The organism is Rhizobium sp. SVR5-9E (assembly GCF_056755095.1).
On record NZ_JBNDHS010000056.1, the window covers coordinates 1 to 41,707 of the forward strand.

The following is a 41,707-nucleotide window of genomic DNA, read 5'->3' on the forward strand; positions in this document are numbered from 1 at the left end:
GTTGTGGAAAAAGATTCGGTGATCCTCGAGATATCCAATCTCCGCCGCTTGGTTTAACAATTCGGATGGTACGGAATGGCCATTAAACGGAACCGAATTATCACGATAGCAAATCAAAAGGGTGGTGTCGGGAAAACGACAACCGCGATCAATCTGGCAACCGCCTTGGCCGCAATCGGCGAACGGGTGCTGATTATCGACCTGGATCCGCAGGGGAATGCGAGTACGGGGCTCGGGATTGACCGAAAGGACCGAAAGCTTTCGTCTTACGATCTGTTGATTGGCGAAGCTGGCGTTGCCGATACGGCCTTGCCTACGGCCGTGCCAAATCTCTTCATCGTGCCGTCCACCATGGATCTGCTCGGCGTCGAGATGGAGATCGCACAGCAGAGCGACCGAGTGTTTAAGCTGCGGAAGGCGCTGTCGACGCCACAAGCCCTTGAATTTACGTATATTCTTCTTGACTGCCCGCCATCGTTCAATCTGTTGACGATGAATGCCATGGCTGCGGCGCATTCCGTTCTGGTCCCGTTACAGTGCGAATTTTTCGCCCTAGAAGGGCTGAGCCAACTACTGGAAACCGTCGATCAGGTGCGCCGGACCGTGAATCCGTATTTGGATATCCAGGGTATCGTGTTGACGATGTTCGATGCCCGAAACAACCTAGCACAGCAGGTGGTGCATGACGTTCGCACGCATCTCGGTGAAAAAGTCTATCACACGCTTATCCCGCGAAATGTCCGCGTCTCGGAGGCGCCGTCCTACGGCAAACCAGCCATCCTCTACGACCTGAAATGCGCCGGCAGTCAGGCCTATTTGCAATTGGCTTCCGAGGTCATTCAGCGTGAGCGCCAGCGCCTCGCAGCTTAACGTAAGTGAGTATTGCAATGAATGATGATGCATCGAAAAGACGTCTGGGCCGCGGCCTTGCTGCACTGATCGGCGAGATGGATCAGTCGCTTCCGGTCGATGGTGAGAAACCCAGCGTCAGTGCTGACCGCCTGATACCGATCGAATTCGTGAGCCGCAATCCGCGCAATCCGCGCCGCTTCTTTGATGACAGCGAATTGCACGATCTTGCAAGCTCAATCCGTCAGCACGGCATTGTCCAGCCGATTGTTGTTCGTACGCTCGCGGTCAACCACTACGAAATCATCGCTGGCGAAAGGCGGTGGCGCGCCGCGCAGCTGGCCGGTCTTATCGAAATCCCGGTGATCATCCGCGATGTGGATGACAAGACTGCGCTTGAGATTGCGATCGTCGAGAACGTTCAGCGGTCTGACCTAAATGCCCTCGAAGAGGCGCTAGGATACGAGCAGCTGATCGCAGAATATGGCTACACTCAAAACGATCTCGGCGAAATCATCGGCAAGAGCCGGAGCCATGTTGCCAATTCCCTTCGTCTCTTGAAACTTCCAGAGCCTGTGCGGGAGTTTCTCGCAGCCGGCAGTCTCTCGGCGGGGCATGCGCGCGCTCTCGTTTCGACATCCGATCCAACGGCCCTTGCCCGGACCATCGTGGCAAAGGGAATGTCGGTACGTGACGCAGAAAGGCTCGCGCAGCACGACATTAAGGCGCAGTCCGAGCCGCAACGCGCTCCCAGCACGCGTGATCAGAAGGATTCCGATACACTGGCCCTCGAGCGCACGCTTTCCGACGCGCTCGGTCTGGATGTCACGATCAATCACAAGGCCAGTGGCGGCCAAATCCGCATTGCCTATAAATCATTGGAACAATTGGAGGAAATCTGCCGCCTCCTGGAGCGACGTTAGCTCGAAGCCTTCCGGCCGCTTTGGATCGTTGTCGCTAGGAGCGTTTGCAGCGCGATGCTGCCCTCGATGCTCTGCCGCCTGCGTGTTTGCAGAATCGAGGATTGCAGTCTGTTCGTTTCGCGGCTGATCGCCTCCGCGCTCCAGGCGCGGAGCGCTTGCTCCACGATAGGCTTGCGCCGGAAATGCAAATGGCGCCCATGCGTCTGCATGATTTGCGCGGGCTGAGCGCGCTTTTCGTCCATTTCTGCGCGCATTGTATCCAGAAGTTGGAACTGCTTCAGGCAAGCCTGGAGGACCAGGAACACGGCGGTTTTGGATGCGGCTATTTTCTGCATCGAATGCAATAAATTACCGACATTTCCGCTCAATACGGCATCGACAGCATCATCGACCGAGATCGCGCTGGCATCGCCGATAATCTCTGTCACATGATGCTCTTCAATCATCTCGAAGCCGCGGCAATAGAGGGCGAGCTTTTTGATTTCGTTGCGCGATGCGATGCGGTCGCCGCCGATGAGTGCGGTTAGAGCCTGGCGGGCGGCGGGCGTTATGCGAAGGCCTTCTGAGGCTAGTTCGCTGTCGATCAAACCATTCAAGGCGCGCGCATCGTCCGAATAGCAGGGAATTGCCACGATGCTGCGTGTGCTTTCGGCAAGCTTACGAAGAAGTGAGCCCTTTTTCAGATCTCCGCCTTCGACAATGATGAAGGCGCCGTCTAGCGGCGTCTTTGATAGCTGGTCCAAAGCTTCTACCAGATACTTTTCATTCGCCGCCCCGCGTACCCAGAGGAGCTTTTCGCCGCCGAACAGCCCCATGGCGCCGGCTTCATCCTGCAGCCGTCCGGGATCCTTCTGAAGGTCGGCAATGTCGAGCTTGACCAGGGAAAATGGATCGTCGAGCGCAACGCCGCTCCTTGCGGCTATCTGCCCTGCCCTTTCGGAAACCAGACCGCGATCCGGGCCATAGACGACGAAGATGCGGTGGGCGGAAACCGAACGTTGAAGAAAACCTTCGAACTCATGCGACTTTATTTCCGCCACGCCGGCACCTTAACGGCCGAGCGCGCCGGCGATGTCCAAGCCGACGAACTCAGCAGCCTGACGCGCAGCGCGATCCTCGCCGTCACGAATCGCCCGTTGCTTGGCAAATTCCTGCTTCGGGAAGTCGACAAGAGCGGTGGCATAGCGGTTGCCCGATTTGATCACCTTGCCATCGGCAGTAGCACGCAGCGTATAATCGACGCTGACCGTCACGCGGCCTGCACGCGACGTGTCCGAGGATTCGACGAGAAGAGCATCAATAACCTCCGAGCGAACATGCAACTCGACCTCATAGGCCGGCTTTACAGGCTCGCCAGCTCCATGGCTGGCCAAGAAAATCAGATGGTTGCGAACATCCTGTTCAACACGGGTCGTCGCGTCCGAGAAGCCGACGGAGGCCAGCTTGCCAGCGACCGCCGACGTTTCCGAGTAAAGCGGCTGGATCTGGCAGGCCGAAAGCAAGGCTGCAAATGCAAGGACGAGCGTGATCGCGGCGCCGCGTGCGTGCTTGGAAGCGATATCAAACGACAATGTTCACAATCCTTTGCGGAACCACAATAATTTTCTTCGGCGTCTGACCGTTCATCGCGCTGACAACTGCGTCGAGCTCCAAGACTGCCTGCGTAACGGCATTCTGATCTGCATCACGAGAAATTGTCAATTCGGCACGCTTCTTACCGTTAATCTGAACCGGCAGCACGACCTCATTATCCTTGACCAGAGCGTCGTCATAAACCGGCCAAGCAGCGTGGGCGAGCATCTGACTATTGCCGAGTGCGGCCCAGCATTCTTCGGCCAGGTGCGGCGTCATCGGTGCAACGAGCTGAACCAGAATCTCCGCGGCGTTGCGAACCGCCGAGCGATAGGCGGCGTCGCCCTCGCCGGCCGCCACCTTGGTCAGCGGGCCTGCCAAGGCATTCACAAGCTCGTAAATCCGCGCGACGGCCTTGTTGAACCAAAGCTTGTCGTAATCGTTCTGCACAGCCTTCAAGGTTTTGTGGGCTGCCTGGGAAATCGAAAGCGCCTCGCCATCCTTTGACGGATGCGGGGAGACACCGGCCAAAGTACCAGATGCCTCAGAAATCAGGCGCCACAGGCGCTGCGTGAAGCGGTGCGCACCTTCCACCCCTGCTTCCGACCAAATGACATCGCGCTCCGGCGGGGAGTCCGAGAGAACGAAGAAGCGGGCCGTATCAGCGCCGTAGGAAGCAATGATATCGTCGGGATCGACGACGTTCTTCTTGGACTTGGACATCTTCTCGATCGAGCCGATCGAGACCTCCTCACCACCCTCCAGCAGGAAAGCGGTCCGTTTGCCATCGGCTTCTTCAATGCGGATATCGGCCGGCGCTACCCATTCGCGCCCCAATCCAGAGTTGCGGCTGTAGGTCTCGTGCACCACCATGCCCTGAGTAAACAGTCCTTTGAACGGCTCCTTCACATCCACATGCCCGGTTTCGCGCATCGCTCGCGTAAAGAAACGCGAGTAGAGCAGATGCAGAATCGCGTGCTCGATGCCGCCGATATACTGGTCGACAGGGAGCCAGCGGTTAGCTGCGGCCACATTTGTAGGCGTCCCTTCCCAAGGGGCCGTAAAACGGGTGAAGTACCAGCTTGAATCGACGAAAGTGTCCATCGTATCCGTTTCGCGCCGGGCATCCTTGCCACAGCTCGGGCAGGCGACGTGCCGCCAGGTCGGATGGCGGTCGAGCGGGTTACCCGGCTGATCGAACGTAACGTCCGCCGGCAACTTTACAGGCAGGTCCTTTTTCGGCACCGGTACGACGCCGCAGTCGTCGCAATGGATGACCGGAATCGGGCAGCCCCAATAGCGCTGCCGCGAAATACCCCAGTCGCGCAGCCGGAAATTCACCTTGCGCTCGCCCTGAAGTGCGTTCCCGAGCAGCGTGCTCGACAGACGATCGGCGACGATATTGAAGGCCTCATCCGTGGTTTTGCCGTCAAGGAAACGCGAGTTGATCATGACGCCGTCGCCGTCGTAAGCCGTATTACCGATGGTGAAACTCGCCGCATCGCCGTCCTTTGGCATCACGACCGGAACAACGGGCAGGCCATACTTGCGGGCAAAATCGAGGTCGCGCTGGTCGCCCGAGGGACAACCGAAAATAGCGCCCGTGCCGTAGTCCATCAGCACGAAGTTGGCGACATAGACCGGAAGCTCCCAGGAGGGATCGAGCGGGTGCCGGACGCGGATACCGGTATCCATGCCCTTCTTCTCTGCCGTCTCGAGCGCCGCCAGCGATGTGCCGACTCGTCGGCATTCCTCGCAAAAGGCTTCGATTGCCGGATCCCGTCCGGCAGCTTCCTTTGCAAGCGGATGGTCGGCGGCAATCGCAAGGAAGGACGCGCCGAACAGCGTGTCCGGACGCGTCGTGTAAACCGTCACTTCGGTTTCGCCAGCAGGTGCCGTCTGCGGTACGATTTCCCAGCGGATCATCATTCCTTCGGAACGACCGATCCAGTTCTTCTGCATCAGGCGAACCTTCTCCGGCCACTGGTCGAGTGTGTCCAGCGCGTCCAGCAGCTCTTCGCTGAAATCGGTGATCTTGAAGAACCACTGCGTCAGTTCACGCTGTTCGACGAGCGCGCCGGAGCGCCAGCCGCGGCCGTCGATAACCTGTTCGTTGGCGAGAACGGTATTATCGACCGGGTCCCAATTCACCTTCGACTGCTTGCGGTAGACCAGACCTTTTTCGAGGAAATCCAGGAAAAGGTGTTGCTGATGCTGGTAATACTCGACGTCGCAAGTGGCGAATTCGCGACTCCAATCAAGTGACAAGCCCATGGCCTTCAGCTGTGATCTCATCGAAGCAATGTTCTCGTAGGTCCAGGCGCCGGGATGAACGCCGCGCTCCATTGCTGCGTTTTCAGCCGGCATTCCGAAAGCATCCCAGCCCATGGGATGCAGAACATTGAAGCCCCGGGCTCGCTTGTACCGGGCAACAACGTCACCCATCGCGTAGTTGCGAACATGGCCCATGTGAATACGGCCCGACGGATAGGGGAACATCTCGAGCACGTAATATTTTTCGCGCGGATCGGCATTGTCGGTCTCAAAGACCTTCGCCTCGTTCCATTTTTGCTGCCAGCGGGGCTCGGCGTCGCGCGGATTATAACGTTCGGTGGCCATGGTATTCGAATTTCCGGAAATCAGGGGAGGTTGGTGGTGACCTTCACCATGAAACCGCCGTACCGTCAAGTTTTGCAGGCGTCTAAACCTCGGATCCGCGGCATCAAAAGCGCTTTTTACAGAGACAGGTCTTGGCAAGAACACCATGCGTGGTTAGTGCATGCCATTCTCCTTGCGCGGACATGTCGGGTTAACACGATGGAACTTCAAGAGCGGTTGAACGAGGTGCGCTCTCGCATTGCGGCAGCAGAGCATCAATCCGGGCGCCCGGCTGGGTCGGTTCAGCTCGTTGCCGTGTCAAAGACCTTCGATGCAGAGGCTATTCGCCCAGCAATCGCAGCCGGTCAGCGCATCTTCGGCGAGAACCGCGTCCAGGAGAGCCAGGGCAAATGGCTCGAACTCAAGGCCGAGACACCCGGCATCGAGCTACACCTCATCGGCCCGCTGCAATCAAACAAGGCAAACGATGCCGTTGCACTTTTTGATGTCATCGAAACCGTCGATCGCGAGAAGATCGCCCGTGCGCTCGCTGACGAAATGAAGCGTCAGGCAAAGACTCTCCGCCTCTATGTTCAGGTGAACACCGGACTGGAACCGCAAAAGGCCGGCATCGCTCCCAACGATACACCGGCATTTGTCGATTTCTGCCGAAGCGAGCTCGGTCTTTCGATCGAGGGGCTGATGTGCATTCCGCCAGCCGAGGAAAACCCTGGTCCGCATTTTGCCCTGCTGGCCAAGCTTGCCGCGAGATGTAGCGTGGAGAAACTCTCAATGGGCATGTCCGGTGACTACGAAACAGCGGTCGCCTTCGGCGCCACGAGCGTCCGCGTGGGCTCCGCCATCTTCGGCGCCCGCTGATACGCTCCTTTCGTCGGGCTTTCTCTCCGGCCCTGCCTCCGCTAGATTGATAGGATAACTTGCATGTCCTGGGGAGGAGCAAATGCAGGGAGGCTATCGGCAGACTTATGCCAGGTGGAAGGACGATCCGGAGGCCTTTTGGCGTGAGGCGGCGGCGGCAATAAGCTGGTTCAAACAGCCAGAGCAGACCTTTTCGCGAGCGGGCAGTCCATATGGACGCTGGTTCGTCGGGGGCGAAACCAATACCTGCTATAATTGCCTCGACCGCCATGTTCAGGCTGGCCGCGGTGGCGACACCGCATTCATCTACGATAGCCCGATTAGCGGTACGAAGACTGCATATACCTATGACGAAGTCCTTGTCGAAGTGGCCGCCATTGCAGCGACGCTGCGGCAACGAGGGATCGCGAAAGGCGACCGCGTCATCATCTACATGCCGATGGTGCCGCAAGCGGTCTTTTCCATGCTTGCCTGCGCGCGCATCGGCGCAGTCCATTCCGTCGTGTTCGGCGGCTTTGCCGCAAATGAGCTTGCGGCGCGCATCGACGATTCGGAAGCGAAACTAATCATTACGGCAAGTTGCGGGCTCGAACCGGGACGGGTGGTTCCATACAAGCCCTTGGTTGATCAGGCGATTGCTATCGCGAAATTGAAGCCGGCCCATTGTCTCGTCTTGCAGAGGCTGCAGCTTGTGGCCGAGCTGATCGAGGGTCGCGACGAGGATTTCGAAGCTGCCGTTGCGAGAAATCGCGGAGTGAATGTCGAGTGCATCCCCGTCAGCGCAACGGACGAGCTCTACATTCTTTACACATCCGGGACGACGGGCCAGCCGAAGGGCGTTGTGCGCGACAATGGCGGCCACATGGTTGCCCTCAACTGGTCGATGGTAAACATCTTCGGCATCAAGCAGGGCGACGTCTTCTGGGCCGCTTCCGATATCGGTTGGGTCGTCGGTCATTCCTACATCGTCTATGCACCGCTCCTGGTTGGCGCCGCCAGTGTGATATTCGAAGGAAAGCCGGTTGGCACGCCGGATGCCGGTGTCTTCTGGCGCATCGCTTCAGAGCATGATGTACGGGTTCTTTTCACCGCACCCACCGCCTTCCGCGCCATTCGCCGCGAAGATAGCGAGGGCGTTCACATCAAGACGTATGCGATGCCGAATTTCGGTGCCTTGTTCCTGGCGGGGGAGCGGGCGGACCCGGAGACACTGAAGTGGGCCGAGCGCATGCTCGATGTTCCCGTGATCGATCATTGGTGGCAGACGGAAACCGGATGGCCGATGGTGGCGAACCCGCTGGGCCTTGAGGTCCTGCCGGTGAAGCATGGTTCTCCGTCGGTGCCCATGCCCGGCTTCGGCATCCACGTTCTCGATGATGCTGGCCACTCGGTTACGCCGGGGACACTTGGAAATATCGTTGTGGAGCTTCCCCTGCCCCCAGGTTGCCTACCCACGTTATGGAAAGCCGACGAGCGCTTCCATTCAGCCTACCTGGCTGAGTTTCCCGGTTACTATAAAACAGCGGATGCCGGCTATATTGATGAAGATGGCTATCTCTTCATTATGGCGCGCACCGATGACATCATCAACTGCGCCGGCCACCGGCTGTCGACCGGAGCAATGGAGGAGGTTTGTGCCAGACATCCAGATGTCGCCGAATGCGCCGTGGTCGGCATTGCCGACCAGCTGAAGGGCCAGGTACCCTGCGGTTTCCTGGTCCTCAAGAAGAACGTTTCACGGGAAACATCGGCCATCGAATCAGAGGTCGTCGAACTGATCCGCGATGTGATCGGCCCAGTGGCCGCTTTCAAGACCGCAATAACCGTCGACCGCCTTCCCAAGACCCGCTCCGGCAAGATTCTTCGCGGCACAATCCAGAAAATCGCCGACGGCGTGCCGTGGAAAATGCCGGCGACGATCGATGATCCAGCTATTCTCGAGGAAATCGCGGAAGCCTTGCGCAAGCGGGAGTTCGGTTCGCTGCCGATGTAGAGCGCACAAATAGAAAGGCCCCGCTTACGCAGGGCCTTAATGTGTCGATCGTCAAAGACAATCAAAACTGATCATCTTCGTCCTCGTCCTTCGGAGAGGACTTCAGCGACTTGAGCTTGGCAAAGACGGCATCGGCGTCGATCTCCCGCTCTTCCTCGCGCTCGAAGCTCGGGGTAAGGCGCTCGGTTTCCTGTGCAGACTGCAATGTTGCACCGAGTTCCGCAGCGGTCGGCAGCGGCCGGCCCTTGGATGCTTTTTCCACTTCCATATCGAGATCGATCTGGCTGCAGAGGCCGAGCGTGACCGGATCCATCGGCGTCAGGTTTGCCGAGTTCCAGTGTGTCCGCTCGCGGATCTGCTCGATCGTCGACTTGGTGGTGCCGACGAGGCGTGAAATCTGCGCATCCTTCAGTTCCGGATGGTTGCGAACAAGCCAGAGAATGGCATTCGGGCGGTCCTGACGCTTTGAGACCGGCGTGTAGCGCGGGCCGCGGCGCTTGGATTCCGGAACGCGAACCTTTGGCTCGGAAAGCTTCAGCTTGTGGTTCGGATTGGCTTCAGCACGAGCGATTTCGTCGCGGGAAAGCTGCCCGGTCGCAATCGGGTCGAGGCCCTTGATGCCCTGCGCGGCTTCGCCGTCGGCAATGGCCTTGACTTCGAGAGGATGCAACTTGCAAAACTGCGCGATCTGATCGAAAGACAGGGCGGTATTGTCGACAAGCCAGATAGCGGTCGCCTTCGGCATGAGCAGCTGTTGAGCCATGGATATAGTCCTTCTGTCGTCCGCGCCGGTGCCGCGGTCCGTGGATATCAACCACAATGTCCGGAAAATATGGCGCTATATAACCGCAGTGATGCGGAATTGCAATTGATGCGTAACGAAATGACCTTTGTCTAATTGCCGGGCGATTTTGACCTGCTATGAATGCCAATGACAGGTACCGCGCTGCCGTGTCTTTGTAAGGAGGAGTTCCATGTCGGAAAAGACCTATCCGGTTTCGAAGCCGGTGAAGAGCCATGCCTTGGTCGATAAGGACAAGTACGAGAAGTGGTATAAGGAAAGTATCGAAAGCCCGGATAAATTCTGGGGCAAGCACGGCAAGCGCATCGACTGGTTCAAGCCTTATACAAAGGTTAAAAACACCTCCTTCACTGGCAAGGTCTCGATCAAGTGGTTCGAAGACGGCCAGACCAATGTCTCCTACAATTGTATCGATCGCCATCTGAAGACGCACGGCAATCAGGTCGCGATCATCTTCGAAGGCGACAATCCGTATATCGACAAGAAGATCACCTATAACGAGCTCTACGAGCATGTCTGCCGCATGGCGAATGTGCTGAAGAAGCACGGCGTCAAGAAGGGCGATCGCGTCACCATCTACATGCCGATGATCCCGGAAGCGGCCTACGCCATGCTCGCCTGTTCGCGCATCGGCGCCGTTCATTCCGTCGTCTTCGGCGGCTTTTCGCCGGAAGCGCTCGCCGGCCGCATTGTCGACTGCGAATCGACCTTTGTTATCACCTGCGATGAAGGTCTACGCGGTGGTAAGCCGATCCCCCTCAAGGAGAACACGGACACCGCCATCGATATCGCCGCGCGCCATCATGTAAAGGTCAGCAAGGTGCTTGTCGTGCGTCGCACAGGCGGCAAGACGGGCTGGGCGCCCGGCCGTGACCTCTGGTATCACCAGGAAGCGGCGACGGTGAAGGCCGAATGCCCGCCGGTGAAAATGAAAGCGGAAGATCCGCTCTTCATCCTCTACACGTCAGGCTCGACAGGCAAGCCGAAGGGAGTGCTTCACACCACCGGCGGCTATCTCGTCTATGCGTCGATGACGCATGAATACGTCTTCGATTATCATCCCGGCGACATCTACTGGTGCACGGCCGATGTCGGCTGGGTCACTGGCCATTCCTACATCGTCTACGGCCCGCTTTCGAATTGTGCGACGACACTAATGTTCGAAGGCGTGCCGACCTTTCCGGACCAGGGCCGGTTCTGGGAAGTGATCGACAAGCACAAGGTCAACATCTTCTACACGGCGCCGACGGCGATCCGTGCGCTGATGGGGGCGGGCGATGATTTCGTGACCCGCTCGTCACGCTCGTCGCTCAGGCTGCTCGGTACGGTCGGTGAACCGATCAATCCGGAAGCCTGGGAGTGGTACCACAACGTCGTCGGCGACAAGCGGTGCCCGATCGTCGACACGTGGTGGCAGACGGAAACCGGCGGCATTCTCATAACGCCGCTGCCGGGTGCAACCGACCTGAAGCCCGGCTCGGCGACCAAGCCCTTCTTTGGCGTCAAGCCGGAGCTCGTCGACAATGAAGGCAATCTGCTGGAAGGCGCCGCCGACGGCAATCTCTGCATCGCCGACAGCTGGCCTGGTCAGATGCGGACGGTCTATGGCGACCACAAGCGCTTCGTCCAGACGTATTTTGCCACATACAAGGGTAAGTACTTCACCGGCGACGGCTGCCGCCGTGACGAGGACGGCTATTACTGGATTACCGGACGTGTCGATGACGTGCTGAACGTCTCCGGCCACCGTCTCGGCACGGCCGAAGTTGAATCAGCCTTGGTTTCGCATAATCTGGTTTCCGAGGCTGCCGTCGTCGGCTACCCGCACCCAATCAAGGGACAGGGGATCTACTGCTATGTGACGCTGATGGCCGGCAGCGAAGGCTCCGACGATCTGCGTCAGCAGCTTGTGAAGCACGTCCGTGCGGAAATCGGCGCAATCGCGGCTCCGGACAAAATCCAGTTCGCCCCCGGCCTGCCGAAAACCCGTTCCGGCAAAATCATGCGCCGCATCCTGCGTAAAATCGCGGAGGATGATTTCGGCTCGCTCGGCGATACGTCGACGCTCGCCGATCCTGCTGTCGTCGACGATCTGATCACCAATCGCCAGAATAACCAAAAGAAAGCGGGCTAAATTTTTAGGCGCTCCTGCCGCCATGTGGCGGCAGGAGCATTCGATGGCACGGAAACGGCGGAAGACCAAAGGCGAGCTAACCTGTCGTGCAAGCCTGCCGTGGCTTGCGCCCACCGTCATAGGTCCGTGCAAGACCGGCGAGGAGCAGATTGTCGGCGACGCTCCGGCCATCGGAGAGCGTCACGTCGGCGACGATGCGGCCGAAATATTTGTCTCCCGAAATGCGGGTGAGCTGAATTCTGGGTGATGTGGCGGCGAGCTCTTCCAGAGCGTGCTGCGCTTTGAAGCCTGCCTGGCGAACGCTTTCGCATTTCGAGTGTAGCTCCGGCGTGTCGATGCCGCGGATACGCACATAGACTTCCATCTTCTGCTGCGGCCAGGGCTGCGCCTCGACAAGCAGCGTATCGCCATCGATGACGCGCAGGATCTCCGCAGCGACCGGTCCCGAAATCTCATCGCGTGAGTGGGCTTCGGCGACGAACGCCGCGGTGAAGCCAGCGAGAATCAAAAGCAAGTTGGGCATGGAAAGGAATAAATTCCGATCCAATGGCAAAGTCAATAGGAATATTTACTTAGAAGTCGATGGCGCGGCCGTTGATCTCATAATCTCCGAACCGGGCCGGCTCTGCGCCGCCTCGGCCGCCAATCTCGGGCGGCAGGTCCAGAGGCTTGGCGTTGCGCCGCCGTTCTTCCGCTTCCGCGAGCGCACGCTTTGCTGCAGGCGACAGGGCTTTGTTTGGCGCAGCGCCTTCTGTAACCGGGCTTTCGGTGTTGTCGTTGTCCGCTGGCTGCATTTGCCTCTCTCGTCGGAATGTTGAAAATGGCTGGCGAATAACCAAATCATAATGCGCCGGTGCCGCGATTTAAACCCTTTCGCCGCAGATGGGAGATGGAGACCTCGATGAACCTCGTTCGTACTGCCATGTTGCTTGCCTTCATGACGGCTCTGTTCATGTTCGTCGGCTTCCTGATCGGCGGCCGCGGCGGCATGATGATCGCCTTGCTGATGGCCGCTGGGATGAACTTCTTTGCCTACTGGAATTCGGATCGGATGGTGCTCTCGGCCTACCGGGCCCAGGAGGTCGACGAGCGCAACGCGCCGGAATTCTTCGGGATCATTCGTGATCTCGCGCGCAATGCCGGCCTGCCGATGCCCAAGGTCTATCTGTACGACAATCCGCAGCCGAATGCCTTTGCGACGGGCCGCAATCCGCAAAATGCCGCCGTCGCTGCCTCGACCGGACTTCTCAGCATGCTTTCGCCGGAAGAAGTTGCAGGCGTGATGGCGCACGAGCTGGCGCACATCCAGAACCGCGATACGCTGACGATGACGATTACGGCGACGCTTGCCGGTGCGATCTCCATGCTCGGCAACTTCGCCTTCTTCTTCGGCGGCAATCGCGACAACAACAACTCCGTCGGCTTCATCGGTGCGCTTGTGGCGATGATCGTCGCGCCGCTTGCCGCCATGCTCGTGCAGATGGCGATCAGCCGGACGCGTGAATATTCCGCCGACCGGCGCGGCGCTGAAATCAGCGGCAACCCGCTCTGGCTCGCTTCTGCCCTGGCAAAAATTGCCGGAGGCGCGGCGCACATCCCGAACTACGATGCCGAGCGCAATCCTGCGACCGCGCATATGTTCATCATCAATCCGCTTTCCGGGGAACGGATGGACAATCTGTTTTCGACGCATCCGAATACGGAGAACCGCATTGCAGCGCTTCAGGAAATGGCGGCGAGCGGCATGAATGGCTCGACGGCAGCGGTTCGCACTGCTAATCCGTCGCGCAAATCGCGCTCGGTTCCGAATACGGGTATTGGCCGCGGTGGTTCCCAACCGCCTAAAGGTCCGTGGTCTTGAAATCAGCCAGCAGAGACAAGCCATCCAGCAAGAAGAAGCCGCCTGCAGACCGTCCGCCCGCAAAGCCGGGCCTGCAGGCGCGTGCGACCGCGGCCAAGATTCTCTCCGCGGTTGTTGATCGGAAGCTACCGCTGGACGGCGCGCTGGATCACGAACACGGAAATCCGGCCTACAAGGCGCTTAGCGAGGGCGATCGCGCGTTGGTCCGCGCCATCATCAATACCACACTCCGGCACCTGCCCCGCATCGATGCTGCGATTGCCTTGCTGCTCGATTCGCCGCTGCCGGAAGGAGCGCGCGCGCTTCACCATGTGCTTGCCGTCGGCGCAGCCCAGATCCTTTACCTCGATGTACCGGATCATTCGGCTGTCGATCTTGCCGTCGAGCAGGCGAACCAGGATCCCCGCAACCGCCGCTTCGCGAAGCTGGTGAATGCGATCCTCCGGCGCCTTAGCCGGGAGAAGGAACCGATCCTTGAAGAGATCGCCAAGATTCCGCCAATGCCGGTCTGGTTTCTCGAGCGTCTCGAAAGGGCTTATGGGAAGGAAGCGGCCGCGGCTATATCCGAATCGCAGCTTGAGCCTGCCGCAATCGATCTTACCGTGAAGTCCGACGCCGCAGGCTGGGCAAGGAAACTGAATGGCGAAGTCCTGCCGACCGGCGGCGTGCGGCTTGCAGCCTTCGAGGGCTCTATTCCCTCCCTTGAAGGCTTCGACCAGGGAGAATGGTGGGTACAGGACGCTGCGGCGAGCATTCCTGCGAAGCTCTTCGGCGATCTCTCCGGCAAGCGCGTCGCCGATCTTTGTGCTGCACCGGGCGGCAAGACTGCGCAGCTCATTGTCGCCGGCGGCCGCGTGACGGCGATCGATCAGTCCGAAAGCCGTTTGAAACGGCTGCGATCGAATCTCGACCGACTGGGCCTCGAGGCGGAAACGCTTGTAACCGATCTTACGAAATTTGACCCCGCAGAGCCTTTTGACGCCATCCTGCTCGACGCGCCCTGTTCTTCGACGGGCACAACGCGCCGCCATCCGGATGTTCTCTGGACGAAAGGGCCCGAGGACATCGCCAAGCTTGCCGGCGTACAGGAACGGCTGCTTCGTCATGCGCTGACGCTCTTGAAGCCCGGCGGCGCGGTCGTCTTTTCAAATTGCTCGCTGGATCCCGCTGAGGGCGAGGATGTCATCAGCCGGATTTTGCAGGACACGCCGAATATTGAGCGGGTCAGAATCGATGCCGCCGAATGGCCCGGTCTTGAAAGCGCGATCACTCCGCTCGGCGAATTCCGCACGACACCTGCCATGTTGCGCATGCCCGCGACAGTCGCCTCGGGCCTCGATGGCTTTTATGCCGCCATATTGCGACGTGTTGCCTGATTTCTACGCGCGCCGCTTATATTTCGTTTTTGTCACAAATTAATGCAAACTTACCGCTGAAACCGGCCTTCCTTCACCTATTCTTAATCATGAGGGTCAATAGAAAATAAAGTATGCAGTCTGGCCGGCGGTTTTCGACTTTGTATGTTCGGGAGGCCTGGCGTCGCTTTTCGCGGCGCAGGGTGCTTCTAAGGCTGCGTTTTTTCCGCCGGACGATCAAGGTGCCCGAGCGCCTCATCGTCGCCCCGACCGATCTTCGGGCTATCGATTCGCACATCGCTGACGAGATCATGAATGGCCGCTTTCCTCTGGTGGGGCGACTACTGGAGACGAATGGCAAATCGCCCTTCGGCTTTACGCTTCCGTCACGCGCCTTTGCCAGCCGCCTGCATGGCTTTGGCTGGCTCCGCCACATGCGCGCCTACAAGAATGACCGAGCTTCGGCCGTTGCCCGGGCGATCGTCGATGGCTGGCTCTCGCTGCATGCGGGCCGGATGGAAGGCATTGCCTGGGAAATCGATGTCACATCGCAGCGCGTAATTGCCTGGCTGTCGCATTCGCCGGTGGTCCTCCAGAATGCCGACCGTGGCTTTTATCGGCGTTTTACGAAATCTTTGGCATTTCAAGTTCGCTACCTTCAGCGCATGGCTCCCTTTGCGCTTGCGGGAGAAAGTCTCTTCCGTCTTCGCATCGCACTCGCCATGGCCTCGATCGCAATGCCCGCGCGGCAATCCGTGATGCGCAAGGCGGCTCTGGCGCTGGACAACGAATTCGATAGTCAGATTCTGCCCGACGGCGGGCATATCTCACGCAATCCGCGTGTAGGGCTCGAATTGCTTCTCGATCTCCTGCCGCTTCGGCAGACCTATGTGAATCTCGGCCACGACCTGCCGCAGAAGCTGATTGCGGGCATCGACCGCATGTATCCGGCGCTTCGGTTCTTCCGCCACCAGAATGGCGATCTTGCGCTCTTCAATGGCGCAACAGCAACCCTTGCCAATGAGCTCATGTCGGTCCTGCGCTACGACGAAACGGCGGGCCAGCCTTTCAAGGCGATGCCACATTCCCGCTATCAGCGCCTGGCGGCGGGAAATACAGTGTTGATTGCCGATACCGGTCCACCGGCTGCCGGCACCCTGTCTCGTACGGCGCACGCGGGCTGCCTTTCTTTCGAAATGTCGTCGGGCCGCCACCGCTTTATCGTCAATTCCGGCTCGCCGAAATTCGCCGGCCGCCGCTATGTGCAGATGGCGCGCACCACCGCGGCGCATTCGACCGTGACGCTGAACGATACTTCGTCCAGCCGTTTCTCGCCGTCTGAATATCTCGGCCATATCATCATTGACCCGGTGAGGACCGTCAGCGTCGAGCGTGCCGAAACCGAAGACGGACGCGACGTTATCAAGGTCAGTCATGACGGCTATCTCAAGAATTTCGGCGTGCTTCACGAGCGGGAACTGACGCTGAATGCTGCGGGCTCAATTGTCACCGGTCGCGATCGGCTGGTGCGGCAGGGCGAGCGCACGAGCAACGAACCGCTTCGTGCCGCCGCACGCTTCCATGTCCATCCGGCCATCAATGTGAGGCAGAGCGACCGCGAGTCCGCATTGCTGACGGCGCCAGACGGCGAAAGCTGGCTCTTCTCCTCGCCGGGGAACGAAGTCTTGATCTCCGAGGACGTCTTCTTCGCCGACGCCTCCGGCATCTGTGGTTCGGACCAGATCGAGATTGACTTCGTCTTCGCCGAAAAGCCGGAAATTCGCTGGTTTTTGTCCCGCAAGAGCTAGTGACTGTTTGCGCGGCGGCAAAGCTGTGCTAACGCGGCGGCATCGCCCTAGCGTCCCTCGCCGGATGTCTCCCGAAGCCCGAACGGAGAAGGTTCATGGCCGTCATTTCCAAAAAGATCCCCGCCCCCGACAAGGTCAAAATCACGACTGCGTTGCTTTCCGTTTCCGACAAGACGGGCGTCGTCGAGTTCGCCCGCGCGCTTTCCGAAAAAGGAATCCGCCTGCTTTCGACCGGCGGCACGCATAAGGCGATTGCGGCTGCCGGTCTCGCCGTCACCGATGTTTCGGAGGTCACAGGCTTTCCGGAAATCATGGACGGGCGCGTGAAGACGCTGCATCCCAAGGTTCACGGCGGTCTCCTGGCGATCCGTGACGATGCCGAGCATCGCCAAGCCATGAAGCTGCACGGCATCGAGAGCATCGATCTCGCCGTTATCAATCTTTACCCGTTCGAGGATGTTCGCGCTGCCGGCGGCGACTATCCAACGACGGTCGAGAATATTGATATTGGCGGCCCGGCAATGATCCGCGCTTCGGCCAAGAATCACGCTTATGTGACGATCGTGACCGATCCGTCAGACTATGCCGAACTGCTCGAGCAGCTCGCAGCCGATGCCGGCCAGACCGGCTATGCCTTCCGCCAGCGCATGGCCGCCAAGGCCTATGCCCGCACGGCGGCTTACGATGCCATGATTTCGAACTGGTTCGCCGAAGCGCTCGCCATCGATACGCCGCGCCACCGGGTGATCGGCGGCGTCTTGAAGGAAGAGATGCGCTACGGCGAAAACCCGCACCAGAAGGCTGCCTTCTACGTTACGGGCGAAAAGCGCCCCGGCGTCTCGACGGCGACATTGCTCCAGGGCAAGCAGCTTTCCTACAACAACATCAACGACACCGATGCGGCCTATGAGCTGGTCGCCGAATTCCTACCGGAGAAGGCGCCCGCCTGTGCCATCATCAAGCATGCTAATCCCTGTGGCGTCGCAACCGGTCCGAGCCTCATCGAGGCTTACAAGCGGGCGCTTGCCTGCGATTCCGTTTCTGCCTTCGGCGGCATCATCGCATTGAACAGCACGCTCGATGCGGAGACGGCGGAAGAAATCATCAAGCTGTTCACGGAAGTCATCATCGCTCCGGATGTAAGCGACGAGGCCAAGGCGATCGTCGCGAGGAAGCCGAACCTGCGCCTGCTTTCCGCGGGCGGGCTGCCTGATCCGCGCGCCGCCGGCTTGACGGCAAAAACGGTCTCCGGCGGTCTGCTCGTCCAGAGCCGCGATAACGGCATGGTCGAAGATCTGGAGCTGAAGGTCGTCACCAAGCGTGCTCCGACAGCCCAGGAGCTGGAAGACATGAAGTTTGCCTTCAAGGTCGGCAAGCATGTGAAATCGAATGCGGTCGTTTATGCCAAGGATGGCCAGACGGCCGGCATAGGTGCCGGGCAGATGAGCCGCGTCGATTCCGCCCGCATCGCTGCACTGAAAGCCGAGGAAGCCGCCAAGGCTCTCGGCCTGCCCGCTCCGATGACGCGCGGTTCGGCGGTCGCCTCCGAGGCTTTCCTGCCATTCGCCGATGGCCTTCTGTCGATGATTGCTGCCGGTGCCACGGCGGTCATCCAGCCGGGCGGTTCCATGCGCGATCAGGAGGTGATCGATGCCGCCAACGAGCACAATGTTGCGATGGTATTCACCGGCATGCGCCACTTCCGTCACTGAGAGTGAAGGCCTCGTCACTCGACGGGGCGTCGCTTCACTTTTGATCCCTATCCGCCGGATAAGGCGTTACGATCAGCAGGATCAAGCCGCCAGCGAGGAAAAGAAGCAGCGTCGCCATGCCGAGGCGCGCTGACCCGCTGGCATAAGTCATCAGCGAAAAGAAGAGCGTTGCCATGAAGCTCGTGGCGCGGCCTGAAAGCGCATAGATCCCGAAATAGCGCCCTGCCTCTTCCAGGCTGACGCTGCGCGCCAGATAGGAACGCGAGGAGGCCTGTACGGGGCCGAAGGCGAGGCCGATCAGCAGTCCGTAGAGGATATAGGCCTTCTCCGCCGCCGTGCCGAAAAGCCCTCCGGCGTCTGCCGTGGACAACGGCACGAGGCCGAAAAGCGTGTAGCCCGGCCCTGTCGAAATAATGCCGGTCGTTGCAAAAAGCAGCATGGTCAGGCTGATCAGGATCGTCGCCTTTGAGCCGATCCGGTGGTCCACCCTGCCGGCGATGACGCAGCCGAAAATCGCGACAACATTGAGGATGATCCCGTAAAGCCCGATTTCGATTGTTGCCCAGCCGAACATGCCGGCGGCAAAGGCGCCGCCAAGGATCAGCAGTCCGTTGACACCGTCCTGATAAATCATTCGGGCAATCAGGAATTTCAGAATGCCCCTTCGGTGCTTCAGTTCGCCGACCGTGTTCCGGACCTGCTTCAGGCCGGAACGCACCGCGGTCGCGAACGGCAGCCCCTTCGGCGCATCAGGCGTGAAGAGAAACATCGGGATGATGAAGATCAGATACCATACCGCGGAGATTGGTCCGGTAATGCGCGCGTCCTCGCCGGTATGCGGGTCAAGGCCAAACAAAGGGGCAAATCCCAGCAGCGTCTTTCCGGTTTCCAGACTGCCCGCGAACAGCGCCACGACGGCGATGAGCACAATCATTCCACCGAGGTAGCCAAGGCCCCAGGCGGTGTTGGAGAGCTTGCCCACCTCATCCTTCCCCACAAGGCGCGGCATCATCGAATCGTTGAAGACGATGGAAAATTCGGCCGCGGTCGAAGCGAGAATCATAAAGATCACCGGGTAGATGACCGGCGATCCCGGGGCCGCAAACCAAAGGCCGAAGAGACTTGCGATCTTGATCAGCGCGAAGAAGGCGGTCCAGGGTTTGCGGGCGCCGGACTGATCGGCGATGGAGCCGAGGATCGGAGAGAGCACGGCGATGATAACCGAGGAGATCGTCGCCATATTGCTCCACATCGCCTGTGCGGAGACGGGATCGGCAGTCAGTCTCGAGACGAAATAGGGGCCGAAGATGAACGTGGTTACGACCGTAAAGAACGGCTGGGCCGCCCAGTCGAAAAGCATCCAGCCCCAGATGCCTTTCTCCGGCGCCTTTTGCGGCGCGGGCGTCCCCGTTCCGGTCCAGTCTATCCTGCTCACGCATCCACTCCCGCTTCGCAGCGGACTGTGTCACCTCGCCCGGTCGCGCGCAAGGTCGGTCAACAGACCTGCAGCGACTGTAATGCGCGCAAGGCTCGGGTCGCCGCTATCGCTAAGGTTCGAAAGCTCCTCGGCAATGCGGTTGATCCTGATGCGGTCTACCGCATGCCAAGCCTGAACCGGCAGCTTCTCCTTGCCGTGCTCGGCGAGCGCCGAAATCACGATATCGCGGCGGGCGCTGGCGATCTGGTCGATGCTCCGGGCCAGCGCCAGGCTCTCGTAGTGATCGGAGGTAACGATGCGGGCACCGGCGGCTAGCAACCTGCCCACGCGGAAGGTTTGCGATACGGCAAAATAGCTATCTGCGGCGCGTGCCAGCGGTTCGCCCGTCCGTTCGGCGACCTGCATGATCTCCGGCACCAGAGCAAAGCCCGGCAGCCCGGCAATGGCAGCCGCCAATTTTTCTGGTATTCCGGCCTCGCGGTACTCGTTAGCGCGGGCTTCAAACTCCGCAGGAACCTGTGCTGCGAAGACTGGCGCTAGCTTCTTCAACGCGTCGCGTAGTCGGCTAATTGTCTCCGCCATATCGGCTTTCGCCATGCCGGTCTTCAGGAGCAGACGGGTCAAGACCGTAAAGATGTGGCCGATTTCCTCATAGACACGGTTCTGCATCTGGCCGGAGATCCTGCCGTCCAGCGCATCCGTTTCCGCCCAGAGCCGGGTCAGATCAAAGCCATCGCGGGCGATGATGGCTGCGCGGACGACTTCCGGCGCCGAAGCGGCTGTGGCATCCATCATGCTGACTGCAAAGCCTGGACCGCCGCGATTGATTGCCTCATTGGCGAGGATGGTCGCGATGATTTCGCGCTTCAATCGGTGGCTAGCGACGTCGGCGGCGTAGGGTTTCTGCATCTTGGCCGGGAAGTAGTTCGAAAGCGTCGAGGCGAAATAGGGCTCGTCCGGCAGATCGCTTGCGGCAAGGGCATCGAAAAGCACGATTTTTGCATAGGAGAGCAGCACGCCGATTTCAGGCCGCGTCAGCGGCTTGCCTGCGGCATAGCGTTCGGAAAGCGTCGAGTCGTCCGGAAGTGTTTCAACTTTCCGGTTCAGCTGCTTGGCGCCTTCCAGAACGCTCATGAAGCGCGCGAGTTCAAGCCCGTTACCGGTGCCTTTGCGCTCCGTGAGCGAAATCGCCAAGGATTGCAGATAGTTGTTACGCAGAACCAGTGCCGCGACCTCGTCCGTCATCGAGGACAGCAACTGATCGCGTTTTGCCCGCGTTAGCCGTCCGTCATGCATGGCGCTGGCAAGCGCGATCTTGATATTGACCTCGACGTCCGAGGTGTTGACGCCGGCCGAATTGTCGATCGCGTCGGAATTGCTCCGCCCGCCCTTCAGGCCATAGGCGATGCGGCCCTTTTGCGTGACGCCCAGATTGGCACCCTCGCCGATCACCTTTGCCCGCACCTCTTCGGCCGTGATGCGGATCGGGTCGTTGGAACGATCGCCCACTTCCGCGTCGGTTTCCGATTGCGCCTTCACATAGGTGCCGATGCCGCCGAACCAGAGAAGGTCGACCGGGCTTTTCAGGATCGCTGTCATAATTTCGAAAGGCGTTGCCACGGCCTTGTCGATCCCTATTGCGGCAATCGCCTCGGGCGTCAGCGTCACGGACTTCGCCGAGCGCGAAATGATCATCGCACCTTTGGAAAGAACCGACTTGTCGAAATCCTGCCAGCTGGAGCGCGGCAGGTTGAAGAGCCGCTGCCGCTCGGCAAGCGTCTTTTCGATGTCCGGATCGGGATCGATGAAGATATCACGGTGGTCGAAGGCCGAGAGCAGCAGGATCTTCGGAGAGAGCAGCATGCCGTTGCCGAAGACGTCGCCGGACATATCGCCGACGCCGGCCACCGTAAACGGTGTGGTTTGAATGTCGATATCCATTTCGCGGAAATGGCGCTTCACGGCCTCCCAGGCGCCTCTGGCGGTGATGCCCATCTTCTTGTGGTCATAGCCCGCCGATCCACCTGATGCGAAGGCGTCGTCGAGCCAGAAGCCGGCTTCCTGCGCCAATGCATTGGCGGTGTCGGAGAAGGTGGCTGTTCCTTTGTCGGCGGCGACGACGAAATAGGGATCGTCACCATCGAGCCGCACCGTATCGGCAGGCGGCAGGACATCGGCGCCGGAAATGTTGTCGGTGATCGAAAGCAGCGTACGGATATAGGTCTTGTAGGCTTCCCGGCCTGCATTGAAGATTTCGTCGCGGCTGCCCCCGGCGGGCAGATTTTTCGGATAGAAACCGCCCTTGGCGCCAACCGGCACGATGACGGCGTTCTTGACCTGCTGCGCCTTCACGAGGCCGAGCACTTCCGTGCGATAGTCCTCTGCGCGATCCGACCAGCGCAAGCCGCCGCGAGCCACCTTGCCAAAACGAAGGTGCACGCCCTCGACCTCGACGCCATAGACGAAGATTTCCCGGAATGGCTTGGGATCGGGCAGGCCATCGATGAGTTTCGGATCGAGTTTGAAGGCAAGCATCGCCTTCGGCGAGCCGTCGGCATTGCGCTGGAAGTAATTGGTGCGCAGCGTCGCATCGACGACATTGATGCAGCGGCGCAGAATGCGGTCATCGTCGAGGCTCGGCACGTCGGCGAGCGCCGCTTCGATCGACTGATGCTGTTCGGCAAGCTTTTTCACACGCGCCTTCTCGCCCAGCTTCGGATCGAGCGAGTCGTAGAAAAGCCTGAAGATCGACGCGGCGATCCGGGGATATTTGTCGAGGGTCGTTGCGATGTAGTCTTGCGAATAGGCAATTCCCGCCTGGCGGAGATAGCGGGCATAAGCCCGCAGGACGTTCGCCTCGCGCGCGGAAAGCCCCGCTGAAAGGATCAGCCGGTTGAAACTGTCATTGTCGATCGCGCCGCTGAAGGCAGAGACGAAGGCTTCCTCCAGCCGAGCGCCATAATGGTTGAGGTCGATCTCGCCGCCGCTGCGGGGCTCGAGCTCCATATCGTGCAGCACAACGATGTTGGCTGACCCGTCGGCCGCCGGAACCTCGATGTCGAATGTCCTCTCGCTAAGCACATTGAACCCAAGATTTTCAAGCAGCGGCACGCGGCGCGAGAGCGGAAGCTGCTCGACGGGATGGAAAATCTTGAGCGAGAAGATTCTGCCGCGCTCCAGGTCGTTGCGGTAGTAGAACTCAATGCGGATCGGCGCGCCGGAAGCGGAGGCAGTAATATCCGGCAGATCGGCAACCGTTTCTTCCGGCGTGAAGGAATCCTGGAAAGCGTTGCTGACGCCGATCCTTGGCGCCTTCGGTCCGGCCAGCGCCTCAAAGCGATCGTCCCAGCGGGCGGTGATGGCGCGGATTGCCTCTTCGAGCCTTGCTTGCGGGACGCGCGGTGTTTTTCCGCCGGACCGGCCGATGATGAAGTGCACCCTGGCAACGCGGCCTTCCGGAAAGGCCGGATAGTAGGCAGAGACCCGACCGTCATATACCGTCTTCAGGTAGTTGCCGATCTTTTCCCGAACGATGGAATCGTATTCTTCGCGGGGCACATAGACGATGACTGAAACAAACCGGTCGAAATGGTCAATGCGCGGCAGAACTCGGACGCGCGGCCGGTCTGCAAGTTCGTTGATTTGCTCGGCGAATTTCGCAAGCAATGTCGTATCGATCTGGAAAAGATCGTCACGTGGATAAGATTCCAACGTGTTGTCGAGCATCCGGCCGGAATGGCTCATCGGATCAAAGCCGAAATGGTCTTTCACCTTGGCGATCTTGGATCGGATGAGCGGAATTTCCGATGCGAATGCGGTGTAGGCCGTGGAGGTGAATAGGCCGACGATGCGCAGTTCACCCGTGACGTTTCCGTCCTTGTCGAAGCGCTTGACGCCGACATAGTCCATATAAGCGCGGCGGTGGACGACGGATTTCACGTTCGCCTTTGTGACGATCAAAAAGTCCGGGCCGTCGAGAAAGGCCAGGATCTCCGGTGTTGTCGTTACGGCGTCCTTGCCGGTACGCAGGACCAAAACGTCCGGATTGGAAAGGATTCCGAGCCCTGTGCCCTTGCCCCGCTCGACCTTCGCCTCGCTGCCCTTGCCGGAATAGACATACTCGCGCATGCCGAGGAAGGTAAAGTTTTCGTCGCGTAGCCAAGTCAGGAAAGCCAGTGCCTCGTCGCGATCGGCCTTCTTGCGGCTGGCATTGTAGCTGCTGAGTTCGGCAATGACCGTGTCGAGCTTGGAAAGCATAGGCTTCCAGTCGGAAACGGCCTGATGAACCTGCTCCAGCACACCGAGTACGCGCTGCCGGAGATCGGCGGATTGCTCGGCAGTCAGGGGCGAGATGTGAAGCTGAATATGGCTGACACGTTGTTCAGGATCGCTTGGTTCCTCGGCGGAATAAAGCACCGGCGCCTTGCCAGGCTCGATCACCAGGATCGGATGCACGGCCATATAGAGATCGCGGTAAGTGCTCGTAACCTCACCCATGACCGATTCGTAAAGGAACGGCATGTTGCGATCGGTGATCGTCAGGACCGAGACGGCCACGCCGGCGGGCTCAACATCGGGGAGCGTGTCAATACTGACGCGAGGCGCCTTGCCATCCCAGGCCGAAAGCTCCTTTGCGGAATGAATGGCGGAAAGCGCCAGCATCTCAGGCGTATAGCAATCGAGGTCATCTCCGCTTGCCCGGCCGAAAAGAATCTCCGGATCGAGATGCTGCTCGCCCGTCGCCGCAGCGATCTTCCGCGCGCTTTCGATCGGCTTTTCCCGTCGAGGATTGTTTCTGACAGCCATTTTGAGAGTTCCCCAGTTTGCGTGATTTCCTGCAAGTTAGCAGAAGATTTGTCGAAAAAATCTCTAAAAGAGGCCTCGCGACAGCAGCTTTCGTGCGTTTTTGACCCGCTTTGGATAAAATTCTGGAAGATTCTCCAAATTCCGGATCAGTCGATTCCGAAGCCTGCCAATTCGGCGAGAATTTCATGCATCGATGAAGAATGGTTGACAGCCGCGCGGCAAAAGGATCATCAACAGCGCGTCGAATTCAGGGTCTAAAATCAATCATGTCGGATATCAGCCAAGCAGGAACGGTGATCGTCATCTCCAGCCATGTCGTTCGCGGTTCAGTCGGCAATCGTGCGGCCGTCTTTGCCCTCGAAACGCTCGGCCATCAGGTTTGGGCCCTGCCGACGATCGTTCTGCCCTGGCATCCCGGCCACGGACGCTCGACACGGCTCACTTTTGCGGAGGCTGATTTCGATGCAGCCATCGACGATCTCATTCGTGCGCCATGGATCGGAGAGGTAAAAGCAGTGCTGTCGGGCTATTTCGGCAATGCTGCGCAGGCTCGTTCCGTTGCCCGTCTCGTCAGCGCCTTGCGCGCAACAAATCCGGACCTGTTCTATGTCTGCGATCCGGTCATGGGCGATCTCGGCGGTCTCTATGTGCCGGAAGCGACGGCGGCAGCGATCCGCGACCACCTCATTCCGCTTGCTTCGCTGGCGACACCCAACCGTTATGAACTTGCCTGGATGGCAGGTGCGCCACTGGAGGACAACACGGCGGTCATGGAGGCGGCCCTCTCGCTCGGTCCCTCACGCATGCTTGTCACCTCCGCTGTCCCGATGATGGCGGGAGGGACGGGAAATCTCTATCTCTCCGGCCGCCACGCGCTGCTTGCCGAACATCGCGTCATCGACAATCCGCCGAATGGGTTGGGCGATCTTCTGGCGGCGGTCTTTCTCTCGCGGCTTCTTTCCGGAATGGATGACGAAAAAGCGCTGCAGCTTGCGACGGCCAGTGTTTACGAAGTGCTGGCGCGCGCGGTCAAACGCGGCAGCGACGAGCTCACGCTGGCAAGCGATTCTTCAAGCCTTTCGACGCCGATGGCCATGGTGCAGATGCGCCACCTCATGCATCCCGCGCAGCGGCGGAGGAATTAGCCGCAGGCGGTAGCTGCGCATTTCGCGCCTGCGGTAGTTGATCTTCCGGCGTTCGCGCGCTAATCGGAAGTCATGCAGCGTTTTCCAACCCCTCTTCTGGACGGTTACCGCAACTTCATGAACGGGCGGTATGCCGACGCTCGCGACCGCTACAGGACGCTGGCTGAAAACGGCCAGAACCCGACCACCCTGGTCATTGCCTGTTGCGATTCCCGCGCCGCGCCGGAGCTCATCTTCGATGCCGGCCCAGGCGAGCTTTTCGTCATCCGCAACGTTGCCAATCTCGTTCCGCCCTATGAGCCGGACGGTCATTTCCATGCTACCTCGGCGGCGCTGGAATTTGCCGTCCAGGCGCTGAAGGTGACGGATATCGTGGTGATGGGTCATGGCCGTTGCGGCGGCATTCGCGCAGCGCTCGACCCGAACGCCGAACCTCTTTCTCCCGGCGATTTCATCGGCCGCTGGATGTCCCTGGTGAAGGACGCCGCCGAGCAGATCGGCAGCAACGACATCATGACCCAGACCGAGCGCCAGACGGCTCTCGAACGCGTTTCGATCCGCAACTCCATCACTAATCTGCGTACCTTCCCGGAGGTCAAGGCGCTCGAGAAAGAAGGCAAGATCGCCCTTCACGGCGCCTGGTTCGACATCTCAACCGGGGAATTGTGGGTCATGGACGCGGAGACACGCGACTTCATTCGCCCGGAAGTATAGCGCCTCCGGGCAGAAGCTTACTGGCCGTCGATCTGCTGGCCGATATAGGCGATTGCCTGCTGATACACCGTCGCGGCGTTCCAGCCCGCGATCGCCCCAAAATTCGGCTGACCGGGCTGATAACCGGCGCCGGCCTGCCAGCCGTGGCCTCTGAGAAAGTTCGCGGTCGAAGCCAAGGCGTCAGCGCGTGAGCCGACCATGTCGACACGGCCGTCGCCATCGCCATCAGCGCCGAAACGGACGACATTGCGTGGCAGGAACTGTGTCTGGCCGATTTCGCCATGGGCCGCACCGCGGGCCTGTGGGTTCAGGTAGCCTTCGGAGACGAGCTGCAGCGCTGCATAAAGCTGATCGGTGAAATAATCGGAGCGACGGCAGTCGTAAGCGAGCGTCGAAACGGCGGACAGCGTATGCTGGTTGCCCATATAGCTGCCAAACCCGGTTTCCATACCCCAAATCGCAATCAGCGGGCCGGCCGGGACGCCGAAGCGGCGCTCGATGGAGGCAAACAGTGCCTGATTGGAGCGCTTCACGCCCCTGCCCCGGGAAATGATCGCCGCCCCGCCCCGCTTCTTCATGAAGGCGTCGAAGGACAGCTTGAAGCTCTTCTGGCCGCGGTCGGCGGCGATGGTTTGCCTGTTATAGTTTACGTTGGCGAAGGCCCGGTTCAGGACCGATGGGCTGACGCCATTGGCCGCTGCTTCCTGCTTGAAATCGGCTACCCAGGCTTCGAAGCCTGCGCCGTTGGTGCCGCACTGGGCAGCTTTTGCCGCTGCCGGAACAGTGTGGAGCGCGCCCGCCGCCGCGATGGCCGCCACGAGGAATTTTGTCATGCGCATGAGAAACCCCGATCTCGATCTGCATAAGCCTAGCGCCGGGCAAGGATGCCATCGTGAGGTGATTTTGTCACGATCACCATTGGCGAGCCTTGCTTCAGCGTGATTTTCCGGTCTTCGCAGGTAACCCCGCATATCCGGCGATATACGGGGCTGATAGCAAATTATGGTTAATGTTTGGTATCAGGCAGCCTTTTTGCGTGGCTTGACGAGACCGCGGTTGACGAGCAGCTCTGCAATCTGGATCGCATTGAGGGCCGCGCCCTTGCGCAAATTGTCTGAAACCACCCAAATGTTGAGGCCGTTCTCGACGGTCGCATCCTCGCGGATACGCGAGATGTAGGTCGCGTCTTCGCCGGCGGATTCGTATGGGGTGATGTAGCCGCCGTTTTCGTGCTTGTCGATTACGAGGCAGCCTGGGGCATCGCGCAGGATGTCGCGCGCCTGATCGGCGGTGATTTCGTTTTCGAACTCGATGTTGACCGATTCCGAATGGCCGATGAAAACAGGAACACGCACCGCGGTGCACGTTACCTTGATCTTCGGGTCGAGCATCTTCTTCGTCTCAGCCAGCACCTTCCACTCTTCCTTGGTATAGCCATCTTCCATGAAGACGTCGATGTGCGGGATGACGTTGAAGGCAATGCGCTTCGTGAACTTCTTGTTCTCGATCGGATCGGCGACGAAGACGGCGCGAGTCTGGTTGAAGAGCTCGTCCATGCCTTCCTTGCCCGCGCCGGACACGGACTGGTATGTCGAGACGACGACGCGCTTGATCTTCGCGACGTCATGCAGCGGCTTCAAAGCCACGACGAGCTGAGCAGTCGAGCAATTCGGGTTGGCGATGATGTTGCGCTTCGTGAACTGTGTGACAGCGTCCGGGTTTACCTCCGGAACAATAAGCGGAACGTCGGCGTCATAGCGCCAGGCCGAAGAGTTGTCGATGACGACGCAGCCCTGCTGGCCGATCTTCGGCGAGAACCTCTTGGACACCTCGCCGCCCGCTGACATGAGGCAGATATCGGTATCGGAAAAATCGTAATTTTCGAGATTGGAAACCTTCAGCGTCTTGTCGCCGTAGGAAACTTCCGTGCCTTGCGAACGTGCGGAGGCAAGGGCCACGACTTCATCGGCGGGAAAGCCCCGCTCGGAGAGGATGTTGAGCATCTCCCGGCCGACATTTCCGGTTGCTCCCGCAACTGCAACTTTGAAACCCATTTTCAAGCTCTCTTTCTCTTCTCTCCTCTTGTCCGGTGAGGGGAAGGCTGCGAAACGATCGCAGCTTCCTGTCCCCAGCCGGGCCGGGGAGAGAGCGGCAGGCCAGAGACGTCAGACGGTTTTCGTCGTCGTTTTGGCCTTGGTTTTGGAAGAAACCGGAACGGTAATACCCATCCCGGCACTCAGTGCCTGGTCATTGCGTTCAGCAATGGCGTGCTCGTCGCGAACCATGGATATTCCTTTTCCGTCGCTGCTCTTAAAAGGTTTTCCACAGGAGTCAAGGTTCTTGCGGCGTCCTTGCCCATTGAGGGCTTAGCAAAGGCGGTGTCTTGTTGCTTCTTCGCTGCAGTGAGGCCGCGCCATCGGATCACCCGCGTCAATCTGTCACTGCGCGTTAGACTAAAGTCATAATCCCAAAGCCTCTCTCTTTATCCGAATCCTTTTCTGTCACACTCGCGCTAGGCGAGTCGCATCCCAGGGACATGCTTTGAGGAGAGCATGGGGTGGGCTCGTTGCTCATCACTCTGTGGAGGACAGACAATGGCAAATGTCGCAAGCGTCGGCGGCGCAAAGGCCGCTCCGATGACGGGCGAGGAAAAGAAGGTCATCTTCGCTTCCTCGCTCGGCACGGTTTTCGAATGGTACGATTTCTATCTTTACGGTTCCCTCGCGACCTATATCGGCGCGACCTATTTTACCCAGTATCCGGAAGCGACGCGCAATATCTTCACGTTGCTGGCTTTCGCAGCAGGCTTCCTGGTTCGCCCCTTCGGCGCGCTGGTGTTCGGGCGCCTCGGCGACCTCGTCGGCCGTAAATACACCTTCCTGGTCACGATCCTGATCATGGGTCTCTCGACCTTTCTCGTCGGTATCCTTCCGGGTGCTGCGACCATCGGCATTGCAGCTCCGATCATCCTGATCGCGCTCCGCTTGCTGCAGGGTTTGGCGCTCGGCGGTGAATACGGCGGTGCCGCCACCTACGTTGCAGAACACGCACCGAACGGCCGCCGCGGTTATTTCACGTCGTGGATCCAGACGACGGCAACGCTCGGGCTTTTCCTCTCGCTGATCGTCATCGTCGCGGTTCAGTCTCTCATGGGATCTACAGCCTTTGCCGCTTGGGGCTGGCGCATTCCGTTCCTCGTTTCAGTCGTCCTGCTCGGCATCTCTGTCTGGATCCGTTTGAGGATGAACGAGTCGCCCGTCTTCCAGCGTATGAAAGAGGAAGGCAAAGGCTCGAAGGCGCCGCTGACGGAAGCGTTCGGAACATGGAAGAATGCAAAGATCGCGATCATCGCGCTTCTGGGCGCGACCATGGGCCAAGCCGTCGTCTGGTATGGCGGCCAGTTCTATGCGCTGTTCTTCCTGCAGAACGTGCTCAAGGTCGATTTGCAGGCTGCCAACATCATGGTTGCCATCGCGCTTGCGCTCGCAACGCCGTTCTTCGTCGTCTTCGGTGGGCTTTCCGACAAGATCGGCCGCAAGCCGATTATTATGGCGGGCCTGTTGATCGCGGCGGTCACCTACAACCCGCTGTTCAAGGCGATGACGTGGACTGCGAACCCCGCGCTCGCCGAAGCCCAGGCTTCGATCCGTGCAACGGTTACGGCCGATCCGGCGGATTGCAAGTTCCAGTTCAACCCGACAGGCACGGCAAAGTTCACCAGCTCGTGTGACGTGGCAACGGCGTTCCTGACCAAGAACTCGGTCCCGTACGACGTTGTACCAGGCCCGGCCGGCCAGCCGGCAATGGTCAAGATCGGCGACGAGACAGTCACCAGTTTCGATGCCGCCGCTGCTGGCGACAAGGCGAAAGCCATGACGGCTACCTTCGAAAAGGGCGTCAACATTGCGCTTCACGATGCCGGTTATCCGCTGAAGCGCGCCGCCGCCAAGGTTCCCGATTCCAAGCTCGATGCCTTCATCGCAGCGAATCCGGAACTTGCTCTCAATGCCGACGCCGTGCGCGCCGGCGAGAAGGAAACGATGCCTGCCGACAAGCTCGTGGCCGGCAAGTTGCTGACGGCCGAAGAGGCTAACGGCGTCACCGACATGGCAGTGTATACGATTGCCAATGGCGGTACCTTCGCCATGGTCGCCGATCCGGCGCGCGTCAATTGGATTGGCACAATCGCCGTTCTCTTTGTCCTCGTTCTCTATGTGACGATGGTCTACGGGCCGATCGCGGCCCTGTTGGTCGAGCTTTTCCCGACCCGCATCCGCTATACCGGCATGTCGCTGCCCTACCACATCGGCAATGGCTGGTTCGGCGGTCTGCTGCCGGCAACCGCCTTCGCTATGAGCGCGGCGGCTGGCGATATCTACTACGGTCTGTGGTATCCGATCGTCTTTGCGGCAATCACGTTCGTCATCGGCCTGATCTTCCTGCCGGAAACGAAGAACCGCGACATCCACACGATGGATTGAGGTTCATCGAGGCAAGGCTGAAAGACCCGGCGTTCGCAAGACGCCGGGTTTTTCTATGCGCGCAGGATGCGCTTGGGTACCGGCCAGCCTTCGGCGAGCTTGAAAAGGATGCCGTAGCGCGAAAACAGGATAGCGATCATCAGAGAAAACCAGCCGCCAAGAGCCAGCCCCGCAATCACGTCGCTCGGATAGTGCGCGCGGACCATGACGCGGGTCATGCCGAGCCAGAGCGCGCAGGCGAGAAAGACGATCCGATAGCGCGGGAAGAGCAGCGAGAGGGCCGCGAAGAACGCTCCGATGGTGGTCGCATGTCCCGAGGGAAAGCTCTCGAAGCCGGAATGGCCCGAAAAGGGAGAGAAGGAAACAATACCGTAGTCGTCGAAATATTGCGGCCGGGCGCGGCCGATGGCGCGCTTCAGCAGATTGGCGAGGACGCCGGAGAGCGTGATCGACGTCAGCAGATAGGCGCCGATCCAGCACATTTGCAACGCCTGGATCCGCGTGCGGAGCGATTTTACGATACGCAGCGCCGCGAGGCCCTCGAAGAAAAGGAAGGCGCTGACGATGATGATCCAGCCGGACGTGCCGAAATCCGTCAGCATGCGCCCAACGCGACGGATGACCGGTGGCACGTGATTGGAGCCGACAGGGCCGTCGAGCAGGAGGATCGAAAGAATGACGGCATTGCAGGTGATGAAAAGACAGGTCTGCCACCGCAATTGAGGCATCCGGCAGGTGCTGCGCCGCCAGCGCCTGTCGAGCGAGGAAAGGATCGCCTGCATCAAATCTTATCCGTTCGAAAGCAATTTTTTAGAACGGATTGACGCTATCAGTTCGCGGCGACAGTTTTTTTACGGGGAGGCTTAAATAAGCCGACTCAGCCGAGGGATGGGCCATCCATCGCGGCCGACGGCAAAGATCAGGCCGAAGCGGGCAAAAAGGATCGACATCGCAAAAGCAAACCAGGCACCGAGCGCCAGCCCAGCGGCGACATCGCTCGGATAGTGGACACCAATGATGACGCGGCTTGCGCCAAGCCAGAGCCCGACGCCAATGAAGACAAGCCTGAACCGCGGAAAGAGCAGCGCGAGCGCCACGAAGAGCGCGCCGATATTGGTCGAGTGGCCCGACGGGAAGCTCTGATGCAAGAAATCCATGCTGAAGGGCGAGAAACTGAAAATGCCTTCCTGCTCATAGAGCAGTGGCCGCGCCCGGCCGATCAGAAATTTCAAGGTGTTGGCGACGGCGCTGGCGCAAATGACCGAAAGCGCGACATAAGCGGCCATCTGGCCGAAATAGACCATGCGGAACCTGCGCCGCACCTTCCAAAGCCGCCGTCGGACCGCGTAACCGGTGGCAAGAACCGTGCAAAGTCCGGCGAGAATCCAGGCAAGTCGGCCGATATCCGTCACGTCGCCGGCTATGGTGACCAAAGGCGGCGAAAGGCTTTTCACCGCCTCCCCGAGCGGCTTGTCGAAGACGAAAAAGGCGATGGCGACGACGTTGATCGCGAAAAGGGTAAATGCCTTCCAAGGAACTCTGCGATGGATCGTGCGCCGGGCCTCGTAACGCTTGCGCAGGTACGACATGAAGCCTGGCTTGTGATTGACGGTGATGCTCATTCCATTCCTTCGAGGTTCGGGAATGGACATAGGAGCCGGAGCCTGGACCTTCAATAAGAAAGCCCTCGCGCCGGCAGGCACGAGGGCAGAAACGTTTCACGTGAAATATCAGGCAGAAAGCGCCTTAAACTCGGAGAGGATCGCCTCGCCCATTTCAACGGTTCCGACTTTTCTCGCACCTTCGGCCATGATGTCGGCGGTGCGGATACCCTTGTCGAGAACGTTGGCGATCGCCTTTTCGAGGTTATCGGCTTCGGTGACCATATTGAAGGAGTAGCGCAGGCACATGGCAAAGGAGGCAATCATGGCGATCGGATTGGCGATGCCCTTGCCGGCGATGTCGGGCGCGGAGCCGTGGACCGGTTCGTAAAGTGCCTTGCGTTTGCCAGTCTTGCCGTCCGGCGCGCCGAGAGAAGCGGACGGCAGCATGCCGAGCGAGCCCGTGAGCATTGCGGCCACGTCGGAGAGCATGTCGCCGAACAGGTTGTCGGTGACGATGACGTCGAACTGCTTCGGCGCGCGTACGAGCTGCATGCCGCCGGCATCAGCCAGCATATGCTCGAGCTTGACGTCGGAATACTTCGCCTTGTGCGTCTCGGTCACCACCTGGTTCCAGAGCACGCCCGACTTCATGACGTTGCGCTTTTCCATGGAGCAGACGCGGTTCTGGCGGGTGCGCGCCATTTCGAAGGCGACGCCGGCGATGCGCTCGATTTCGTAGGTATCATAGACCTGCGTGTCGATGCCGCGCTTCTGGCCGTTGCCGAGATCGATGATCTCCTTCGGCTCACCGAAATAAACGCCGCCCGTCAGCTCGCGGATGATGAGAATATCCAGACCTTCCACCAGCTCCGGCTTCAATGAGGAAGCCGACGCAAGCGCCGGATAGCAGATTGCAGGTCGCAGATTTGCGAAGAGCTCCAGATCCTTGCGAAGGCGCAAGAGACCGGCCTCCGGACGCACTTCGTAAGGAACGCTATCCCACTTGGGACCGCCGACCGCACCGAAGAGAACGGCATCTGCCGCAAGCGCCTTCTTCATGTCGTCTTCGGAGATGGCTGCGCCATGCGCATCATAGGCGCCGCCGCCGACCAGGCCTTCATCGGTGACGAAACCGGCCTTCATCTCCTCATTCATGTAAGCAATGATCTTGCGGACCTCACCCATGGCCTCGGGACCGATGCCGTCGCCCGGCAGCAGGAAAAGATTGCGCACTGTCATGAAATCCTCCACGGAAAAAGAAGCTGCGGCTTCTTAGACCCCGGAAAACGGCATTTCAAGCAAGGGAGAGGCCGAATCGGTACGGTTTGCCGCGGTACCGGCCTTCCCTGATGTGTTGACCCCTGCCCGTCTCCGCGCCAAAAGATGGTCACGTTTCAAGAATGGAATTCAGAATGACCTCTTCTCCACTGCATCTCAATACGCCGCTCCTTCGCACCGCCACCGATTACAGCGCCAATGGCAAGCCTTTGTGGCTCAAGCTCGATGCGCTGCAGCCTTCAGGTAGCTTCAAGATGCGCGGCGTCAGCAGGCTTTGTCAGCATGAGGTGGAAAAGGGTGCGAAGGAAATCTTCTGTGCTTCAGGTGGAAATGCCGGGATCGCTGCGGCCTTCGCAGGCCGCGCGCTCGGTGTTCCGGTAACGATCGTCGTTCCCGAGACGACGTCGGCCGAGGTTCGCCAGTCGATCGAGGCGACCGGGGCTTCGGTGCTGGTTCATGGTTCCGTCTTCGACGAGGCCAACGCCTATGCGATCAAGCTCTCGGAAGCCCGACAGGCCGCCTATGTGCATCCGTTCGACCATCCTCTGCTTTGGGAGGGGCATGGCACGTTGATCGATGAGGTCGTGGCGAGCGGCACGCGTTTCGATTGTGTGATCGCCAGCGTCGGCGGTGGCGGCCTGCTTGCCGGTATCGTTGCGGGGCTGAAGCGCAACGGGCTATCGCATGTGCCGGTCATCGCGGTGGAGACGGAAGGCGCTGCTTCGTTTCATGAGAGCCTCAAGGCGGGTGAGCGCATCACGCTGCCGGGGATCACATCGATCGCCAATTCGCTCGGCGCCCGCCAGGTGGCACAGCATGTCTTCGATCTGCCGAAGCACCACCCGATCGAGAGCGTATCGGTGAGCGACGCCGAAGCCGTTGCCGCCTGCCTGAAATTCGCCGATGCTCACCGCATCCTGGTCGAGCCCGCTTGCGGGGCAGCGCTTGCCGTAGCCGACGTCCATCCGGGCCTGCTTTCGCGTTTCGAAAACCCGCTCGTCGAAGTCTGCGGCGGCATCGGCGTCTCGCTCGACAAGCTGAAGGCTTGGAAAGAGCGCTTTCCCTAGGCTGAAAAGAAAAAGCCGGGCGAAAGCCCGGCTTGATCGGTAAGGTGTCCCTGCTCGCTCAGGCAGCCCAGGGGTGCGAAGCGGCATTCTTCTTTTCGAAACTGTCGATCGCCTTGCCCTTTTCCATCGTCAGGCCGATGTCATCGAGACCGTTCAGCAGGCAGTGGCGCTTGAATTCGTCGAGATCGAACTTGATCGAGCCGCCGTCGGGGCCGGTGATTTCCAAATTTTCGAGATCGACCGTGAGTATGGCATTGGAGCCACGCGAAGCGTCGTCCATCAGCTTGTCGAGGTCTTCCTGGCTGACCTTGATCGGCAGGATGCCGTTCTTGAAACAGTTGTTGTAGAAGATGTCCGCAAAGCTGGTGGAGATGACGCAGCGGATGCCGAAATCCAGAAGCGCCCATGGCGCATGCTCGCGCGAGGAGCCGCAGCCGAAGTTGTCGCCGGCGACAAGGATCTTGGCGTCGCGGTAAGCTGGTTTGTTCAGCACGAAATCGGCGTTTTCGGAACCGTCCTCGTTGTAGCGGGCTTCGGCGAAGAGACCCTTGCCGAGGCCCGTGCGCTTGATGGTCTTCAGATAATCCTTCGGAATGATCATGTCCGTGTCGATGTTGACGACAGGCAGGGGCGCGGCGACGCCGGTGAGCTTCACGAATTTATCCATGACCTAGGCTCCAAATTCAGCGGATTTACTTTCGTTGATCAGCATCTAGTCCAGTTTCCCGCCGAAATGAAGGAGAATCTTTCTAAAATGGCGGCCACGCGGCGTTTCGCGCGGCCTGCCCATCGTGCATGCTCCATTACTTGGACGTTTCGTTCAGCCCCCAGAGCACACCGAATGGATCGCGAAGCTGGCCGTAGCGGTCGCCCCAGAACATCAGTTCGACCGGCATGACGACTTCGGCACCGGCAGCGACGGCGCGCTCCCACCAGGAGTCGATATCGTCGACGACCAGCTGGATGGCGAAGCCTTCATGGCCTTTGAAGGGATGGCCGTATTCGGGATAGGCATCAGACAGCATGAGAGAGCTGCCGTTGATATAGAGATGCACATGCATCGTCCGGCCCTTCTCGTCGGCCGGCACGACATAGGCTTCTTCGGCGTTGAATGCCTTCTTATAGAATTCCGCGGCCTTGAGCGCGCCGTCGACCGTCAGATAGGGCAGCAGGCCGTTCTTGACCGGCGGCATCTTGGCGGGGGCAGTTTCATTGCTATCCATGTTCTTCCTCCGTCTCCTGATTTTTAAAGGTCCGGCATCATGGCCGACCGCTTCAAGGACGTAGGATTAGAACGGGAGCCGACAGCTCCATAAAGAATTTTTTGTGAAGGGCTGAATGGCCGGTTGCGATCAGAGGTCGATGATCGTGCCGCGGCCGTCGTTCCAGACGCGCATTTCGCGCTTTGCTTCGGCCTTGGCGCGGACCGGGGCCGGCTTCATCTTCATCGAAAGCGCGCGGGCGGCCATGAGCACCGTCAGGATGCCACCGACGGCGAGCGTCACCGAAAAGGTGAGAGCGGCAAGCGCCACGAATACAGTGAACCCTGCCAGCATGACGAAGATGAAGCGTATATTCTGCATTGAGCTTAGAACCTTTCTTCGAAAGGGATGTGGTCCTTCTTCTGCCTCTCTGCAAGTCAAGCATGGCATTTTGTTGTCTTGCCAGGCTTCACAAAGCTTGGCACACATTTGTGATGAGCCGAAATCTTCCCACACGTTCGTTCAGCCTGCACCGTTCTGTGCTCAGCGTCCCCGCGATCAATATCCGCGCACTTGAAAAGACCCATAGCCTCGATTGCGATGCTGTTATTTTCGATCTGGAAGATTCGGTGGCGCCGGAGAAGAAGGAAGAGGCGCGCGAAGGGCTGAAAGCCTTCTTCGCGGCGCGCCCCCTTGAAAACAAAGAAAAAATCATCCGCATCAATCCGCTATCATCGAATTTCGGCCATGCCGATATGGAGCTGGTTCTGGCGCTCGAGCCGGATGCGGTGCTTTTGCCGAAGGTCGACGAGCCGCAGGATGTCATGACGGTCAGCGACCTGCTGAGCGATGCCGATGCGCCGGAAACGCTCAGAATATGGGCGATGATCGAAACGCCGCGCGGGATTCTGAACGCTGCGGCCACCGCCGAGTTCGGACGCACGCCGGGCTCACGGCTCGACTGCTTCGTCGTCGGACTGAACGACTTGCGGAAGGAGACGGGCGTTATGCCGCAGCCGGGCCGCACCTATCTTGTGCCTTGGTTGATGCAGGTGATCCTTGCCGCGCGTGCCTATGGTCTCGACGCCATCGACAGCGTCTTCAATGATTTCAGGGAAATGGATGCCTTCGACGCCGAGTGCGCGCATGCGCGTGCTATGGGCTTTGACGGCAAGATGCTGATCCATCCGGCACAGATCGAGGCAGCCAACCGGCATTTCGCTCCCGACGAGGCAGCGATCCGTGAGGCGGAAGAGATTATCGCCGCTTTCGCCGATCCTTCAGCCGATGGCCTCAACGTCATCAATTTGAACGGCCGGATGATCGAGCGGTTGCATCTTGTCCAGGCGGAAAGTCTGGTTCATAAAGCCCGCCTCATTGCTGAACGGAAATGATAACATGAAGCTCTACCGTGTTCTGACTGGCCAGGACGACGCCGCATTCTGCCATCGCGTAACCGATGCCCTCAACAAGGGCTGGTCTCTCCACGGCTCTCCCTCACTGACCTTCAATGCCCAGACGGGCCAGGTGATTGCCGGTCAGGCGATAGTGAAAGAGGTCGAAGGCAAGGATTATCATCCGGACATGAAGCTTTCCGAGCAATAAGCTCAGCGGTCGACGGCTTCCTCGGCGCTGGCTTCGACCCGCTCCATGTCTTCGTCGCTGAGCCCGAAATGATGGCCGATCTCATGGATGAGGACGTGGGTGATGATGTCACCGAGCGTTTCATCGTTTTCCGCCCAATAATCCAGAATGGGACGCCGGTAGAGGCGGATGCGATTGGGCATCTCGCCGGTTTCGACGGTGAAGCGTTCGGAAATGCCCCTGCCCTCGAAAAGGCCTAACAGATCGAACGGCGTTTCCAGCGCCATGTCTTCGAACACGTCGTCGTCGGGAAAATCCTCGATTTCAATCGTCAGATTGCCGGTCAGCGACCGGAACTCATCCGGCAGATGGCTGTAGGCCTCCATCGCCAGGGACTCGAAGGTACTGAGCGTTGGGGCGTGGCGGTCCCGCCAATCCTCGCTCTGGTCTATGCGGGCCATGAAAATTCCCTTCCTTTGGCGCCCATATAGAGCCTTTGCGAAGGATTTTCGAGTGTGAAATCAAGACAGGAATAAATTCACATGAAATTGCCTGTTGACTCTTCACGGAAGCTCTGGAATCCATAAGAACATAACATGAACAAGACAATTGGAGTGAACGTCATGGCGAAGACAGCCGTGGCGCGCGAGCGGCTTTTTGCGCTCCGCGAAACCATTGCAAAGCTCGAGGGAAAGCCGGTACCGGGGTTGGCCGCTGCCGAGCAGGAAGCGCTGGGCGAAGGCGGTTTTAGGAAGAAAACAAAAAGATCTCCACGCTTCTCCTTCCGCATACCGGTGCTGGACGAGGCATTGGATGGAGGCTTGCCGCTTGATGGACTAACGGAAGTGCGAACGCCGATGCTGCGCGATACGGCGACCAGCAGCGGCTTTGCATTTGCTCTTGCAGCAGTATTGCAGCGGCAGGACGAAGAGGAAGAGCGCGGTCCCGGGCCCATCCTCTGGATTGCTGATAAAATAGCCGCAATGGAGGCGGGCGTTCCTTATGCTGTCGGCCTGAAGGATTTCGGCCTGCGGCCGGAGCGCTTTTTCTATGCGAGCCCGCGCAAGCTCGAAGACGCTCTGTGGCTTGCGGAAACGGCCATCGAAAGCGGGGTTTTTGCTGCAACCATTCTGGAGGTTCGCGGCAATCCAAAATCCTTCGGCCTGACCGAGAGCCGGCGCCTGCATCTCAGGACAAAGGCTTCGGGACGCCCGCTTTTCCTATTGCGGCAAGCTGGCGAGGAGGAAGCGAGCAGCGCCTGTTTCCGTTTACTTTCCGAAACCGTGCCAGCTCAGGCGCGGCCACTGCCGGATGGCTCGATGCTGGGCGGTAGCATCGGCAATCCGGTCTTTCGTCTCACCCTGGAGAAGAGCCGTAATCCGGCTCCCCTCTCTTTTCTTTTGGAGTGGAACCCTCATGACCGCCGGTTTTTCCCTATCCACCAATCAGCCGACTCTCGCTTTCCAGGCGAGCTCGCAGCGCATTCTGGCGCTCAACTTCCCGCATCTTCCGACCGACCGGATAGCCCGCAAGAGATGGGGTCTGTCCTGGCGTTCGGCCGGGCGTCCTGACGCGCCGTCGATCGTTTGCTCCGGACGGCTCAACAATGCCATGCGCCTGACGGCGCTGGATGAAGTGGCGGAAAAGATCGGACTGAAGAAGGGTTTGGGCGTTGCCGAGGCACGGGCGATCCATCCGATCCTCGATGTCGTGGAGGAGGATCCCGCAGCCGACCAGCGTCTGCTCGAAGGCATTGCCGACTGGTGCGACCGTTATACCCCGCTGGTGGCACTTGACGGCAAGGATGGCCTGTTCCTCGATATCACGGGTTGCGCCCATCTTTTCGGGGGTGAACGGGCGATGCTCAAGGAAATATTGTCGCGCCTTCATCAAATGGGACTTGATGTCTACGGCGCCATATCGTCGTCGCCGGGACTTTCCTGGGCCGTCAGCCGCTACGGCCAGGGCGGAGTTATTGCGTCGGAGGAGGCCGAAAATGTTCTGGCCCCTCTCCCCGTCGCATCGCTTCGCCTCGACGAGAATGTCGTCGAGGCCCTGCAGAAACTGGGCTTGCGATATGTCGGCGATCTTCTGCAAGCGCCGCGGGCGCCGCTGACCCGACGTTTTGGCGCCAGCGTTCTGTTGCGGCTCGATCAGGCCTTGGGGCTGGATGAGGAGCCGGTTTCCCCTCGCCTGCCTGTGGCAAGCCTTTCTGCCGAACGCAGGCTCGCGGAGCCGATCGGCACCGAAGACGATATTCTTGCCTTGGCCGGACAGGTCGCCATGTCCTTGAAACCCTCCCTTGAAGCGCGGGGCGCAGGCGGCCGGCTTTTCGAGCTCGTTCTTTTCAGGGTCGATGGCCGCGTCTTTCGGATTTCCGCTGGCGCATCACAGCCGCTTCGTGATCCTCACCGTATCGCAGCGCTTTTTTCCGAAAGGCTGACGGCGATCCATGATGATCTCGATGTGGGGTATGGTTTTGAAATCCTGCGGATAAATGTGCAGCGCCACGAGGATTTCGCGATGCTGCAGGGCGATTTCGATGGTGACCGGCAAAAGGATGTTTCACTGGCGAATTTCGTCGATCGGGTTTCGGCCCGGCTTGGTGCGGATTGCCTGACGAGCTTCGATCTGCGCGAAAGCCATGTGCCGGAGCGGGCTACCTTCGCCGTTCCAGCAATCGACACTCTCTCGTCGCCAGCAAAAAAAATGCAGAACAGTTTTCCTGCAGCAAGAAGTGAACGGCCCTTGCGGCTACTCGGCCGGCCGGAGCTCATGGAGGCCTTCGCGATTGAAGTTCCGGACGGTGCGCCGGCCAATTTTCACTGGCGCCGTATCCGGCATCGTATTGTCCGGAGCGAAGGACCCGAGAGAATCGGCATGGAATGGTGGATCGATGGCGCGGATGCCCCAGACCGCGATTATTTTCGCGTCGAGGATGACAGAGGCTATCGCTTCTGGATCTACCGCGAAGGTCATTATGGGCCGGCCATGCCGCAATGGTTCATGCATGGAGTTTTCGCATGAGCATGGGCTTCTTCGAAATCGGTGCAAAAACGAACTTTTCCTTTCTGGAAGGTGCTTCCAAGCCTGAGGAGATCGTGACCCAAGCCGCCATCCTTGGCCTTTCCGGGATCGGGATCGCCGACAGGAATTCCGTGGCGGGTGTCGTGCGTGCCCATGCCCAGATGAAGGCTCTTCGCAACAAGCATGAAAGGAAGCTGGCGGGGCGCCTGGAAGAGAAAGAGAAGGCGGAAGACATACTTACCCCCGTGCCTTTCCAGCCGGGTGCCCGTCTCGTCTTCTGTGATCAGACGCCTGATATCCTGGCCTATCCGAAAGACCGGAAAGGCTGGGGGCACCTCTGCCGCCTGCTGAGTGCCGGTAACCTGAAGGACGGTGCCGTAAAGGGAACCTGCTTGCTGGAAGAAGCGGACCTGATGGAATGGGGTGATTGCATGATGCTTGCTGTCGTGCCCGATCCTAACCTCATCAAGGATATTGGTCGCCGAAGCCTGTTTTCGGATTGCCTCCGGCTTCTGAAAGACCGGTTCGGCGCCAATCTTTTTCTGGCACTGACCCCCTCCTATAACGGCCATGATGCGCTGACATTTGCCGCTTTCTCCAACATGGCGGGACAAAACGGTGTGGCGCTGATCGCAACCAATCAGCCACTTTATCACGATAGGGCGCGCAGGCCGTTATCCGACGTCGTAACTGCCATTCGGGAGCATGTGGCAATCCCGAAGGCCGGTTTTCTGTTGGCGCCGAATGCCGAGCGCTATCTCAAGGAAAGCCGGGAGATGTCACGGCTCTTCAGGAACTATCCGGAAGCGATCGGAAATACCGGCAAGTTTTTTGCCGGGCTGAAATTCTCATTGGACGAGATCAGTCACAACTAT

Annotated in this window: 35 protein-coding genes and 1 pseudogene; 18 read left to right on the plus strand and 18 right to left on the minus strand. The window is 59.4% G+C overall.

Going from position 1 to position 41,707, the window contains the following annotated elements; genetic code table 11:
• The first annotated feature begins 75 nt into the window (after positions 1-75).
• Positions 76-870 (plus strand): ParA family protein, encoded by a 795-nt coding sequence (locus ACPYOJ_RS22380; protein WP_481418204.1) that lies wholly within the window; start codon positions 76-78, stop codon positions 868-870.
• A gap of 17 nt (positions 871-887) precedes the next feature.
• Positions 888-1,772, plus strand: coding sequence for a ParB/RepB/Spo0J family partition protein (locus ACPYOJ_RS22385; RefSeq protein WP_481418205.1), 885 nt, complete (start codon positions 888-890; stop codon positions 1,770-1,772).
• Here ACPYOJ_RS22385 and holA read toward each other — a convergent pair.
• Genes holA through leuS form a run of 3 tightly spaced genes read right to left on the minus strand, consistent with a single transcriptional unit; the run spans position 1,769 to position 5,963 of the window.
• On the minus strand, positions 1,769-2,812 hold the full coding sequence (gene holA / locus ACPYOJ_RS22390) for a DNA polymerase III subunit delta (RefSeq protein WP_481418206.1): 1,044 nt from the start codon (positions 2,810-2,812) through the stop codon (positions 1,769-1,771). The two genes, ACPYOJ_RS22385 and holA, sit on opposite strands and share 4 nt — an antisense overlap.
• A gap of 9 nt (positions 2,813-2,821) precedes the next feature.
• Positions 2,822-3,343 carry an LPS assembly lipoprotein LptE gene (gene lptE / locus ACPYOJ_RS22395; RefSeq protein ID WP_481418207.1) on the minus strand — a complete coding sequence of 174 codons (522 nt, stop codon included), beginning with the start codon at positions 3,341-3,343 and terminating at the stop codon, positions 2,822-2,824.
• Positions 3,333-5,963: a leucine--tRNA ligase gene (leuS, locus tag ACPYOJ_RS22400; protein WP_481418208.1), complete on the minus strand. Its 2,631-nt coding sequence runs from the start codon at positions 5,961-5,963 to the stop codon at positions 3,333-3,335. Before leuS ends, lptE begins: the two co-directional genes overlap by 11 nt.
• Before the next feature lie 198 nt (positions 5,964-6,161).
• Between leuS and ACPYOJ_RS22405 the strand changes: the two genes are divergently transcribed.
• Together ACPYOJ_RS22405 and ACPYOJ_RS22410 are read left to right on the plus strand one after the other, a co-directional pair.
• Positions 6,162-6,821: a YggS family pyridoxal phosphate-dependent enzyme gene (locus ACPYOJ_RS22405; protein ID WP_481418209.1), complete on the plus strand. Its 660-nt coding sequence runs from the start codon at positions 6,162-6,164 to the stop codon at positions 6,819-6,821.
• Between the two features lie 82 nt (positions 6,822-6,903).
• Entirely contained in the window at positions 6,904-8,814 is a 1,911-nt protein-coding gene (locus ACPYOJ_RS22410; RefSeq protein ID WP_481418210.1) for a propionyl-CoA synthetase, read from the plus strand.
• A gap of 61 nt (positions 8,815-8,875) precedes the next feature.
• On the opposite strand, the gene ACPYOJ_RS22415 is transcribed toward ACPYOJ_RS22410, so the two are convergent.
• A complete protein-coding gene (locus tag ACPYOJ_RS22415; RefSeq protein ID WP_481418211.1) occupies positions 8,876-9,577 on the minus strand; it encodes a DUF1013 domain-containing protein in 702 nt (233 codons plus the stop codon).
• Positions 9,578-9,788: 211 nt separating this feature from the next.
• On the opposite strand from ACPYOJ_RS22415, the gene acs reads away from it, so the two are divergent.
• Positions 9,789-11,750: an acetate--CoA ligase gene (acs, locus tag ACPYOJ_RS22420; protein WP_481418212.1), complete on the plus strand. Its 1,962-nt coding sequence runs from the start codon at positions 9,789-9,791 to the stop codon at positions 11,748-11,750.
• 76 nt (positions 11,751-11,826) lie between these two features.
• On the opposite strand, the gene ACPYOJ_RS22425 is transcribed toward acs, so the two are convergent.
• Positions 11,827-12,273: a thermonuclease family protein gene (locus tag ACPYOJ_RS22425; RefSeq protein ID WP_481418213.1), complete on the minus strand. Its 447-nt coding sequence runs from the start codon at positions 12,271-12,273 to the stop codon at positions 11,827-11,829.
• 49 nt (positions 12,274-12,322) lie between these two features.
• Complete coding sequence (locus tag ACPYOJ_RS22430; protein ID WP_168831849.1) at positions 12,323-12,544, minus strand: DUF1674 domain-containing protein; 222 nt, start codon at positions 12,542-12,544, stop codon at positions 12,323-12,325.
• A gap of 107 nt (positions 12,545-12,651) precedes the next feature.
• On the opposite strand from ACPYOJ_RS22430, the gene htpX reads away from it, so the two are divergent.
• The 4 genes from htpX (at position 12,652) to purH (ending at position 18,486) form a co-directional block, all read left to right on the plus strand.
• The gene (gene htpX / locus ACPYOJ_RS22435; RefSeq protein WP_481418214.1) at positions 12,652-13,611 is read left to right on the plus strand and encodes a zinc metalloprotease HtpX; all 960 of its coding nucleotides are present in this window, start codon (positions 12,652-12,654) and stop codon (positions 13,609-13,611) included.
• Complete coding sequence (locus ACPYOJ_RS22440; RefSeq protein WP_481418215.1) at positions 13,608-14,987, plus strand: RsmB/NOP family class I SAM-dependent RNA methyltransferase; 1,380 nt, start codon at positions 13,608-13,610, stop codon at positions 14,985-14,987. The genes htpX and ACPYOJ_RS22440 overlap by 4 nt, the downstream gene beginning before the upstream one ends.
• Before the next feature lie 113 nt (positions 14,988-15,100).
• Positions 15,101-16,774, plus strand: coding sequence for a heparinase II/III family protein (locus tag ACPYOJ_RS22445; protein ID WP_481418216.1), 1,674 nt, complete (start codon positions 15,101-15,103; stop codon positions 16,772-16,774).
• 95 nt (positions 16,775-16,869) lie between these two features.
• Positions 16,870-18,486 (plus strand): bifunctional phosphoribosylaminoimidazolecarboxamide formyltransferase/IMP cyclohydrolase, encoded by a 1,617-nt coding sequence (gene purH, locus ACPYOJ_RS22450; RefSeq protein ID WP_481418217.1) that lies wholly within the window; start codon positions 16,870-16,872, stop codon positions 18,484-18,486.
• Positions 18,487-18,520: 34 nt separating this feature from the next.
• Here purH and ACPYOJ_RS22455 read toward each other — a convergent pair whose 3' ends face one another.
• Positions 18,521-19,921, minus strand: a complete 1,401-nt coding sequence (locus ACPYOJ_RS22455) for an MFS transporter (protein ID WP_481418218.1) — start codon at positions 19,919-19,921, stop codon at positions 18,521-18,523.
• Between the two features lie 30 nt (positions 19,922-19,951).
• Positions 19,952-24,730, minus strand: a complete 4,779-nt coding sequence (locus ACPYOJ_RS22460; RefSeq protein ID WP_481418219.1) for an NAD-glutamate dehydrogenase — start codon at positions 24,728-24,730, stop codon at positions 19,952-19,954.
• A 266-nt stretch (positions 24,731-24,996) separates the two neighbouring features.
• Between ACPYOJ_RS22460 and pdxY the strand changes: the two genes are divergently transcribed.
• On the plus strand, positions 24,997-25,875 hold the full coding sequence (gene pdxY, locus ACPYOJ_RS22465; RefSeq protein ID WP_481418220.1) for a pyridoxal kinase PdxY: 879 nt from the start codon (positions 24,997-24,999) through the stop codon (positions 25,873-25,875).
• A gap of 72 nt (positions 25,876-25,947) precedes the next feature.
• Entirely contained in the window at positions 25,948-26,589 is a 642-nt protein-coding gene (locus ACPYOJ_RS22470) for a carbonic anhydrase (RefSeq protein WP_481418221.1), read from the plus strand.
• Between the two features lie 17 nt (positions 26,590-26,606).
• Here the strand turns inward: ACPYOJ_RS22470 and ACPYOJ_RS22475 are convergent, their stop codons facing one another.
• The 3 genes and pseudogenes from ACPYOJ_RS22475 to ACPYOJ_RS22485 form a co-directional block, all read right to left on the minus strand.
• Positions 26,607-27,428, minus strand: a complete 822-nt coding sequence (locus tag ACPYOJ_RS22475; protein WP_481418222.1) for a lytic murein transglycosylase — start codon at positions 27,426-27,428, stop codon at positions 26,607-26,609.
• Between the two features lie 180 nt (positions 27,429-27,608).
• Positions 27,609-28,643: an aspartate-semialdehyde dehydrogenase gene (locus ACPYOJ_RS22480; protein ID WP_168831839.1), complete on the minus strand. Its 1,035-nt coding sequence runs from the start codon at positions 28,641-28,643 to the stop codon at positions 27,609-27,611.
• Between the two features lie 111 nt (positions 28,644-28,754).
• Positions 28,755-28,934 (minus strand): annotated as a pseudogene (locus ACPYOJ_RS22485) (hypothetical protein); the annotation flags it as partial.
• Positions 28,935-29,183: 249 nt separating this feature from the next.
• On the opposite strand from ACPYOJ_RS22485, the gene ACPYOJ_RS22490 reads away from it, so the two are divergent.
• On the plus strand, positions 29,184-31,070 hold the full coding sequence (locus ACPYOJ_RS22490; protein WP_481418223.1) for an MFS transporter: 1,887 nt from the start codon (positions 29,184-29,186) through the stop codon (positions 31,068-31,070).
• 53 nt (positions 31,071-31,123) lie between these two features.
• Here ACPYOJ_RS22490 and lpxE read toward each other — a convergent pair whose 3' ends face one another.
• The 3 genes from lpxE to leuB form a co-directional block, all read right to left on the minus strand.
• Positions 31,124-31,852 carry a lipid A 1-phosphatase LpxE gene (gene lpxE, locus ACPYOJ_RS22495; protein WP_481418224.1) on the minus strand — a complete coding sequence of 243 codons (729 nt, stop codon included), beginning with the start codon at positions 31,850-31,852 and terminating at the stop codon, positions 31,124-31,126.
• An 81-nt stretch (positions 31,853-31,933) separates the two neighbouring features.
• Complete coding sequence (locus tag ACPYOJ_RS22500; RefSeq protein WP_481418225.1) at positions 31,934-32,692, minus strand: phosphatase PAP2 family protein; 759 nt, start codon at positions 32,690-32,692, stop codon at positions 31,934-31,936.
• Between the two features lie 108 nt (positions 32,693-32,800).
• Positions 32,801-33,913, minus strand: a complete 1,113-nt coding sequence (gene leuB, locus ACPYOJ_RS22505) for a 3-isopropylmalate dehydrogenase (protein ID WP_481418226.1) — start codon at positions 33,911-33,913, stop codon at positions 32,801-32,803.
• A gap of 173 nt (positions 33,914-34,086) precedes the next feature.
• Between leuB and ACPYOJ_RS22510 the strand changes: the two genes are divergently transcribed.
• Positions 34,087-35,019 carry a pyridoxal-phosphate dependent enzyme gene (locus tag ACPYOJ_RS22510; protein ID WP_481418227.1) on the plus strand — a complete coding sequence of 311 codons (933 nt, stop codon included), beginning with the start codon at positions 34,087-34,089 and terminating at the stop codon, positions 35,017-35,019.
• 58 nt (positions 35,020-35,077) lie between these two features.
• Here ACPYOJ_RS22510 and leuD read toward each other — a convergent pair whose 3' ends face one another.
• From leuD to ACPYOJ_RS22525, 3 genes are all read right to left on the minus strand, one after another.
• Positions 35,078-35,686 (minus strand): 3-isopropylmalate dehydratase small subunit, encoded by a 609-nt coding sequence (leuD, locus tag ACPYOJ_RS22515; protein WP_481418228.1) that lies wholly within the window; start codon positions 35,684-35,686, stop codon positions 35,078-35,080.
• A gap of 136 nt (positions 35,687-35,822) precedes the next feature.
• Positions 35,823-36,242 carry a VOC family protein gene (locus ACPYOJ_RS22520; protein WP_481418229.1) on the minus strand — a complete coding sequence of 140 codons (420 nt, stop codon included), beginning with the start codon at positions 36,240-36,242 and terminating at the stop codon, positions 35,823-35,825.
• A gap of 129 nt (positions 36,243-36,371) precedes the next feature.
• On the minus strand, positions 36,372-36,602 hold the full coding sequence (locus ACPYOJ_RS22525; protein ID WP_168831831.1) for a hypothetical protein: 231 nt from the start codon (positions 36,600-36,602) through the stop codon (positions 36,372-36,374).
• 113 nt (positions 36,603-36,715) lie between these two features.
• Here ACPYOJ_RS22525 and ACPYOJ_RS22530 point away from each other — a divergent pair, with 113 nt between their 5' ends.
• Together ACPYOJ_RS22530 and ACPYOJ_RS22535 are read left to right on the plus strand one after the other, a co-directional pair.
• Positions 36,716-37,615 (plus strand): HpcH/HpaI aldolase/citrate lyase family protein, encoded by a 900-nt coding sequence (locus tag ACPYOJ_RS22530; protein WP_481418230.1) that lies wholly within the window; start codon positions 36,716-36,718, stop codon positions 37,613-37,615.
• Between the two features lie 4 nt (positions 37,616-37,619).
• Positions 37,620-37,826, plus strand: a complete 207-nt coding sequence (locus ACPYOJ_RS22535; protein ID WP_481418231.1) for a DUF1737 domain-containing protein — start codon at positions 37,620-37,622, stop codon at positions 37,824-37,826.
• Positions 37,827-37,828: 2 nt separating this feature from the next.
• Here ACPYOJ_RS22535 and ACPYOJ_RS22540 read toward each other — a convergent pair whose 3' ends face one another.
• Positions 37,829-38,266, minus strand: a complete 438-nt coding sequence (locus tag ACPYOJ_RS22540; RefSeq protein WP_481418232.1) for a metallopeptidase family protein — start codon at positions 38,264-38,266, stop codon at positions 37,829-37,831.
• Positions 38,267-38,428: 162 nt separating this feature from the next.
• On the opposite strand from ACPYOJ_RS22540, the gene ACPYOJ_RS22545 reads away from it, so the two are divergent.
• The 3 genes from ACPYOJ_RS22545 to ACPYOJ_RS22555 all read left to right on the plus strand — a co-directional run.
• Complete coding sequence (locus ACPYOJ_RS22545) at positions 38,429-39,376, plus strand: ImuA family protein (protein ID WP_481418234.1); 948 nt, start codon at positions 38,429-38,431, stop codon at positions 39,374-39,376.
• A gap of 10 nt (positions 39,377-39,386) precedes the next feature.
• A complete protein-coding gene (locus ACPYOJ_RS22550) occupies positions 39,387-40,832 on the plus strand; it encodes a Y-family DNA polymerase (RefSeq protein ID WP_481418235.1) in 1,446 nt (481 codons plus the stop codon).
• A partial coding sequence (locus ACPYOJ_RS22555) for a PHP domain-containing protein (RefSeq protein WP_481418233.1) occupies positions 40,829-41,707 on the plus strand: 879 nt, incomplete at its 3' end. The genes ACPYOJ_RS22550 and ACPYOJ_RS22555, both read left to right, overlap by 4 nt.

What these genes read in the sequence shown, in the direction of transcription:
- ACPYOJ_RS22525 (WP_168831831.1), bottom strand. Translation starts at nt 36,602, where the DNA reads ATGCAGAATATACGCTTCATCTTCGTCATGCTGGCAGGGTTCACTGTA.
- purH (WP_481418217.1), top strand. Translation starts at nt 16,870, where the DNA reads ATGGCCGTCATTTCCAAAAAGATCCCCGCCCCCGACAAGGTCAAAATC.
- ACPYOJ_RS22520 (WP_481418229.1), bottom strand. Translation starts at nt 36,242, where the DNA reads ATGGATAGCAATGAAACTGCCCCCGCCAAGATGCCGCCGGTCAAGAAC.
- ACPYOJ_RS22510 (WP_481418227.1), top strand. Translation starts at nt 34,087, where the DNA reads ATGACCTCTTCTCCACTGCATCTCAATACGCCGCTCCTTCGCACCGCC.
- ACPYOJ_RS22545 (WP_481418234.1), top strand. Translation starts at nt 38,429, where the DNA reads ATGGCGAAGACAGCCGTGGCGCGCGAGCGGCTTTTTGCGCTCCGCGAA.
- ACPYOJ_RS22470 (WP_481418221.1), top strand. Translation starts at nt 25,948, where the DNA reads ATGCAGCGTTTTCCAACCCCTCTTCTGGACGGTTACCGCAACTTCATG.
- leuS (WP_481418208.1), bottom strand. Translation starts at nt 5,963, where the DNA reads ATGGCCACCGAACGTTATAATCCGCGCGACGCCGAGCCCCGCTGGCAG.
- ACPYOJ_RS22385 (WP_481418205.1), top strand. Translation starts at nt 888, where the DNA reads ATGAATGATGATGCATCGAAAAGACGTCTGGGCCGCGGCCTTGCTGCA.
- ACPYOJ_RS22445 (WP_481418216.1), top strand. Translation starts at nt 15,101, where the DNA reads ATGCAGTCTGGCCGGCGGTTTTCGACTTTGTATGTTCGGGAGGCCTGG.
- ACPYOJ_RS22480 (WP_168831839.1), bottom strand. Translation starts at nt 28,643, where the DNA reads ATGGGTTTCAAAGTTGCAGTTGCGGGAGCAACCGGAAATGTCGGCCGG.
- ACPYOJ_RS22405 (WP_481418209.1), top strand. Translation starts at nt 6,162, where the DNA reads ATGGAACTTCAAGAGCGGTTGAACGAGGTGCGCTCTCGCATTGCGGCA.
- ACPYOJ_RS22475 (WP_481418222.1), bottom strand. Translation starts at nt 27,428, where the DNA reads ATGCGCATGACAAAATTCCTCGTGGCGGCCATCGCGGCGGCGGGCGCG.
- pdxY (WP_481418220.1), top strand. Translation starts at nt 24,997, where the DNA reads ATGTCGGATATCAGCCAAGCAGGAACGGTGATCGTCATCTCCAGCCAT.
- ACPYOJ_RS22500 (WP_481418225.1), bottom strand. Translation starts at nt 32,692, where the DNA reads ATGAGCATCACCGTCAATCACAAGCCAGGCTTCATGTCGTACCTGCGC.
- ACPYOJ_RS22530 (WP_481418230.1), top strand. Translation starts at nt 36,716, where the DNA reads ATGAGCCGAAATCTTCCCACACGTTCGTTCAGCCTGCACCGTTCTGTG.
- ACPYOJ_RS22425 (WP_481418213.1), bottom strand. Translation starts at nt 12,273, where the DNA reads ATGCCCAACTTGCTTTTGATTCTCGCTGGCTTCACCGCGGCGTTCGTC.
- ACPYOJ_RS22410 (WP_481418210.1), top strand. Translation starts at nt 6,904, where the DNA reads ATGCAGGGAGGCTATCGGCAGACTTATGCCAGGTGGAAGGACGATCCG.
- acs (WP_481418212.1), top strand. Translation starts at nt 9,789, where the DNA reads ATGTCGGAAAAGACCTATCCGGTTTCGAAGCCGGTGAAGAGCCATGCC.
- leuB (WP_481418226.1), bottom strand. Translation starts at nt 33,913, where the DNA reads ATGACAGTGCGCAATCTTTTCCTGCTGCCGGGCGACGGCATCGGTCCC.
- htpX (WP_481418214.1), top strand. Translation starts at nt 12,652, where the DNA reads ATGAACCTCGTTCGTACTGCCATGTTGCTTGCCTTCATGACGGCTCTG.
- ACPYOJ_RS22415 (WP_481418211.1), bottom strand. Translation starts at nt 9,577, where the DNA reads ATGGCTCAACAGCTGCTCATGCCGAAGGCGACCGCTATCTGGCTTGTC.
- ACPYOJ_RS22430 (WP_168831849.1), bottom strand. Translation starts at nt 12,544, where the DNA reads ATGCAGCCAGCGGACAACGACAACACCGAAAGCCCGGTTACAGAAGGC.
- ACPYOJ_RS22535 (WP_481418231.1), top strand. Translation starts at nt 37,620, where the DNA reads ATGAAGCTCTACCGTGTTCTGACTGGCCAGGACGACGCCGCATTCTGC.
- ACPYOJ_RS22540 (WP_481418232.1), bottom strand. Translation starts at nt 38,266, where the DNA reads ATGGCCCGCATAGACCAGAGCGAGGATTGGCGGGACCGCCACGCCCCA.
- ACPYOJ_RS22380 (WP_481418204.1), top strand. Translation starts at nt 76, where the DNA reads ATGGCCATTAAACGGAACCGAATTATCACGATAGCAAATCAAAAGGGT.
- ACPYOJ_RS22490 (WP_481418223.1), top strand. Translation starts at nt 29,184, where the DNA reads ATGGCAAATGTCGCAAGCGTCGGCGGCGCAAAGGCCGCTCCGATGACG.
- lpxE (WP_481418224.1), bottom strand. Translation starts at nt 31,852, where the DNA reads ATGCAGGCGATCCTTTCCTCGCTCGACAGGCGCTGGCGGCGCAGCACC.
- leuD (WP_481418228.1), bottom strand. Translation starts at nt 35,686, where the DNA reads ATGGATAAATTCGTGAAGCTCACCGGCGTCGCCGCGCCCCTGCCTGTC.
- ACPYOJ_RS22460 (WP_481418219.1), bottom strand. Translation starts at nt 24,730, where the DNA reads ATGGCTGTCAGAAACAATCCTCGACGGGAAAAGCCGATCGAAAGCGCG.